We start from the raw sequence: 55,226 nt of genomic DNA on the forward strand, positions 1-55,226 counted from the left end.
GCGTTTTCGTGATCGGCCTCGCGGTGGTCGCGGGCGGCGTGATCCTGCTTCCGCTGCCGGGCCCGGGCTGGCTGGTGATCTTCGCAGGCATGGCGATCTGGGCGACCGAGTTCGTCTGGGCCCAGCTGGTTCTGCGCTGGACGAAACGGAAGGTCACCGAGGCGACGCACCGTGCGCTCGACCCCAGAGTGCGGCGTCGCAATCTCCTGCTGACGACCGCCGGCGTGGCGATCGTGGCCGCGCTGGTCGGCGTGTACGTCTGGAAGTTCGGCCTCGTGACGCCCTGGAACATCAGGGAGGAGTGACCGGCCCGTGGTCGGAGGCATCCGCTGACATGCGGTAATGTTCTTCCTGCGCCCGGGCGATTAGCTCAGCGGGAGAGCGCTTCGTTCACACCGAAGAGGTCACTGGTTCGATCCCAGTATCGCCCACAGGATCAAGGGCGGCGCTGCCCAGGAGATGAGCGGCGCCGCCCTTGACGTATGCCCGTATGTGGGCCCCTGTGCCGGGCAGCGCCTCCTCCCACCCTGTCCCGGCGCGCCACTGCCCCGGCGGAGCCGGACGTCCGGGACCGCCGCCACCGGTTGAGTCCGGCATGCGGCTCTCGGGCGTATGCCGGACTGAAACCGGCATCGGGCTCTCGACCGCCATGCCGGCTTCAGCTCTGCGGTGCCGCCCCTCGCGACCTGCGCGCTTCTCTTTCCCGGTCCGAACTCGCCCCGCTCCGGTGCCCGTTACCGCCCAACCGCACTCTCACCAATTCCTGTCCGAATCATTGACGAGGCCGGAGGGCCTCCGTACCTTGTGCCAGCAAGCGCTTACTTGAAACGATTCATGAGCGGCGGCGTTGCTGCGGGGAGGGGCGTGACTGTGGGTACCGGGAATGTTGAAAGGCGCACGATCCTGAAGGCGGCGGGAGGCTCGATGGCCACCCTCGGGCTGGCCGCCACGACAGGGTGTGGTGGCGACGGCGGCACCTCGGCGGACGGGACCGTGATGATCCGTTACTCGTGGTGGGGTGCGGACGAACGGGCGAAGAAGATCAACGAAACCATCAAGCTCTTCGAGAAGAAGTATCCCAAGATCAAGGTCAAAACGGACTTCCAGGACTACCAGTCTTTCTGGGAGAAGTTCCAGACGCAGGCGTCCGGCGGAAATCCCCCGGACGTATTCCAGAACGCCGTCACTTTCCTTCGGAAGTACGACAAGAGAGGCGTCCTCCTCGACCTCAAGTCACAGATCGACGCGGGCAATATCAGCCTGAGCAACTTCCGCGCCGGTGTCACGAAGGTGGGCGAGGTCGACGGCAAGCAGCTCGGCATTCCCGTCGGCTCCAACACCATGGCGCTCGTCGTCGACAAGAAGGTCTTCCAGAAGGCCGGCGTCGAGCCGGCGACGGGCTGGACCTGGGACGAGTACTTCAAGGCCCTCAAGACCATCCACGACAGGACCAAGGTCCCCGGGGACACGGGCTACTTCAGCATCATGTACCTGTACGACCTCTACCTCCGGCAGAACGGCAAGGCGTTCTACACCAAGGACGGACTCGGTTTCGACAAGGCTGACCTGACGGAGTGGTGGCAGGACGGCTACAACCGCGTGAAGGCGGGGATCGTCACCGACCCGAAGATCGTCGCCCAGGACCGGCCCAAGTCCTCGCTCTCGGCCGGGCACGGTGCGTCCGAATTCACCTGGGACAACTTCACGGTCCGTTACACCGCGGAGGGAAACAGCACCTACGGTCTCGCGCCGATCCCCACCATGGACGGCAAGCACACCGGCCAGTACCTGGCCTCCCTGATGCTGAGCGCCTCCGCGCGCACCTCACACCCGAAGGAAGTCGCCCAGTTCATCAACTTCATGGTCCACGACCCCGAGGTCGGCAAGATCATGGGCTACGACCGCGGCATCCTCGCCGGCACGGAACAGTACGGGGCCTTCAAGCCGACCGACGAGGTCAACAAGGAGATCGCGCAGTACGAGGACGCCACCGCCAAGGCCGGCGTCCTCGGCGCGATCACCCCGCACCCCTCCGGCGCCGACACCATCGAGGCCGCCTTCCTGCGCATCGGTGGCGACCTGGGCCTGGGCAAGGTCAAGGTCGCCGACGCGGTGAAGCAGTTCTTCGACGAGTCGCAGGCCGCGTTCCAGGCCTGACCGGAACTGATGGGAACCCCCATGACGCTCGTCAAGGACTCGCCTCTCGACACCCGGAAGACCCGTTCCGCCGCTCCCGCCGCCCGTAAGCGGCGGGGCCGCCGGGAGAATCTCGCCGGCTACCTCTTCATGTCCCCGTGGATCGCCGGCTTCGTACTCCTGACCGCGGGACCCATGGTCGCCTCGCTGTACTTCGCGTTCACCGACTACAACCTCTTCAACACACCGAAGTGGGTCGGCCCCGACAACTTCACCAGGATGTTCGACGACCCGCGGTGGCAGAAGTCGGTGGAGGTGACGGCGAAGTACGTCGTCATCGGCACACCGCTGAAGCTGCTGCTCGCCCTCGGTGTCGCCCTGCTCCTCGCGCAGAGCCGTCGCGGACAGGCGTTCTACCGGGCCGCGTTCTACGCCCCCTCGCTCATCGGCGCCAGCGTGTCGGTCGCCTTCGTCTGGCGGTCGATCTTCTCCGACGACGCCGTCGTGGACCGCACGATGTCCGTCTTCGGTATCCACGTGGGGGGCTGGGTCGGCAACCCCGACTGGATCCTGTACTGCCTGGTGGCGCTCACCGTCTGGCAGTTCGGAGCGCCCATGGTCATCTTCCTGGCCGGGCTCAAACAGGTGCCGAAGGAACTCCACGAGGCGGCGGCGATGGACGGCGCCGGGGCCTTCCGCAGGTTCTGGAACATCACGCTGCCGATGATCTCCCCGGTGCTCTTCTTCAACGTGCTGCTGGAGACGATCCACTCGTTCCAGATCTTCGCCTCGGCCTATGTCGTCTCCAACACCTACTGCGGTCCGGCCGACGCCACGCTCGTCTACACCTGCTACCTGTACCAGCAGGGGTTCAAGAACGCCCAGATGGGCTACGCCTCCGCGATGGCCTGGATGCTGCTGCTCGCCGTGGCCCTCGTGACGGTGGTCCTCTTCTGGTCCCAGAAGAAGTGGGTGCACTACGAGGAGGACGCCCGATGAGCACCACCACCGTCCGCACGCCGCTCGGCGGCCCCGGTCGCAGGCGCGCCGGTTCGCTCGCCTGGCACATCGGCGCCCTGCTGGTCCTCGCGGTCGTCCTCTATCCCGTCCTCTGGGTGATCGGGGCGTCGTTCAAGCCCAGCAAGGACATCATCAACAGCCTGCAGCTGTTCCCCGTCCACCCCATCCTCGACAACTTCAAGGGCCTGGCGAAGGGCATCGCCGACATCTCCATCTGGACGTTCTTCCAGAACTCCCTCCTGTACGCAGTCGGCGCCGTCGTCGGCATCCTGATCTCCTGCTCGCTGACCGCGTACGCCTTCGCGCGGATCAGGTTCGCGGGCCGCAACCTGCTGTTCTCGCTCATGATCGGCACGCTTCTCCTGCCCTACCACGTGCTGCTCATCCCGCAGTACGTGATGTTCCAGAAGATGCAGCTGATCAACACCTACGTTCCGCTGCTGCTCGGCAAGTACCTGGCCACGGAGGCGTTCTTCGTCTTCCTCATGGTGCAGTTCATGCGGAGTCTGCCGAAGGAACTCGACGAGGCCGCCCGGATCGACGGCTGCGGGCACCTGAGGATCTACTGGTCGATCGTGCTGCCGCTGTGCCGTCCGGCCCTCATCACGAGCGCGATCTTCACGTTCATCAACGCCTGGAACGACTTCATGGGCCCGCTGATCTACCTCAACGACCCCGGCAAGTACACCGTCTCGCTCGGCATGATGATGTTCCGTGACTCCGACGGCGTGGCCGCGAACTACGGCGGCATGATCGCGATGTCCCTGGTCGCGCTGCTGCCCGTGCTGCTCTTCTTCCTCGCCTTCCAGCGTTACCTCATCGACGGCATGGCGACCTCCGGACTGAAGGGCTGACATGGCCACCGACCACGCCCGCCCGAAGCCCCGCCGCGAGTCGCTGCTCGCCGAGAGGTTCGCCCTCTTCGCCGAGTGCCTGCTCACCGGTGTCTGGATCGCCGTGGCCTCGCTGCCGCTCGTCACCTACCCCGCCGCCTTCGCCGCCGGCGCACGCCATCTGCGCCGGCGCACGGCCCACGAGGGCGGCGGCTGGCGGGAGTTCGCCGCGGACTTCGGCGCGGCCGCGCGCCGTGGCTGGATCGTCGGGCTCGCCGGCTGGGCGGCGGCGGCCGCGGTCCGGGTGGACGTCCAGGCCGTGCGCGCCGGACTGCCCGGCGGGCCGCTCGTCGGCGCAGTCGGCGTCTTCGCCCTCATCGGCGCGGCCGTCGCCGGGCTGCGAGCGGCGGCGGCCTGGGTGCCGGGCGCCTCCTGGCGGGCCCTGCTCGCGGCGGCCGGACGCCGCACCGTCCTCGATCCGGCCGGGTCCTTCCTCCTCGTCGGCGGCGCCGCCCCGGTGCTCTGCTCCGCCTGGTTCGTCGCGCCTCTCGCGGTCCCCGTCCTCGGGGCCGTGGCGGCGGCCGCCGTCGCCGTCGAGGAGCGCCACCGGCGTCGTTGAGCCGGCCGGCACCTCCCCCCGGGTCGGCGCCCCGGCGCCGCTCCTCCCTCTGTCATGCCCCTGACCTCCCTGCATCACCGCCAGGAAAGGAAGGCTGCATCTCCCATGTCTCCCATCCCCCGCAGGTCCCTCCTCAAGGCCGCCGCCGTCGCCGGAGCCGCCGCCCAGTTCAGCTGGACGCTGGGGGCCAGGGACGCGCAGGCGGCGCCCAGAGCCGAGGCGGCCGACGCCGATCCGGTGACCCTCGACTGGCTCGAGGACGGCGGTCTCGGCGCCGCGCCCGGCTCCACCGTCGGCGTGCCCTGGCCCAAGGGCGCCTATCAGGACGACCAGACGTTCGCCCTGACGGACCAGAACGGCAAGGCCGTACCCGTCCAGTCCTGGCCGCTCGCGTACTGGCCGGACGGCTCCCTCAAGTGGACGGCGCACGCGGTCGGTTCGGGATCCGGCAAGCTCACGCTCACCGCCGGCACCCCCGCGACGCCCGACAAGAAGGTCACCGTCGACAAGAGCGGCGGCACCATCGACATATCGACCGGCGTCATCACTGCCAGGATCGGCAAGTCCGGCACCACGCTGATCAAGTCCGTCACCCGCGGCTCCACCGAGATCGCGAAGAACGGCCGGCTCGTCCTCATCCGCCAGCCGGAGATCGAGGACGAGGACCAGGGCACGGTGAAGACCGAGCGCTTCGACGGCGCCATCTCCGAGGTCGCCGTCGAACAGGAGGGCCCCGTCCGGGCCGTCGTCCGCATCGACGGCAAGCACCGCAAGGGCGACCGCAGTTGGCTGCCGTTCTCGATCCGGCTCTACTTCTACGCGGGCGCCGACTCCTTCCGCATGGTGCACACCATCACCTACGACGGGACGCAGGAACCCGGCAGGGCGAGCGGCGACTTCGTCCGCGGGCTCGGCGTGCGCTTCACCGTGCCGATGCGCGACGCCGCCTACGACCGGCACATCCGGATCGGCGGAGAGGGCACCGGTCTGCTGCGTGAGGCCGTGCAGGGCATCACCGGGCTGCGCCGCGACCCGGGCGCGGCCGTGCAGGCGGCGCAGTACGCCGGACAGAAACTGCCCGACCCCTCGACGTGGGACCAACGGGTGACGACCCGGCTCCAGTACATCCCGCACTGGGGCGACTACACCCTCTCGCAGCTCTCCGCCGACGGCTTCACCCTGCGCAAGCGCACCAGGAAGGGCTACGGCTGGATCGGTGCCGGCGGTGGCAAGCGGGCCTCCGGCTTCGGCTACGTCGGCGGACCGAGCGGCGGAGTCTCCTTCGGCCTGAGGGACTTCTGGGAGAAGTTCCCCGCCCAGCTGGACATCCGCGAGGCCCACACCGATGAGGCCGAGGTCACCCTCTGGCTCTGGTCGCCCGAGGCGCAGCCGATGGACCTGCGCTTCTACCACGACGGCATGGGCCAGGACACCTACGCCAAGCAGCTCGAGGGCCTCAACATCACCTACGAGGACTACGAACCGGAGTTCGGCACCCCGTACGGCATCGCCCGCACGTCCGAACTCCTCTTCTGGGCGAACGCCGCCACCCCGACCCCCGACCAGCTCGCCGACCAGGTCAAGGCAGTCCGGACGCTGCCGCAGCTCGCCGCCCCGCCCAGGCAGCTCATCAAGGCCAAGGTCTTCGGCCCGGGCCTGTACTCCGAGCCCGACCGTTCCACGCCGGCCAAGGCGAAGATCGAGGACCACCTCGACTTCCTCTTCACCTACTACAAGGACCAGGTGGAGCAGTGCCGCTGGTACGGCTTCTGGGACTACGGCGACATCATGCACACCTACGACACCGTCCGGCACGTGTGGCGGTACGACATCGGCGGCTACGCCTGGGACAACTCCGAGCTGTCGCCCGATCTGTGGCTCTGGTACGCCTACCTGCGCAGCGGCCGCGCGGACATCTTCCGCTTCGCCGAGGCGATGACCCGGCACACCGGCGAGGTCGACGTCTACCATATCGGCAAGTGGGCCGGCCTCGGCACCCGGCACGGCGTGCAGCACTTCGCCGACAGCGCCAAACAGCAGCGCATCGCCAACACCACCTACCGGCGCTTCTACTACTTCCTCACCGCCGACGAACGGGTCGGCGACCTCATGCGGGCCAACGTCGACTCCGACGAGACGTTCCTCGTCCTCGACCCGCAGCGCAAGGTACGCACCGACCCCTACACCCCCGACCGGCACGCCTTGTCGATCGGCTTCGGCACGGACTGGAGCGGCCTGGTGTCGGCCTGGCTCACCGAGTGGGAGCGCAAGGGCCCCAAGTGGGAGAAGGCCAAGGCACGCGTCCTGTCCACCATGGAGGGCATCGCCGCCCAGCCCAACGGCTTCGTCCAGGGCAGCGGGCTGTACGACCTCGACACCGGCAGGTTCGCCGTCGCCGACAAGCCGGTGGTGTCCGTCTCCCACCTCTCGGCCGTCTTCGGCCTCAACGAGCTGTGCGCCGAGCTCGACTACCTGGTCGACATGCCCGAGTTCAAGGAGGCGTACCTGGACTACTGCCGCTACTTCAACGCCACCAAGGCCGAGCAGAAGGCCCGCTACGGCTCGGACTTCGGAAGCCTGCTGCTCTTCCAGGGCCACTCGCGCCTCGACGCGTACGCCGCCGTCCAGACCGGCGACGCGACGCTCGCCGAGCGGGCGTGGAGCAAGTTCTACAGCTCCGACGGCTACACCGAGTCCTCGCCGTGGAAGACGGAACCGCTGAGCGGTCCGGCCACGCTCGTCGCGGGGAGCGAGGCGGCCTGGGTGTCCACCAACGACACCGCGCTCTACGGCCTCGCCGCCGTCGAGAACCTGGCACTGCTCGGGGACGAGATGCCGTCCTGACTCCGTGACCGGTGGGGGAGCGCCGCCGCACGGGCGGCGGCGCTCGCACCGGCCAGTGTGGCGCTCGTCACGTCGTGCGGCATGAGTACGCGTACTCAGATACCGAGGACGGGCCGGGGCAGACTCAGGCCATGGAATGGACCCGTTACCGATTCCACAGCAGGTGGGCCCTGTCCGCGCCGCCCGCCGCCGTGTACGCGGCGCTGGAGCGGCCCGAGGAGTACCCGCGGTGGTGGCGCCACGTGCGGGAGGTGACCCGGCTCGATGACACGACCGGCGTCGTCCGGGTCCGCTCCCTGCTGCCGTACGACCTGACCTTCACCGTGCGCGAGGTGCGGCGCGACCCGGCGGCCGGGATTCTGGAGGTCGCGCTGTCCGGTGACGTCGACGGCTGGGCACGCTGGACGGTCACCGCGGCCGGTCCCGGCTCCCTCGCCCGCTACGACCAGGCGGTCGACGTGCACAAGCCGCTGCTCAGGAGGCTGGCCGTGCCGGCCCGCCCGGCGTTCCGCGCGAACCACCGGCTGATGATGCGGGCAGGGCGACGCGGACTACGGGCGTACCTCGAAGCGGTTTGAAGGAACCCTGCCGGGGCCTGTATTGTTCAGTGCGTTCCCGGGCGATTAGCTCAGTGGGAGAGCGCTTCGTTCACACCGAAGAGGCCACTGGTTCGAACCCAGTATCGCCCACCGGGAGAGCCGGTCCGCATGATGCGGACCGGCTCTTTTTGTCCGCCCGTGGCCGGGATACGCTTCCGATCTTCACGGAGGCTGGGGAGGCTCCCGTGAAGTGGGAGGGGGTACCTGCTCGGCTTCGTCACGACGGCCGTCGGGGCCCTGCTCGGCGGCGGCCGGAACGCGGTCGGCTGGCCGGTCCTCGTGGCGGGCGTGATCGCGGTGGGCGCCGGCCTGGCGTTGTGGCTGCGCTCCTGGGAGCTGTACGCCCGCACCCCGCGCGGCACCGCGCTCTGGCTCCAGGTGGAGGCGTTCCGGCGCTACCTCATGGATCCGTGGGCGCCTGTCCTCGGCAGGCGCCTTCCCCGTGCCTTCCTACGCTGCCGCCGGCAGCTCCGGCCGCAGTGGCCAGTCCGTGCTGACGATCTCCTCCGAACCGCTGCGCGTGAACCACGCCTGCAGCCCCCGTGCCTGTGCCGCGTGCCAGGTCGCCTGCAGCGTGTGCAGCTCGGCGGGGGAGAGGCGCTCCAGACGGGTTGCGAAGCGACGCCCCAGCGCCCGTACGACCTCCATCGCGGCCAGCGCGTCCGCCGCCGCGTCGTGCGCCCCCTCCAGCGGCACTCCGTAGTGCGCGCACAGGTCGGTGAGGGTGCGGCGGCCCTTGCGGTAGCGGTCCAGGTGCTTGTCGAGCACCCGCGGGTCGAGCACGCGCAGCGGCGCCGACGCGAACCAGCGCTCCAGCGAGGACGCCCGATGACGCCGCAACTCCCGGTCCAGCAGCGTCAGATCGAAGGGCGCGTTCATCACCACCAGCGGCCGGCCCCGCATCGCCTGCTCACCCAGCTCCCGGGCTATCTCCTCCATCACCGGCGACGGCCATCGGCCGTTGCGCTGCAGGTGCTCCTCCGTCAGCCCGTGCACGGCCGTCGCCTCCTCGGGCACCGGCACCCCCGGGTTCACCAGCCAGCGGCTCACCCGCGGCCGGGTCCCCGGAGCGTCCTGGACGACGACGGCGGCCGACACGATCCGGTCGGTCTCGACGTCCACGCCGGTGGTCTCCGTGTCGAACGCGGCGAGCGGGCCCTCGTACCAGAACGTCATGCCTACCCAACTCCTCGTTCACCCGTGGCAGCTGACGTACCGTCTTCTGCCCGTTTGGTGATACCCGGGCTGTTTGCGCCGTACGCCGGAAGGAGACAACAGGAGTACGGGTCTTTGCAGTTCAAGGGGGCTCGACGGGGATTCACTGCGCAGGGAAGGCTGTTGGTCATGGCGATAGCGCAGCCCGAGCGGGGCGGGCTGCTGCCCGAGCGGACGGCACCCCATCGCGGCACACTCGCCACCACCGCCTGCATGGAGACGCTGCAGGTGGGCTATCTGCACGCGGTCGCCGCGGCGGCCGGCTGCTCGCTGTCCCAGCCCTTCCCGGACAACGGCATCGACTGGCACGTCAGCCACAGCGCGCCCGGCCACACGGTCGACGACGAGGTCACCATCAAAGTGCAGCTGAAGTGCACGTACCAGATACCGCCGAACCCCCCGGGCCGGTTCTTCTCCTTCACGCTCGACAACGAGCACCTGCGGAAGCTCGCCCGCACCCCCGTCTCCGTGCACAAGATCCTCGTCGTGATGATCGTCCCCCGGACCCAGGACCAGTGGCTGCGGGCCGGTCACGACCGTCTGGACCTGCGGCACTGCTGCTACTGGACCAACCTCGCCGGACACCCGATCACGGGCCGGCACCGCACCACCGTGCGCGTCCCGACCTCGCGCATCTTCGACGACCGCGCCCTGTGCGAGATCATGACCCGGGTCGGAACGGGAGGCAGACCGTGACACACCGTCCCCTCGACGAGCAGTCCCGCACCGTCCGGCCGCACCCCGCGGAGCCGCTGTGGAACCGGCCGCCCGCCCCCGACAAGGTCGACCCCGCCGTGCTCGGCGCCCTGCTGCACCGCCACGGCTGGCAGCGCCGCGGCGGGGCCCCCGGGCGCTACGGCCGCTGGACCCCACCGGGCCCCGGCGGCAGTGGTACGAGCCTGCTGGTGCCGGAGAGCCGCGCCTTCCCCGACTGCGACGACCTGATCGGCGAGGCCCTCCTCGCCCTGACCCGCAGCGGCTCGCCCTCCGCCCGCGACGTGCTGGTCGGCCTGACCGTGCCCAGTGACGAGATCCACTGGTGGCGTGATGTGCCGACGGGACCCGTGGGTGCCGCTCCCTGGGACGTCGAGGACCAGCTGCGCACCGCCGCCCGCCGGATGCTGCTGGCGGCCGCCCTCGCCACCCGCGCCCGGGCCGGCTACTACGGCGCCCGGCACCGCAGGCCCGCCGCCGCGTCGCTCGAGCACGTCCTGATCGGCGCGGCCACCGGCGGCCGGGAGCTCACCGCCTTCGTGCCCGTCGCCACCGGCCGGCCGCTCGCCGTGCGCCTGCACCAAGCGCTGTACGCCGCCCGCGAGGCCATCGACTACCAGCGGGCCACCGGCGGGATGGACGCCTTCGACACCGCCGTCGAGGCCGGCGTGAGCCATGAGCTGACCGAGGCGCTGGTCGCCCTCGTCCGCGGATCCGAGGGCGCCCGGATCGCCGTCGCGTGGGCGCCTGCCGCCGGCGTCCCCGAGGGCGGTGCGACGCCCGCCGAACCGGTCGAGTTCTCCCCGGGCGACCTGCCCGCCCTGCGTGAGGCCGGAGCCCGCTATCTGCGCGAGGAGCCGTCCGTACCGGTGCGGATCACCGGCGCAGTCGTCCGCCTGCGCCGTTCGGGACCGCGGGGCGAGGGCACCGTACGGCTGCGCGTCCTCGCCGGAGCGGAGGTGCCGCACGTAAGGATGACCCTGGACGAGGAGTCGTACCGCATCGCGGGCCACGCCCACCTCGTCGGACTGCCGATCAAAGTGCACGGACGGCTGGAGAGCCGCGGCGGCTTCCGGCGCCTCGCGGCCGCGTCCGGGGTGGCGCCGGTGCAGGTCGACGAGGCCGAGCGGGATCGGCTGATGAAGTCGCTCCAGGAGAACCTGGACTTCTTCGAGGAGGCGTGCGGCGGGGACTGAAGCACCCGGGGCACCGTAACCGTTTCGCGGTGGGCCGCCGTGGGTCGGTACGATCCCAGTCATGCGCGCGCTCCCGGTATGGCGCCGCATCCACCAGCAGTCAGGAGAGTCCGGTGTCAGACGTCCGTGTGATCATCCAACGCGATTCCGAGCGGGAAGAGCGCGTGGTGACGACGGGCACTACGGCCGCCGACCTCTTCGCCGGCGAGCGCTCGATCGTCGCCGCGCGCGTGGGCGGTGAGCTGAGGGACCTCGCGTACGAGGTGAAGGACGGCGAGACCGTCGAGGGCGTCGAGATCTCCTCCGACGACGGCCTGAACATCCTGCGCCACTCCACCGCGCACGTGATGGCCCAGGCCGTGCAGGAGATCTTCCCCGAGGCGAAGCTGGGCATCGGCCCGCCCATCCGGGACGGCTTCTACTACGACTTCGACGTGGCCGAGCCGTTCACCCCGGACGATCTCAAGCGCATCGAGAAGAAGATGCAGGAGATCATCAAGCGGGGCCAGCGCTTCTCGCGCCGGGTGACCACGGACGAGGACGCCCGCGAGGAACTGGCGAACGAGCCGTACAAGCTCGAGCTCATCGGCCTCAAGGGCAACGCCGCGCAGGCCGCCGAGGGCGCCGACGCCGAGGTCGGCGGCGGCGAGCTGACGATCTACGACAACCTGGACGCCAAGACCGGCGAGCTGTGCTGGAAGGACCTCTGCCGCGGTCCCCACCTGCCCACCACCCGGGTCGTCCCGGCGTTCAAGCTGATGCGCTCGGCGGCCGCCTACTGGCGCGGCAGCGAGAAGAACCCGCAGCTCCAGCGCATCTACGGCACCGCCTGGCCGTCCAGGGACGAGCTCAAGGCGTACCTGGACTTCCTCGCCGAGGCCGAGAAGCGCGACCACCGCAAGCTCGGCGCCGAGCTGGACCTGTTCTCCTTCCCCGAGGAGCTGGGCCCCGGCCTGGCGGTCTTCCACCCCAAGGGCGGGGTCATCCGCAAGGAGATGGAGACCTACTCGCGGCGGCGCCACGAGGTCTCCGGCTACGAGTTCGTGAACACACCGCACATCTCCAAGGAGAAGCTCTTCGAGATCTCCGGGCACCTGCCGCACTACTCGGACGGCATGTTCCCGGCCATCGAGTTCGACGAGCAGAACTACCGCCTCAAGGCGATGAACTGCCCGATGCACAACCTGATCTTCAAGTCGCGCGGCCGTTCCTACCGTGAACTGCCCCTGCGCCTCTTCGAGTTCGGGACCGTGTACCGGTACGAGAAGTCGGGTGTCGTGCACGGCCTGACCCGCTCGCGCGGCTTCACCCAGGACGACTCGCACATCTACTGCACCAAGGAGCAGATGCCGCAGGAGCTCGACACGCTCCTGACCTTCGTCCTGGACCTGCTGCGCGACTACGGCCTCACTGAGTTCGAGCTGGAGCTGTCCACCCGAGACGACTCCGACAAGTTCATCGGCTCGGACGAGGACTGGGAGGAGGCCACCGAGGCGCTCCGCCAGGCAGCCGAGAAGCAGGGCCTGCCCCTGGTCCCGGACCCGGGCGGCGCGGCCTACTACGGCCCGAAGATCTCGGTGCAGGCCCGGGACGCCATCGGCCGGTCCTGGCAGATGTCGACGATCCAGGTCGACTTCAACCAGCCGAAGCGGTTCGGCCTGGAGTACACGGCGGCGGACGGCTCGCGCCAGCAGCCCGTCATGATCCACCGGGCCCTCTTCGGGTCGATCGAGCGGTTCTTCGGCGTGCTCCTGGAGCACTACGCGGGCGCCTTCCCGGCCTGGCTCGCCCCGGTCCAGGCGGTCGGCATCCCGATCGGCGACGCGCACGTGCCCTACCTGGAGAAGTTCGCCGAGCGGGCGCGGGAGCGCGGCCTGCGCGTCGAGGTCGACTCCTCCTCCGACCGTATGCAGAAGAAGATCCGCAACGCCCAGAAGCAGAAGGTGCCCTTCATGGTCATCGCGGGCGACGAGGACATGTCCCACGGCTCGGTGTCGTTCCGCTTCCGGGACGGCTCCCAGGAGAACGGCATCCCGTTCGACGAGGCCATCGCCAAGATCGTGAAGGTCGTCGAGGAGCGGGCGCAGGTCTGACAGCCGTCAGGGTCCCGATCCGACAGACGGGCGCAAAGGCCCCCGGGGGATCCCGGGGGCCTTTGCCCTGCCCCGGCGAAGACGCCATATGCTGCACCTCATGACGAGTGAGCCGGAGCAGCAGATCGGAGTGGGCACGCAGGACGCGTTCCAGCGTCTGTGGACGCCCCACCGGATGGCCTACATCCAGGGCGAGAACAAGCCGACCGGTCCTGGGGCCGACGACGGCTGCCCGTTCTGCTCCATCCCGGCCAAGTCGGACGAGGACGGGCTCATCGTCAAGCGGGGCGGACAGGTGTACGCGGTGCTGAACCTGTACCCGTACAACGGCGGCCACCTGATGGTCGTCCCCTACCGCCATGTCGCCGACTACACCGACCTCACGGAGCCGGAGACCGCGGAGCTCGCCGAGCTGACCAAACAGGCGATGACCGCGCTGCGCACGGCCTCCGGGGCCCATGGGTTCAACATCGGCATGAACCAGGGCTCGGTCGCCGGTGCCGGCATCGCCGCCCACCTGCACCAGCACATCGTGCCGCGCTGGGGCGGCGACACGAACTTCATGCCGGTGGTCGGCCACACGAAGGTACTGCCGCAGCTGCTGGCGGACACGCGGAAGATGCTGGCGGAGGCGTGGCCGACGGGCGCTGCATAGCCGACGTGCCCCTCAGCCTGTCTTGGGGCACCCCCCTGCTCGAAGAGCCAGGGGATTGAGGACCAGGCCGTCCAGGCCGAAGCGGGGACCCGGGGGGCGGCGGCCCCGGCACGGCCACTGCGCCAGCGGCACCGGACGGCCCGCCGGAGGCGCTACGCGTCGTACACGTCCGCCTTCTTCGGCGTCGGATCCTGCACCTGCGCGCTGAGAAACGTCGACCGCGTCCCGAACGCCTCCACGTCCACCCCGTGGTCCTTCAGGACCCGGATCGCCGCCGCGTGCACCACCCGCAGCACCGGCGTCGCCGCGCGCAGGGCGTCGTCGGCCATGAAACGGTGACGCCACGGCTGGTCCGCCCAGGCGTGGCGCAGACCGAACGGCTCCGGGAGGGTCAGCGAGCCGCCGAGCCAGTTCAGGAACGGCGGATACCAGGTGAGCGGGGCGCGCGCGGCGAGCCGCACCACCTCGTCGGCGTCGACCAGCGGCAGCCTCACCTTGTGGGTCTCCCAGAACTTGACGGTCTTCGCCACCTCCTTCTCCTTGGGCTCGGGCTTCGTGGTGAACAGGGAGTTGACGGGTCCCAGGGCGTGCCCGGTGACCTCGATGCGCAGGGTGTCGTGCAGCACCGTCACCGTGATGAGCATGGTGATGATCAACTGGCCGTCCCACAGCGTCCACTGGACACCGAGGTAGTGCCGGTCGCCGCTGCCGAACTGCTGCTTGTTGCAGATGTCCTGTATCGCGTGCGTCTTGATCGTGTACGCGTCCACGTCGGTGCCGCTGGGCCGGGAAACCTCCTTCGCCTTCTCCCCGATCGGCGTGACGATCCAGTGCGTTATGGAGGGCTTCGGGAAGCCGCCGGTGTTGATGGAGGTCCGCTCCAGCATCGCCAGGTCGCCCTGGATCGCGGTGATCACGTCCCAGCTGCGGAAGGGGTGGAAGTCCTTCCCCGGCTCGGCGGAGACCAGGTCCTCGGCCAGCTGCCAGCTGCCCCAGCGTGTGCCCATGCCGAGGATGCCCTTGGGGCCGGCGTAGAAGACGGAGTTGGACCGCTGCTCGGCGCTCAGCCGGGTGAGCTCCTTGCGCAGCTGCTCGGCCGCGTCGCCGGGGTGCCCGGGCACCGCCTCGGGGATCTTGGCGCCCAGGCCGCCGCCGGCGAGCAGACTGTCCCAGCGCTCACGCAGGTCCTTCGCCGTGCGCTCACAGATCTGCTTGGCCCAGAACCATCCGACGACCGGCATGACGACCGCAGCGCGCGCGTACCACGCCCAGAAGCCGGAGAACGGCATACGGATCAGGAAGATCACGGCCAGGGCGCCGACGGCGACCAGAAGGGTCGTGGCGAGCGCACCGGCGCTCCGGTCCGTGCGCTTGCCCAGCGTGGTCCGGATCTGGAACACCAGCAGCCACACCAGGAATCCCGGCAGGAACAGCACCCCGCACAGGACCGTCACCGCCGTCAGCCAGTTGTCGCGTTCCCGCCGGATGCGGTGGGCCGCCAGACAGTGCTCCACCACGACCTGCGGCTCGGTGCCGAACGACTGGATGAGGGGTTTGCGCCCGGCGCCCAGCATGCGGTCGATCACCGCTCGGGAGTAGGCCTCACCGAGCTTGGGACGGAAGATCCTCGCCCACGGACGCGGGGGCTTGACGGTCGATTGGTGCCACTCGTTGTCGGCCTCGAGGATCTTGGTGACCTCGTCGTCCTCCCGGTACGCCGCCGAGGCCAGGGCGTAGGTCGCCGCCGTCTGGCCCGCGGAGCCCGAAAGGGGCACCTGCGCCCCGGGGCTGAAATCGAATCCGTCCGTCACTGCCGCCCCCTCGCCGCCGAACCCGCTCCTGCGGCCTTTCCCGACTTCCTTGCTCCGCACACCTGTTGAACAGGTCGGTGTGCTGATCGTGTGTCGACTTGATCAGGACATCAGCGTATCCGCAGGCACTGACATGCGGGAGCGGACGACCGGAAGAGGTCCGCTCCCGCGTGGAGAGGGGAACAAGGGTTCAACTACTGGGACTTCTGGGCCTCTTGACGGATCTTTTCCCCGAGTTGTTGCGGCATCGGCTCGTGCCGCGCGTAGGAGCGGCTGAAGCGTGCGGTGCCGTGCGAGAGGGAACGCAGGTCGATCGCGTACCGGCCGATCTCGATCTCCGGCACCTCGGCCCGTACCAGGGTCCGGCCGCCGCTGACCTGCTCGGTGCCCAGCAGCCGGCCGCGCCGCGCGGACAGGTCGCTCATCACGGCGCCCACGTACTCGTCGCCCACCAGCACCGACACCTCGGCGACCGGTTCCAGCAGATGGATCTTGGCGTCGGCCGCCGCCTCGCGCAGGGCGAGCGCGCCCGCCGTCTGGAAGGCGGCGTCCGAGGAGTCCACGGAGTGCGCCTTGCCGTCGAGCAGCGTGACCCGGATGTCGACCAGCGGGTAGCCGGCGGCCACACCCTTGGCGGCCTGCGCGCGCACCCCCTTCTCGACGGACGGGATGAACTGCCGGGGCACCGCTCCGCCGACCACCTTGTCCACGAACTCGATTCCGGAGCCGCCCGGCAGCGGTTCGACCTCGATCTCGCAGATCGCGTACTGGCCGTGCCCGCCGGACTGCTTCACATGACGGCCCCTGCCGGCGGACCTGCCCGCGAAGGTCTCCCGGAGGGACACCCTGTGCGGGACCACGTCGACCTGGACGCCGTACCGGCTCCGCAGCCGCTCCAGGGCGACGTCCGCGTGCGCCTCGCCCAGACACCACAGCACCACCTGGTGGGTGTCCTGGTTCTGCTCGAGGCGCATGGTCGGGTCCTCGGCGACCAGTCGGGCCAGGCCCTGGCTGAGCTTGTCCTCGTCCGCCTTGCTGTGCGCCTGGATGGCGAGCGGCAGCAGCGGGTCGGGCATCTGCCAGGGCTCCATCAGGAGCGGGTCGTCCTTGGCCGAGAGGGTGTCCCCGGTCTCGGCACGGCCGAGTTTGGCCACGCACACCAGGTCGCCCGCGACGGCATGCGTGACCGGGCGCTGCTGCTTGCCGAAGGGCGTGGACAGGGCGCCGATCTTCTCGTCGACGTCGTGGTCCTCGTGGCCGCGGTCGGCCAGGCCGTGTCCGGAGACGTGCACCGTCTGGTCGGGGCGCAGGGTGCCGGAGAAGACGCGGACCAGCGAGATGCGGCCGACGTAGGGATCGGAGGAGGTCTTGACGACCTCGGCGACCAGCGGGCCCTCGGTGTCGCAGGCCTTCAGCTCGCGCGGCCTGCCGTCGATGGTGGTGACCCCCGGCATCGGGTGCTCGAACGGGGTCGGGAACCCGCCGGTGATCAGTTCCAGCAACTCGACCGTGCCGAGGCCCTGCTTGGCGCCCTCGGCGGCGGGTGCGGCGGCCAGGACGGGGAAGAAGCTGCCGCGCGCCACGGCCCGTTCCAGGTCCTGGATCAGCGTCTTGATCTCGACCTGCTCACCACCGAGGTAGCGGTCCATGAGGGTCTCGTCCTCGCTCTCGGAGATGATCCCCTCGATGAGCCGGTTGCGGGCCTCCTCGATCCCCGGCAGTTGGTCCTCACCCGGTTCGGACTCCTTGCGCTCGCCGGTCGAGTAGTCGAACAGCTTCTGCGTGAGCAGCCCGACCAGACCGGTCACGGGCGCGTGCCCGTCGGGGCCCTGCGGGCCGTGCAGCGGCAGGTACAGCGGCAGGACGGCGTCGGGGTCGTCCCCGCCGAACGCCTCCGCGCAACGGCGGGTCATCTCCGCGAAGTCGGCCCGGGCCGCCTCCAGGTGTGTGATCACGATGGCGCGTGGCATGCCGACCGCCGCGCACTCCTCCCACACCATCCGGGTCGAGCCGTCCACACCGTCCGAGGCCGAGACGACGAAAAGGGCCGCGTCCGCGGCGCGCAGACCGGCCCGTAGCTCCCCGACGAAGTCGGCGTATCCAGGAGTGTCCAGCAGGTTGATCTTGATCCCGTCCCATTCGACGGGAACCAGGGAGAGCTGCACCGAGCGCTGCTGCCGGTGCTCGATCTCGTCGTAGTCGGAGACGGAGCCGCCGTCCTCCACACGGCCCGCCCGGTTCAGCGCTCCCGCCGTCAGTGCGAGAGCCTCCACCAGAGTCGTCTTGCCCGATCCGCTGTGGCCGACCAGCACCACATTCCGTACGGACGCGGGCCGGTCGGCCGCCGTTGCCCTGCCGGCGGCTCCGGGGTGTACGTTCGCCTTGTCGCCCATGGCCTTGCCTCCCGTGCACCGTGAGGTCACTGTGGGCGCGGACATGCGGACCCGCGTGCGAGGCGGCTCCGGTGACGCCCGCGGTTCTTTCGAGCTTTGCACCCGCGTCACAATGCGTCCATACGAGGGACGTGATCCCGTTCGCGGGCCGTGCTCCGAGCGGCGCGATCGCGCCGTGACCCGGGCGCCATCAGGCCGTGACACAGGGCCTTGGGTGCCCGGCCGTCGCGCCCACGCGCGCGTGGCTACGATTGGGCGCGCCGGTGGCCAGCAGGGGCCGCGCGGCTCACCGACCGTCGGGAAGGCCATGCTGAACAAGTACGCGCGTGCTTTCTTCACGCGTGTTCTCACACCGTTCGCCGCGTTTCTGATCCGGCGGGGCGTCAGCCCCGACACGGTCACGCTGATCGGCACCGCCGGCGTGATCGCGGGCGCACTGGTCTTCTACCCCAGGGGCGAGTTCTTCTGGGGCACGGTCGTCATCACGCTGTTCGTCTTCTCGGACCTCGTCGACGGCAACATGGCCCGCCAGCTGGGCCGCTCCAGCCGCTGGGGCGCCTTCCTGGACTCCACGCTCGACCGGGTCGCCGACGGCGCGATCTTCGGCGGCTTCGCCCTGTGGTACGCGGGCAACGGCAACGACAACGTCCTGTGCGCGGTGTCGATCTTCTGTCTGGCCAGCGGCCAGGTGGTGTCGTACACCAAGGCCCGCGGCGAGTCGATCGGGCTGCCCGTGGCGGTCAACGGGCTCGTGGAGCGCGCCGAACGCCTGGTGATCTCACTGGTCGCCGCCGGGCTCGCGGGCCTGCACAAGTTCGGCGTACCCGGCATCCAGTACCTGCTGCCGATCGCGCTGTGGATCGTCGCCGTCGGCAGCCTGGTCACACTGATCCAGCGGGTCGTCACCGTGCGCCGGGAGTCCGCCGAGGCGGACGCCGCCGCGGCCGGGCAGAACGACGAGAGCGCCTCGCACGGCAGCGAGGCGGCCAAGTGAGCGGCGGCAAGAGGAGTGGGGCGGCGGCATGACCAGCCTCCAGGAACGGCTCACGGACGGGCTCTACGGCCTTGGCTGGAGCACGGTGAAGACGCTGCCCGAACCCGTCGCCACCCGGCTCGGCCGCACCATCGCCGACCTCGCCTGGAAACAGCGCGGCAAGGGCGTGCGACGGCTCGAGAGCAACTACGCGCGCGTGGTGCCCGACGCGACCCCGGAGCGGCTCGCCGAGCTTACGCGGGCGGGCATGCGGTCTTACCTGCGCTACTGGATGGAGTCCTTCCGGCTGCCCGTGTGGAGCCCGGAGCGCATAAGGCGCGGCTTCGACCCCAAGGACCTGCACTTCCTCACCGACGGGCTCGCCGCCGGCAAGGGCGTCGTGCTCGCGCTGCCGCACCTGGCCAACTGGGACCTGGCGGGCGCCTGGGTCACCACCGAGCTGCGCACGCCGTTCACCACGGTGGCCGAGCGGCTCAAGCCGGAGACGCTCTACGACCGGTTCGTCGCCTACCGCGAGGGCCTCGGCATGGAGGTGCTGCCGCACAGCGGCGGCTCCGCGTTCGGCACCCTGGCCCGGCGGCTGCGCGACGGGGGACTGGTCTGTCTGGTCGCCGACCGGGACCTGTCCGCCTCCGGCGTCGAGGTGACCTTCTTCGGCGAGACGGCCCGGATGCCGGCGGGACCGGCGCTGCTCGCCCAGCAGACCGGCGCGCTGCTGCTGCCGGTGACGCTCTGGTACGACGACTCGCCCGTCATGCAGGGCCGCGTGCACCCCCCGATCGAGGTACCCCAGTCAGGCAGCCGGGCCGAGAAGACGTCTGTCATGACACAGGCGCTGGCCGACGCCTTCGCCACGGGGATCGCCGAGCATCCGGAGGACTGGCACATGCTGCAGCGGTTGTGGCTCGCCGACCTGGACCCGACCAGGGAACCCGGGAAGGGCACGCCGTGAGGATCGGCATCGTCTGCCCGTACTCCTGGGACGTGCCGGGCGGCGTCCAGTTCCACATCCGCGATCTGGCCGAGTACTTCGTCCGCCTCGGGCACGAGGTGTCCGTCCTCGCGCCGGCGGACGACGACACCCCGCTGCCGCCGTACGTCGTCTCGGCCGGGCGTGCCGTCCCGGTGCCGTACAACGGCTCGGTGGCACGTTTGAACTTCGGCTTCCTGAGCGCCGCGCGCGTGCGGCGCTGGCTGCACGACGGCGGGTTCGACGTGATCCACATCCACGAGCCCGCTTCGCCGTCCCTGGGCCTGCTGGCCTGCTGGGCGGCGCAGGGCCCGATCGTGGCGACCTTCCACACGTCGAACCCGCGCTCCCGGGCCATGATCGCCGCGTACGCGATCCTCCAGGCGGCCCTGGAGAAGATCAGCGCGCGGATCGCGGTGAGCGAGTACGCGCGGCGCACCCTCGTCGAACATCTGGGCGGCGATGCGGTGGTGATCCCCAACGGCGTGGACGTCGACTTCTTCGCGAAGGCCGAGCCCAGGCCCGAGTGGCAGGGGGACACGATCGGTTTCATAGGGCGCATCGACGAACCGCGCAAAGGCCTGCCGGTCCTCATGAAGGCCCTGCCGAAGATCCTCGCCGCTCGCCCCCGGACACGGCTGCTGGTGGCGGGCCGGGGAGACCAGGAGGAGGCGGTCGAGACGCTCCCCCCCGAGCTGCGCCCGCGCGTGCAGTTCCTCGGCATGATCAGCGACGAGGACAAGGCGCGCCTGCTGCGCAGCGTCGACCTGTACGTGGCGCCCAACACCGGCGGCGAGAGCTTCGGCATCATCCTCGTCGAGGCCATGTCGGCGGGCGCCCCGGTCCTCGCCTCCGACCTGGACGCCTTCGCGCAGGTCCTGGACCAGGGAGCGGCCGGCGAACTGTTCGCCAACGAGGACGCCGACGCCCTCGCCGACGCCGCGGTACGCCTGCTGAACGACGCGGACCGCCGAGCCGAACTGAGCGCCCGGGGAAGCGCCCACGTACGGCGCTTCGACTGGTCGACGGTCGGCGCGGACATCCTGTCGGTCTACGAGACGGTGACGGCGGGCGCGGCGGCGGTGGCGGCGGACGAGCGCACGGGGCTGCGGGCGCGGCTGGGGCTGGCGCGGGACTGAGGTCCGGCCGCCGGGCCCGGCGTTCCGGTGGGCCCGAGGGAGCCGGGGAAGGGGCGAGCGCGGGCCGATAACCTTCGCCCGTGACCGCAACCCTCATCTGGACTCTCGTCGCACTCGTCGCGATCGGCCTCTATCTGAGCTGGACCGCAGGGCGGCTCGACCGGCTGCACGCCCGGATCGACGCGGCGCGCGCCGCGCTCGACGCGCAGCTGCTGCGGCGGGCCTCGGTCGCCCAGGAACTGGCCACCTCCGGTGTGCTCGACCCGGCTGCGTCGATCGTCCTGTACGAGGCCGCACACGCGGCACGGCAGGCCGAGGAGGAGCAGCGGGAGGTCGCCGAGAGCGAGCTGAGCCAGGCGCTGCGGGCCGTGTTCGCGGAGGCGCAGCAGGTCGAGGCGGTGCGCGAGGCGCCCGGCGGGGAGACGGCCGCACGGGAGCTGACCGAGGCGGTGCGCCGGGTGCCGATGGCCCGCCGTTTCCACAACGACGCCGTACGCGCGGCGCGGGCCCTGCGCCGGCACCGCAAGGTGCGCTGGTTCCGCCTCGCCGGGCACGCCCCGTTCCCCATGGCGTTCGAAATGGACGACGAGCCCCCGGCGGCACTGACGGACCGCTCGACGGCCTGAAACCACGGGACAACGGCGGGCGGCACGGGGCCACGGGACACAGGGCCACAGGGCCACGAGGCCACAGGGCACAGGGCACAGGCCACGAGGCCACGAGGCCACGGGCACGGCGCCACAGGGCACGGGACACAGGCCACGGGATACGGTGCGTGGACGAGTGACCCAGGCCGCGGGCCACAGGTGTCGCTTCGCGCCACGGCGCAAAACGATCCACCGGCTCCCCATTGGCCCTTGCAGTGGCCTGCACCCGTCCCGTTTCCTCGGTCCAGCAGAAATCCGTCTTTTTCCGAGTGAGGTCGAAACCCGTGTCCAGCGAGCTCTCCACCCCCCAGACCCCCGAGACCGGCACCGCCCGCGTCAAGCGCGGCATGGCCGAGCAGCTCAAGGGCGGCGTGATCATGGACGTCGTCACGCCGGAGCAGGCGAAGATCGCCGAGGACGCGGGCGCCGTCGCCGTCATGGCTCTGGAGCGGGTCCCGGCCGACATCCGCAAGGACGGCGGCGTGGCCCGCATGTCCGACCCGGACATGATCGAGGGCATCATCGACGCCGTCTCCATCCCGGTCATGGCCAAGTCCCGCATCGGCCACTTCGTCGAGGCCCAGGTCCTGCAGTCCCTCGGCGTCGACTACATCGACGAGTCGGAGGTCCTCACCCCCGCCGACGAGGTCAACCACTCCGACAAGTGGGCGTTCACCACCCCCTTCGTCTGCGGCGCCACCAACCTCGGCGAGGCCCTGCGCCGCATCGCCGAGGGCGCCGCGATGATCCGCTCCAAGGGCGAGGCCGGCACCGGAAACGTCGTCGAGGCCGTCCGCCACCTGCGCCAGATCAAGAACGAGATCGCCCGCCTGCGCGGCTTCGACAACCACGAGCTGTACGCCGCCGCCAAGGAGCTGCGCGCCCCGTACGAGCTGGTCAAGGAGGTCGCCGAGCTGGGCAAGCTCCCGGTCGTGCTGTTCTCCGCCGGTGGCGTCGCCACCCCGGCCGACGCCGCGCTGATGCGCCAGCTCGGCGCCGAGGGCGTCTTCGTCGGCTCCGGCATCTTCAAGTCCGGCGACCCGGCCAAGCGCGCCGCCGCCATCGTGAAGGCCACCACCTTCTACGACGACCCCAAGATCATCGCGGACGCGTCCCGCAACCTCGGTGAGGCCATGGTCGGCATCAACTGCGACACCCTCCCCGAGACCGAGCGCTACGCCAACCGCGGCTGGTAAGTCTCCGCAGGAACAGCACGAGGACTGCACGAACACATGACTGACGCACCCGTCATTGGCGTCCTGGCCCTCCAGGGCGACGTACGGGAGCATCTCATCGCCCTGGCCGCGGCCGACGCCGTGGCCAGGCCGGTGCGGCGCCCCGAAGAGCTCGCCGAGGTCGACGGCCTCGTCCTCCCCGGCGGCGAGTCCACCACCATCTCCAAGCTGGCCGTCCTCTTCGGAGTGATGGAACCCCTCCGCGCGCGCGTGCGTGACGGCATGCCCGTCTACGGCACCTGCGCGGGCATGATCATGCTCGCGGACAAGATCCTCGACCCGCGCTCCGGCCAGGAGACCGTCGGCGGCATCGACATGATCGTGCGCCGCAACGCCTTCGGACGGCAGAACGAGTCCTTCGAGGCGGCCGTCGACGTCCAGGGCATCGAGGGCGATCCTGTAGAGGGCGTCTTCATCCGCGCCCCCTGGGTCGAGTCCGTCGGGGCGGGCGCCGAGGTGCTCGCCGAGCACGACGGCCACATCGTCGCCGTACGCCAGGGCAATGCCCTCGCCACGTCGTTCCACCCGGAGCTGACCGGCGACCACCGTGTGCACGCCCTGTTCGTCGACATGGTGCGCGCCAATCGGGTACCGGAGTCCTAGTAGGATCTCCGGGGGTCCTCCCAGCCGTTAAGGTCTGGGGGAGTTCGTTGCAGAGATGGGTTACGCGAAGGAGACAGGCAGATGTCCGGCCACTCTAAATGGGCCACGACGAAGCACAAGAAGGCCGTGATCGACGCCAAGCGCGGCAAGCTCTTCGCGAAGCTGATCAAGAACATCGAGGTGGCGGCCCGGACGGGCGGCGCGGACCCCGACGGCAACCCGACTCTCTACGACGCCATCCAGAAGGCGAAGAAGTCGTCGGTCCCGAACAAGAACATCGACTCCGCCGTCAAGCGTGGCGCGGGGCTCGAGGCCGGCGGTGCCGACTACGAGACGATCATGTACGAGGGCTACGGCCCGAACGGTGTCGCGGTGCTCATCGAGTGCCTCACCGACAACCGCAACCGTGCCGCCTCCGACGTGCGCGTGGCGATGACCCGCAACGGTGGCTCCATGGCCGACCCGGGCTCGGTCTCGTACCTGTTCAACCGCAAGGGCGTCGTGATCGTCCCCAAGGGCGAGCTGACCGAGGACGACGTCCTGGGCGCCGTGCTCGACGCGGGCGCCGAGGAGGTCAACGACCTGGGCGAGTCCTTCGAGGTCATCAGCGAGGCCACCGACCTGGTCGCGGTCCGCAAGGCCCTGCAGGACGCCGGGATCGACTACGACTCCGCCGAGGCCAATTTCGTCCCGACCATGCAGGTCCAGCTGGACGAGGAAGGCGCCAAGAAGATCTTCAAGCTGATCGACGCGCTCGAGGACAGCGACGACGTGCAGAACGTCTTCGCGAACTTCGACGTCACCGACGAGATCATGGAGAAGGTCGGCGCGTAACGCTGCCGCTGGGTTCGACGGGCCGACGGGACACTCCCGTCGGCCCGTCGCTTTGCGGGTCGTTGTCGGTGGCACCCGATAGCCTGCACAAACAGGCGAATGGACGGGAGGGGACAGGCGTGCGCGTGCTGGGGGTGGACCCGGGGCTGACGCGGTGCGGTGTCGGGGTGGTCGAGGGCGTGCCCGGGCGCACGCTCACCATGCTCGGCGTCGGCGTCGTCCGAACGCCCGTGGACGCCGATCTCGGCCACCGCCTCGTCGCCGTCGAGCAGGGCATCGAGCAGTGGCTGGACGAACACCGGCCCGAGTTCGTCGCCGTCGAGCGAGTCTTCAGCCAGCACAACGTGCGCACGGTGATGGGCACCGCCCAGGCCAGCGCCGTCGCCATGCTGTGCGCGGCCCGCCGCGGCATCCCCGTCGCCCTGCACACCCCGAGCGAGGTCAAGGCGGCCGTCACCGGCACCGGACGTGCCGACAAGGCGCAGGTCGGCGCGATGGTCACGCGGCTGCTCCGGCTGGACGCGCCACCCAAGCCCGCCGACGCCGCCGACGCCCTCGCCCTCGCCATCTGCCACATCTGGCGCGCCTCCGCGCAGAACCGGCTGCAGCAGGCCGTCGCCCTGCACGCATCGAAGCACGTCACGAAAGGCCGTACCGCATGATCGCCTTCGTCAGCGGCCCGGTCGCCGCCCTCGCCCCGGACTCCGCGGTCGTCGAGGTGGGCGGCATCGGCATCGCCGTCCAGTGCACGCCGAACACCCTCTCCGGGCTCCGGCTCGGCCGGCAGACGAAGCTCGCGACCTCCCTGGTCGTCCGGGAGGACTCGCTGACTCTGTACGGCTTCGCGGACGACGACGAGCGCCAGATCTTCGAGCTGCTGCAGACCGCGAGCGGTGTCGGCCCGCGCCTGGCCCAGTCCATGCTGGCCGTGCACTCCCCGGACGCGCTGCGGCGCGCCGTGGCGACCGGTGACGAGAAGGCGCTCACCGCCGTTCCCGGCATCGGCAAGAAGGGCGCCCAGAAGCTGCTCCTGGAGCTGAAGGACCGCCTGGGCGAGCCGGTCGGCGTCCCCGCGGCAGCCGCACCCGCCGCCTCCGGCTGGCGCGACCAGCTGCACGCCGCCCTGGTCGGCCTCGGGTACGCGACCCGGGAGGCCGAGGAGGCGGTCGCCGCGGTCGCCCCGCAGGCCGAGGCCACCGGGGGCACGCCCCAGGTGGGAGCCCTCCTCAAGGCGGCCCTGCAGACCCTGAACCGAGCCCGCTGAGCCAGGGAGTACGTGAGTGAACTGGGACGACACGACCGACACCCCCGCCCCCGAGCGGCTGGTGGGCTCTGTCGCCGACCGTGAGGACCAGGCCGTCGAAGCCGCCCTGCGCCCCAAGGACCTGGACGAGTTCATCGGCCAGGAGAAGGTCCGGGAGCAGCTCGACCTGGTGCTGCGCGCGGCCCGCGCGCGGGGCGCCACCGCCGACCACGTGCTCCTGTCCGGCGCCCCCGGCCTCGGCAAGACGACCCTGTCGATGATCATCGCGGCCGAGATGGGCGCCCCCATCCGCATCACCAGCGGTCCCGCCATCCAGCACGCCGGCGACCTGGCCGCGATCCTCTCCTCGCTGCAGGAGGGTGAGGTCCTCTTCCTCGACGAGATCCACCGCATGTCCAGGCCCGCGGAGGAGATGCTCTACATGGCGATGGAGGACTTCCGCGTCGACGTGATCGTCGGCAAGGGCCCCGGCGCCACCGCCATCCCGCTGGAACTGCCGCCGTTCACGCTGGTCGGCGCCACCACGCGCGCGGGCCTGCTCCCGCCCCCGCTGCGCGACCGCTTCGGCTTCACCGCGCACATGGAGTTCTACGAGCCCGCCGAGCTGGAGCGCGTCATCCACCGTTCGGCGAGCCTGCTCGACGTGGAGATCGACCCCCAGGGCGCCGCGGAGATCGCCGGACGCTCCCGTGGCACCCCCCGTATCGCCAACCGGCTGCTGCGCCGCGTTCGGGACTACGCCCAGGTCAAGGCCGACGGAGTGATCACCCGGGAGATCGCCGCGGCGGCGCTCGGCGTCTACGAGGTCGACGCCCGTGGCCTCGACCGCCTCGACCGCGCCGTCCTCGAGGCCCTGCTGAAGCTGTTCGGCGGCGGCCCCGTCGGCCTGTCCACGCTCGCCGTCGCCGTGGGCGAGGAGCGCGAAACCGTGGAGGAGGTCGCCGAGCCCTTCCTGGTCAGGGAGGGCCTGCTCGCCCGCACCCCGCGCGGACGGGTGGCGACACCGGCCGCGTGGGCGCACCTCGGGCTGACCGCGCCACGCGGAGCGACCGGGGGAAACGGACAACAGGACCTGTTCGGGGCGTGACGGCGAGGGACTCGCCCCACCAGGAACCCGAGTGCCATGCTGAGCGTTGTTCCTTGCGTGCGGACTCGCTTAGACTCCGCCGATGCCGCCTTCGCGGGCGGCGCCCATCACACCCCCATCCACCAGGCCGCCGATCGAGCGGTCGTGCGAAGGAAATTCCGTCCCGTGAATATCGTGACCCTCCTCCCGTTCATCGTGCTCATCGGGGCCATGTTCCTGATGACCCGCTCGGCCAAGCGCAAGCAGCAGCAGGCCGCGCAAATGCGCAACGACATGCAGCCCGGCAGCGGCGTCCGCACGATCGGGGGCATGTACGCGACGGTCAAGGAGGTCAACGACGACACGGTCCTCCTTGACGCGGGCCCGGGCGTGGAGCTGCTCTTCGCGAAGAACGCGATCGGCGCCGTCCTGACCGACGACGAGTACAACCGCATCGTCCACGGCATCGAGCACGACCTGAAGGCCGACGGCGCCGTCGTGCCGGACGACGCCTCCTCCCTCACCGAGACCGACGAGCCCGCCACCGCCTCTTCGGGCCCTTCCGACGACAAGGTCGACCTCGGCAAGAAGGACGCGGACGCCGCGAGCGACGCGAAGGCCGACGAAGCAGAGCCGAAGAAGACCGACGGCGACTCCGACGCGAAGTGACCGCACCCCGAGCCAGGGCGCGCGATCGGCGCGTCCCGGGCCGGGCTGTGCGGTTTTCGTGTGGAATCCCGACACAATGGCATGGCCGCCCGTGCGCTGACCCCGCGCGCGGCGGCTCGAGAGGGAGTACGAGAAGGTGGCAGCACCGAAGAAGGGCCGGAGCGCGAGCGCCCAGAGCAAGCCAGGGCGCTCGCTGGCCCTCATCCTGATCGCCATCGCGGCGCTCACCGGGGGAATGTTCGCCTCCGGACACACCACTCCGCGTCTCGGCATCGACCTCGCCGGCGGCACCAGCATCACGCTGACGGCGGTCAACGAGCCCGGTCAGCCCAACGCGATCAACAAGACCAACATGGACACCGCGGTCGAGATCATGAACCGACGGGTCAACGGTCTGGGCGTGTCCGAAGCGGAGGTCCAGACCCAGGGCGACCGCAACATCATCGTCAACATTCCCCGGGGCACGAACTCCAAGGAGGCCCGGGAACAGGTCGGCACCACCGCCAAGCTGTACTTCCGTCCGGTCCTGCAGCGCGACGCCTCCGGCAGCGGCGCCTCGGCGAGCCCCAGCCCCAGCTCCAGCGCGGGCGGCAGCGCCTCGCCCAGCCCGTCGAGCTCGGCGAGCAAGAGCAAGGCGACGTCCGGCTCCGCGAGCCCGTCGGCCTCCGCCACCTCGCAGGGCCGCCCCGTCACCGACGCGCTGAAGGCGACCTCCACGCCGTCCGCGGCCGGCTCCGCGTCCGCCGGCGCCTCCACCAAGCCCTCCGCGAGCGCCTCGCCGTCCTCGAGCGCCGGCTCCGCCTCCGGTGACGCGGCGAAGCTCCAGGCCCAGTACGCCGCCCTCGACTGCACCAAGCCCGAGCAGCGCGCCACGGCCGGCAAGGGCGCCCAGAAGGGCGAGCCCACCGTCGCCTGCGGCAAGGACGGCAACGTGTGGAACAAGTTCCTGCTCGGCCCGGTCGCGGTCGACGGCACGGAGATCAAGAAGGCCCAGGCCGTCTACGACACGCAGGGCGCCGCCGGCTGGCAGGTCCAGATGACCTTCAACTCCAGCGGTGCGAAGAAGTTCGCCGACATCACCGGGCAGCTCTCGAAGAAGACGACCCCGCAGAACGAGTTCGCGATCGTCCTGGACGACGAGGTCGTCTCCCACCCGTACGTCCAGACGGCCATCACCGGCGGCAACGCGGAGATCTCCGGCAGCTTCACCCAGGAGGACGCCCAGAGCCTGTCCAACATGCTGTCGTACGGTGCTCTCCCGCTCTCCTTCAAGGAGTCGAGCGTCACCACGGTGACCGCCGCGCTCGGCGGTGAGCAGCTGCACGCCGGTCTGATCGCGGGCGCCATCGGCCTGGCCCTGGTCGTGATCTACCTGGTCGTCTACTACCGCGGCCTCGCGGCCATCGCCGTCGCGTCCCTGGTGGTCTCCGCGATCCTCACCTACGTGATCATGGCGCTGCTCGGCCCGACCATCGGCTTCGCGCTGAACCTGCCCGCCGTGTGCGGTGCCATCGTCGCGATCGGCATCACCGCGGACTCGTTCATCGTGTACTTCGAACGCGTCCGGGACGAGATCCGCGAGGGCCGCTCCCTGCGCCCCGCCGTCGAACGCGGCTGGCCGCGCGCCCGGCGCACCATCCTGGTCTCCGACTTCGTGTCCTTCCTCGCCGCCGCGGTGCTCTTCATCGTCACCGTCGGCAAGGTCCAGGGCTTCGCGTTCACGCTCGGCCTGACGACCCTGCTCGACGTCGTGGTGGTGTTCCTGTTCACCAAGCCGCTGCTGACGATCCTGGCCCGCCGGCAGTTCTTCGCGAGCGGCCACAGCTGGTCCGGCCTCGACCCCAAGCGCCTGGGCGCCAAGCCGCCCCTGCGGCGCACCCGTCGTCCCTCCGCCCCCGTCGACCCGAAGGAGGCGTGAGAGATGTCGAAGCTCGGCAACCTCGGCGCCCGGCTCCACCGAGGCGAGGTCGGTTACGACTTCGTCGGCAAGCGCAAGATCTGGTACGGCGTCTCGATCCTGATCACCATCACGGCCATCGTCGGCCTGGTGGTGCGCGGCCTGAACATGGGCATCGAGTTCCAGGGCGGAGCCGTCTTCACCACGCCGAAGACGAGCGCCTCGGTGGCCCAGGCCGAGACCTACGGCCGGGAGGCCTCCGGCCACACCGCCGTCGTGCAGAAGCTCGGCACGGGCGGCCTGCGCATCCAGATCGCCGGGATCGACACCGGCAAGTCCGACCAGATCAAGGATGAGCTGGCCAAGGACCTGAACGTCCCCTCGGAGCAGATCAACGCCGACCTGGTCGGCCCCAGCTGGGGCGAGCAGATCGCCAACAAGGCCTGGGAGGGCCTGGCGATCTTCATGGTGCTGGTCGTGATCTATCTGGCGATCGCCTTCGAGTGGCGCATGGCCGTGGCGGCCCTCGTCGCGCTGATCCACGACATCACGATCACCACCGGCATCTACGCCCTCGTCGGCTTCGAGGTCACGCCCGGCACCGTGATCGGTCTGCTCACGATCCTCGGTTACTCGCTCTACGACACGGTCGTCGTCTTCGACAGCCTCAAGGAGCAGACGAAGGACATCACCAAGCAGACCCGCTGGACCTTCAGCGACGTCGCCAACCGATCGATCAACAGCACCCTGGTCCGCTCCATCAACACCACCGTGGTCGCGCTGCTGCCGGTGGCGGGCCTGCTGTTCATCGGTGGCGGCTTCCTCGGCGCCGGCATGCTCAACGACATCTCGCTGTCGCTGTTCGTCGGCCTCGCGGCCGGTGCGTACTCCTCGATCTTCATCGCCACTCCGCTCGTCGCCGACCTCAAGGAGCGCGAGCCGCAGATGAAGGCCCTCAAGCGGCGCGTGCTGGCCAAGCGGGCGCAGGCCGCAGAGGCCGAGCCCGCCGGGGTGCCGGCGGAGGACGGATCCGGCGCGGAGGAGCCGGAGGACGCCGCACCGGCGGTCGTCGGCCAGCGCAGCCAGCCCGCGTCCCGCAACCGCGGTCGCGGCCGACCCTCCGGAAAGCGCCGATGACCGAGACGACCGACATACAGGCACTGCTGCTCAGCCGTATCCGGGACGTCCCGGACCACCCGGAGCCGGGGGTGATGTTCAAGGACATCACCCCGCTGCTCGCGGACCCGGCGGCCTTCACCGCGCTCACCGACGCGCTGGCGGAGCTGACCGTACGGCACGGCGCGACGAAGATCGTCGGCCTGGAGGCACGCGGATTCATCCTCGGCGCCCCGGTCGCCGTCCGCGCGGGCATCGGCTTCGTCCCCGTACGCAAGGCGGGCAAGCTGCCCGGAGCCACCCTGCGGCAGGCGTACGACCTGGAGTACGGCTCCGCGGAGATCGAGGTGCACGCCGAGGACCTGTCGGCGTCCGACCGTGTGATGGTCGTCGACGACGTCCTCGCCACCGGCGGCACCGCCGAGGCCTCACTGCAGCTCATCCGCCGGGCGGGCGCCGAGGTCGCGGGCGTCTCGGTCCTCATGGAACTGGGCTTCCTCGGCGGCCGAGCCCGACTGGAACCGGCCCTGGCCGGTGCCCCGCTGGAGGCACTGCTCCAGGTCTGATTTTCCGCGCCGTACACCCCTGCTCAAGGCCCCGTGGGGCCGCAGGACACCGTGAGGCGGGCTCCGGAGGAATCCGGGGCCCGCCTCACGCGTTCCTCTGACAGCAGACCGTCCCACGGCCTGGGGGCGAGCCCGGAGCCCGGGATCGCTACCATGGGTGCTCCGGAGCCTGACCGGGGGACCCGGATCGCGCACGAGGAGCCCTCTTGCCAGACGAGGCCCAGCCACTGACCGCCGCCAAGCCCGACCCCGCGTCGAAGGCCGCGACCACCCCCGCGCGCAGCGCGAAGAACGCCCCGCACGGGACGGTGGAGCACGCCCAGTCCGCGCCCGCGGACCAGGCGGCCGAGCAGCCGCGCCCCAAGCCGGCCCCTCCCGAGCGCACTCCGGCCGTGCGCGCGACGCCGGCCCCGCCCGCCCGCACCGGCTCCTCCAACCGCGTCCGCGCCCGCCTCGCCCGGCTCGGAGTGCAGCGTGCCAACCCGTACAACCCCGTCCTGGAGCCGCTGCTGCGGATAGTGCGCAGCAACGACCCGAAGATCGAGAACTCCACGCTGCGCCAGATCGAGCGCGCCTACCAGGTCGCCGAGCGCTGGCACCGCGGCCAGAAGCGCAAGAGCGGCGACCCGTACATCACGCACCCCCTCGCCGTCACCACCATCCTCGCCGAGCTCGGCATGGACCCGGCCACCCTGATGGCGGGCCTGCTGCACGACACGGTGGAGGACACCGAGTACGGCCTGGACCAGCTGCGCCGCGACTTCGGCGACACCGTCGCCCTTCTCGTCGACGGCGTCACCAAGCTGGACAAGGTGAAGTTCGGCGAGGCCGCGCAGGCCGAGACCGTGCGCAAGATGGTCGTCGCCATGGCCAAGGACCCGCGCGTCCTGGTCATCAAACTCGCCGACCGGCTGCACAACATGCGCACCATGCGCTACCTCAAGCGCGAGAAGCAGGAGAAGAAGGCGCGCGAGACCCTGGAGATCTACGCGCCGCTCGCCCACCGCCTGGGCATGAACACCATCAAGTGGGAGCTGGAGGACCTGGCGTTCGCGATCCTCTACCCCAAGATGTACGACGAGATCGTGCGCCTGGTCGCCGAGCGTGCCCCCAAGCGCGACGAATACCTCGCGATCGTCACCGACGAGGTCCAGGCCGACCTGCGCGCCGCCCGTATCAAGGCGACCGTCACCGGCCGCCCCAAGCACTACTACAGCGTCTACCAGAAGATGATCGTCCGCGGCCGTGACTTCGCGGAGATCTACGACCTGGTGGGCATCCGCGTCCTCGTCGACACGGTCCGCGACTGCTACGCGGCACTGGGCACGGTCCACGCCCGCTGGAACCCGGTTCCGGGGCGGTTCAAGGACTACATCGCGATGCCCAAGTTCAACATGTACCAGTCGCTGCACACGACGGTCATCGGGCCCAACGGCAAGCCGGTCGAACTCCAGATCCGCACGTTCGACATGCACCGCCGCGCCGAGTACGGCATCGCCGCGCACTGGAAGTACAAGCAGGAGGCCGTCGCCGGCGCCTCCAAGGTGCGGACGGACACACCGCGTTCGGGCGCCAAGGACAAGGACGCCATCAACGACATGGCGTGGCTCCGGCAGTTGCTGGACTGGCAGAAGGAGACCGAGGACCCCAGCGAGTTCCTCGAGTCCCTGCGCTTCGACCTGTCCCGCAACGAGGTCTTCGTCTTCACCCCGAAGGGCGACGTGATAGCGCTGCCGGCCGGAGCCACCCCGGTCGACTTCGCCTACGCCGTCCACACCGAGGTCGGCCACCGGACGATAGGAGCCCGGGTCAACGGACGGCTGGTGCCACTGGAATCCACCCTGGACAACGGCGACTTGGTGGAGGTCTTCACCTCCAAGGCACCCGGCGCGGGCCCCTCCCGCGACTGGCTCGGCTTCGTGAAGTCGCCGCGTGCCCGCAACAAGATCCGGGCGTGGTTCTCCAAGGAGCGGCGCGACGAGGCGATCGAGCAGGGCAAGGAGGCGATCGCGCGGGCGATGCGCAAGCAGAACCTGCCGATCCAGCGCATCCTCACCGGCGACTCGCTGGTCACCCTCGCTCATGAGATGCGCTACCCGGACATCTCGTCGCTGTACGCGGCGATCGGTGAGGGCCATGTCGCGGCCCAGAACGTCGTGCAGAAGCTGGTGCAGGCGCTCGGCGGCGAGGAGGCGGCCACCGAGGAGATCGACGAGGCCGTTCCGCCGTCGCGGGGCCGTGGCCGCAAGCGGCGCGCCAGCAGCGATCCGGGTGTGGTCGTCAAGGGCGTCGAGGACGTCTGGGTCAAACTGGCCCGTTGCTGTACGCCCGTCCCCGGCGACCCGATCATCGGTTTCGTCACACGTGGTAATGGCGTATCGGTTCACCGCAGCGACTGCGTCAACGTGGAGTCGTTGTCGCGGGAGCCGGAGCGCATCCTCGACGTGGAGTGGGCGCCCACCCAGTCCTCCGTCTTCCTGGTCGCCATCCAGGTGGAGGCGCTGGACCGCTCGCGGCTGCTCTCGGACGTCACCCGGGTCCTGTCCGACCAGCACGTGAACATCCTCTCGGCGGCCGTCCAGACGTCCCGCGACCGCGTCGCCACCTCCCGCTTCACCTTCGAGATGGGCGACCCGAAGCACCTGGGCCACGTCCTGAAGGCGGTACGGGGCGTGGAGGGCGTCTACGACGTCTACCGCGTCACCTCGGCCCGCCGACCGTAGCCGGACGCCACCACGGCACACGAAAGGGGCTCCCGTACCGAGGTACGGGAGCCCCTTTTCAGTCGGCTGTCAGCCGCCGAACTCCTGCAGGCCCTTCAGGGCCTGGTCCAGGAGCGCCTGGCGGCCCTCCAGCTCCTTCTCCAGCTTCTCGGCCTTCGCGGTGTTGCCCGCCGACCGGGCCTGCTCGATCTGCGTCCGCAGCTTGTCCACGGCCGCCTGCAACTGACCGGTCAGGCCCTCCGCACGCGCCCGCGCCTCCGGGTTCGTACGCCGCCACTCGGCCTCCTCGGCCTCCTGGATGGCCCGGTCGACCGCGTGCATCCGGCCCTCGACCCGCCCCCGCGCGTCCCGCGGCACATGCCCGATGGCCTCCCAGCGCTCGTTGATCGAGCGGAAGGCGGCCCGCGCGGCCTTCAGGTCGGTGATCGGCAGCAGCTTCTCCGCCTCCTCGGCCAGCTCCTCCTTCAGCTTGAGGTTCTCGGCCTGCTCGGCGTCCCGCTCCGCGAAGACGGAGCTGCGCGCGGCGAAGAACACGTCCTGCGCACCGCGGAACCGGTTCCACAGGTCGTCCTCGTGCTCCCGCTGCGCACGGCCCGCGGCCTTCCACTCGGCCATCAGCTCGCGGTAGCGCGCCGCCGTCGGCCCCCAGTCCGTCGAACCCGACAGCGCCTCGGCCTCGGCGACCAGCCTCTCCTTGGTCTTGCGGGCCTCCTCGCGCTGCGCGTCCAGCTGCGCGAAGTGCGCCTTGCGACGCTTGGAGAACGCCGACCGCGCGTGCGAGAAGCGGTGCCACAGCTCGTCGTCCGACTTCCGGTCGAGCCGCGGCAGCCCCTTCCAGGTGTCCACCAGTGACCGCAGCCGCTCACCGGCCGCCCGCCACTGGTCGGACTGCGCCAACTGCTCAGCCTCCGCGACCAGCGCCTCCTTGGCGTGGCGGGCTTCGTCGGACTGCCGGGCCCGCTGTGCCTTGCGCTCCTCACGGCGCGCCTCGACGATCTCCACGAGCTTGTCCAGGCGGGCGCGCAGTGCTTCCAGGTCACCGACCGCGTGATGGGCGTCCACCTGCTCGCGCAGGTGGTCGATGGCGGCCATGGCGTCCTTCGTCGACAGATCGGTGGTCTGCACTCGCTTCTCGAGGAGGCCGATCTCGACCACCAGGCCCTCGTACTTGCGCTCGAAGTAGGCCAGCGCCTCCTCCGGGGAGCCGGCCTGCCAGGAACCGACGACCTTCTCGCCATCGGCCGTCCGCACGTACACGGTCCCCGTCTCGTCGACGCGGCCCCACGGGTCGCTGCTCACAGCGCCTCCTCCACATGATGCCTGCGAGGAGCCTCAGCGCCCCCGGGCATCGTCCACAGTTTCGTCACGGCCAACATAGGCGACCGGCGGGGCGGCTGTCCGCATCCCGCGCGACCGAAATTCAGCTGTTGACGTTCAGGATTTCGTCACCGTCGCCTTGTTGACCACGACCGTCGCGTTCGGCGTTCCGTCGCCCGCGCCGGTGCTCTCGCCTGCGGCTGCGATTTTCTTCAGCACCTTCATGCCGGCGGCGTCGATGGTGCCGAACGGTGTGTAGTTGGGCGGCAACTGACTGTCCTGGTAGACGAGGAAGAACTGGCTGCCGCCGGTGTTCCGGCCCTGGTTGGTCGAGGCGTTGTACTGGTTGGCCATGGCCACGGTGCCCGCCGGATACACGTTGCCCTTCAGGCTTTTGTCCTTCAGGTTCTCGTCCGGGATCGTGTAGCCGGGACCGCCGGTGCCGTTGCCCTTCGGGTCGCCGCACTGCAGCACGTAGATGCCGTTGGTGGTGAGCCGGTGGCACTTGGTGTGGTCGAAGAAGCCCTGCGCGGCGAGGAAGTTGAACGAGTTCACCGTGTGCGGGGCCGCGGCCGTCTTCATCGCGATGCCGATGTCACCGCACGTGGTCGCCAGCTTCATCGTGTACTTCGCCGACGTGTCGATGGTCATCGCCGGCTCCTTCTTCCAGCTCAGCGACTTGACCGCGCCCGGGGCGGGCTTCGCGCAGGGGTCCGGCGCCTTGCTGGTCGGGGTGGCGCTCGGGGACACCTCGGAGCCCGCGTTGGCCTTCTTGTCGGCGCTCTTGAAGACCCCGGCCGTGTACGACACCACGCTGCCCACCAGCAACACGCCGAGGACCGACGCGATCACGGAATTGCGCATCCGCGCCTTGCGTCGCGCCTCCGTACGCCGCTGCTGCTGCCGCAAGAACTTCTCCCGGGCGAGCTGTCGCCGCCGCTGTTCCTGGCTGACCACGGGGTTTTCTCCTCATGCGTCTCGTCCGCCGACCGGTACGCGTGCGTCTGGTGTGCCGACTGCATGCGTGTGCCCCGTACCGTATATGGGTTCGCTGAGGAATCGGCAGCGCCGGTAGGCTCTGACCCACAGCCAGTGACGCCCGTACGACACAACGAAGGACGATCGTGCTGATTGCCGGGTTCCCCGCCGGGGCCTGGGGGACCAACTGTTACCTGGTCGCCCCCGCCGCGGGTGAGGAGTGCGTGATCATCGACCCCGGCCACCAGGCCGCCCGGGGCGTCGAGGACGCGCTCGCGAAGCATCGGCTCAAGCCCGTCGCGGTCGTCCTCACCCACGGCCACATCGATCACGTGGCCTCGGTCGTCCCGGTGTGCGGCGCGCACGACGTACCGGCGTGGATCCACCCCGAGGACCGGTACATGATGAGCGACCCGGAGAAGGCCCTCGGGCGTTCCATCGGTATGCCGCTGATGGGCGAGCTGACCGTGGGGGAGCCGGACGACGTCAAGGAACTGACCGACGGCACGACCCTGCGGCTGGCCGGTCTGGAGCTGTCCGTCGCGCACGCGCCCGGCCATACCAAGGGGTCGGTGACCTTCGGCCTGCCCGAGGCGGCGGACATCCCGCCGATCCTCTTCTCGGGCGACCTGCTGTTCGCCGGCTCCATCGGACGCACCGACCTGCCCGGCGGTGACATGGCCGAGATGCTCGACTCGCTGGCCCGCGTGTGCCTGCCGCTCGACGACTCGACCGTGGTGCTGTCCGGCCACGGCCCCCAGACGACCATCGGCCGGGAGCGCTCCACCAACCCGTATCTGCGGGAGGTGGCCGCCGGCCAGGGAGCCCAGGAGGCTCCCCGACGAGGAATGTGACGAGAGACCTTCCGTGAGCACCTTCAAGGCCCCCAAGGGCACGTACGACCTGATCCCGCCGGACTCCGCCAAGTACCTGGCCGTCCGCGAGGCGATCGCGGCGCCGCTGCGCAACTCCGGCTACGGCTACATCGAGACGCCGGGCTTCGAGAACGTGGAACTGTTCGCGCGCGGCGTGGGCGAGTCCACGGACATCGTGACGAAGGAGATGTACGCCTTCGAGACGAAGGGCGGCGACAAGCTGGCCCTGCGCCCCGAGGGCACGGCGTCCGTGCTGCGCGCCGCCCTCGAGGCCAACCTGCACAAGGCGGGCAACCTGCCGGTCAAGCTCTGGTACTCGGGCTCGTACTACCGCTACGAGCGCCCGCAGAAGGGCCGCTACCGCCACTTCTCGCAGGTGGGCGCGGAGGCGATCGGCGCCGAGGACCCGGCCCTCGACGCCGAACTGATCATCCTGGCGGACCAGGCGTACCGCTCCCTGGGCCTGAGGGACTTCCGCATCCTGCTCAACTCGCTGGGCGACAAGGAGTGCCGCCCGGTGTACCGCTCCGCGCTCCAGGACTTCCTGCGCGGCCTGGACCTGGACGAGGACACGCGCCGCCGCATCGACATCAACCCGCTGCGGGTGCTGGACGACAAGCGGGAGTCCGTCCAGAAGCAGCTGGACGGCGCGCCGCTGCTGCGTGACTACCTGTGTGACGCGTGCAAGGCGTACCACGAGGAGGTCCGCGAGCTGATCACCGCGGCGGGCGTGGCCTTCGAGGACGACCCCAAGCTGGTGCGCGGTCTGGACTACTACACGCGGACGACGTTCGAGTTCGTGCACGACGGCCTGGGCTCCCAGTCCGCGGTGGGCGGCGGCGGCCGCTACGACGGCCTGTCCGAGATGATCGGCGGCCCCGCGCTGCCGTCGGTGGGCTGGGCGCTGGGCGTCGACCGTACGGTGCTGGCGCTGGAGGCGGAGGGGATCGAGCTGCAACTCCCGGCCAGCACCAGCGTGTTCGCGGTCCCGCTGGGCGAGGAGGCCCGCCGGGTGCTGTTCGCCAAGGTCACGGAGTTGCGCAAGCTCGGTGTCGCGGCGGACTTCGCGTACGGCGGCAAGGGGCTGAAGGGCGCGATGAAGAACGCCAACCGCAGCGGCGCCCGCTACACGATCGTGGCCGGCGAGCGCGACCTCGCGGAGGGCGTGGTCCAGCTGAAGGACATGGAGACCGGGGACCAGGTCGCGGTCGCGGTCAACGAGATCGTGGCGGAACTGGAGTCCCGCCTCGGCTGACCCTTCCGGGGGCGGAGACCGTGGGCTCTCCGCCCCCGCCGCCCATACCCTTCCCCCGGCCCCGGGGCTGCGCCCCCGGACCCCCGCCGTCGGCCTGACGGCCTCGTCCAAATCGGTCGCGGGCAGTAGCGCGCGAAGGGCCGTCCTGTCGCTCGGACCGTCAACTCGGTGGGCGCCGATTCGTCCTGCCGGACGATTCCCGCTTTCGAGCGCCACCCGCGCGTGCCGCTCGCCCGCTCCGCCCCGAGGACGTACACCTCGCCCCCGTCCCCGGTTGCCCTGGAGGATCTCCGCGGTGGCGGTCACGCCCGCGCCGTCGGGCCCGGGCAGGCCGAATCGAACGCTCCGGGACGACCGCGCGTACTTCCTTATGTCCAACGAACGGTGGACACACACGCGCGTGCGGCACAATGACCCCAACCCGCAGGTCCACCTCTCGAGCATCGGAAGCGGCGTGATGAGCAAGACGACAGTCAAGGACGTCTCCACCGGATCCACCGAGCCGGCGAGTACGCACACGCCCGGCACAGTGGGCGGCAGCCGCGCGTTCGGCCTGCTGCTGGTGATCACGGGTGCGGCCGGTCTGCTCGCCGCGTGGGTCATCACGATCGACAAGTTCAAGATCCTCGAAGGCAAGGTGAGCGGCAAGACGTTCACCCCCAGCTGCAGCATCAACCCGATCGTGTCCTGCGGCAGCGTGATGGAGAGCAAGCAGGCCGCCGCCTTCGGCTTCCCCAACCCGATGCTCGGCCTCGTGTGCTACGGCATCGTCGTCTGCGTCGGCATGAGCCTGCTCGCCCGCGCCCGCTTCCCCCGCTGGTACTGGCTGACCTTCAACTTCGGCACGCTGTTCGGCGTGGGCTTCGTCACCTGGCTGCAGTTCGAGTCGCTGTACCGGATCAACGCGCTGTGCCTGTGGTGCTCGCTGGCCTGGGTCGCCACGATCACCATGTTCTGGTACGTCACCTCCTTCAACGTCCGCAACGACTTCCTGCCCGCCCCGCGCCCGGTGAAGAACTTCCTCGGCGAGTTCACCTGGGTGCTGCCGGTCACGCACTGCGGCGTCATCGCCATGCTGATCCTGACCCGGTGGGGCAGCCAGCTCTGGGCCTGAGCCCCCGTCCCCGGGGCGTTGTCAGTGCCGTGACTTAGGGTTTCCCTCGTGGAGCCCGACCTGTTCACCGCCGCCGCAGAAGAACGCCAGGAGAAGGACCCGAGCACCAGTCCCCTGGCCGTCCGCATGCGCCCGCGCACCCTCGACGAGGTGGTGGGCCAGCAGCACCTGCTCAAGCCGGGGTCCCCGCTGCGCAGACTGGTCGGCGAGGGCGGCGGCGGCCCCGCCGGGCCCTCGTCGGTGATCCTCTGGGGCCCGCCCGGCACCGGCAAGACGACACTGGCGTACGTCGTCTCCAAGGCCACCAACAAGCGGTTCGTGGAGCTGTCGGCGATCACCGCGGGCGTGAAGGAGGTCCGCGCGGTCATCGACGGGGCCCGCCGCGCGAGCGGAGGCTACGGCAAGGAGACCGTCCTGTTCCTGGACGAGATCCACCGCTTCAGCAAGGCCCAGCAGGACTCCCTGCTCCCCGCCGTCGAGAACCGCTGGGTGACCCTGATCGCGGCGACCACCGAGAACCCGTACTTCTCGGTGATCTCCCCGCTGCTGTCCCGCTCGCTCCTGCTCACCCTCGAACCGCTCACGGACGACGACGTCCGCGGCCTCATCCGCCGAGCCCTGACCGACGAGCGCGGCCTCGAGAGCGCCGTCACACTCCCCGAGGACGCGGAGGACCACCTGCTGCGGATCGCCGGCGGCGACGCCCGGCGCGCCCTGACCGCCCTGGAGGCCGCCGCCGGAGCCGCACTGGACAAGGGCGAGACGGAGATCGGTCTCACGACGCTGGAGGAGACCGTCGACCGGGCCGCCGTCAAGTACGACCGCGACGGCGACCAGCACTACGACGTGGCCAGCGCCCTCATCAAGTCCATCCGCGGCTCCGACGTCGACGCGGCCCTGCACTACCTGGCCCGGATGATCGAGGCCGGTGAGGACCCCCGCTTCATCGCCCGCCGCCTGATGATCTCCGCAAGCGAGGACATCGGCCTCGCCGATCCGAACGCGCTGCCGATCGCCGTCGCCGCCGCCCAGGCCGTCGCCATGATCGGCTTCCCGGAGGCCGCGCTCACCCTCAGCCACGCCACCATCGCCCTCGCCCTGGCCCCGAAGTCCAACGCTGCGACCATGGCGATAGGCGCGGCCCTGGAGGACGTCCGCAAGGGGCTGGCCGGACCCGTGCCCCCGCATCTGCGCGACGGCCACTACAAGGGCGCGGCCAAGCTCGGCCACGCCCAGGGGTACGTCTACCCGCACGACCTGCCGGAGGGCATCGCCGCCCAGCAGTACGCCCCGGACGCCCTCAAGGACCGCGAGTACTACACCCCGACCCGGCACGGCACCGAGGCGCGGTACGCGGACGCCGTGGAGTGGACCCGCAAGCACCTCGGTCGCAGGCAGTCCTAGCGGGCCTGTAGAATTGGTCGAAGCGCTGCGTCCCGTGTTCGGCACCTCACTAGGGTCCGGCACCACCAGAGCGGGACATCCAGCCGGAGCCCCACCGCCGTACGGCACGGGGATCCAGGAGCGTCGCGCACCGTCGAACGGTGTCGCGGGCAGCCCACCACCACCCGGAGCCCGGGAGCGGTCGGTGGGCCACTCGCGTGCTGCACGTATGTGCCCAGACCAGGGGAGCGGCTGCCCGGCAGGTCCCGCGCGGACCCGCAGGGTTTCCCCGGCTGCGGATGCGACCTCCCCTAACCCTGGTGAAGCCGATCACTTACAGAAACACGAGGTGTTTGGTTCATGGCGAACCAGTCCCGCCCCAAGGTCAAGAAGTCGCGTGCCCTCGGTATCGCGCTGACCCCGAAGGCCGTCAAGTACTTCGAGGCCCGCCCCTACCCGCCGGGTGAGCACGGTCGCGGCCGCAAGCAGAACTCGGACTACAAGGTCCGTCTGCTGGAGAAGCAGCGTCTGCGCGCTCAGTACGACATCTCCGAGCGCCAGCTGGTGCGTGCCTACGAGCGTGCCTCCAAGGTCCAGGGCAAGACCGGTGAGGCCCTGATCGTCGAGCTGGAGAAGCGCCTCGACGCGCTGGTCCTGCGCTCGGGCATCGCCCGCACGATCTACCAGGCCCGCCAGATGGTCGTCCACGGCCACATCGAGGTCAACGGCCACAAGGTCGACAAGCCGTCGTACCGCGTCCGTCCCGACGACGTCGTGATGGTCCGCGAGCGCAGCCGTGAGAAGGCGCTCTTCCAGGTCGCCCGCGAGGGTGGCTTCGCCCCCGACGGCGAGACCCCGCGCTACCTCCAGGTGAACCTCAAGGCCCTGGCGTTCCGCCTGGACCGCGATCCGAACCGCAAGGAGATCCCGGTGATCTGCGACGAGCAGCTCGTCGTCGAGTACTACGCCCGCTGATCACTTTCCCGCGGACATAGCACTCCCACCCCCGCAGAGCCCGTCGTCCTCCCGCCCCCTCAGGGCGGGCGGACGGCGGGCTTTCGCGCATCGGCCCCCCGAGCCCGGCGGCCGCACCCCTAATCCGGTACGGAGCGGCCGCCCGGGCGCGATAGGCTCGGGGAACCGACTTTTCGATGTTCAGGCACGTTCCAGGGAGCGGGTGCACAACAGTGTCCGGTGGAGAAGTGGCCGGGATCCTGGTGGCCGTCTTCTGGGCGATCCTGGTCGCCTTCCTCGCCGTGGCGCTGGCGAGGCTGGCCCAGACGCTCAAGGCGACCACCAAGCTGGTGGCGGACGTGACCGAGCAGGCCGTCCCGCTCCTCTCCGACGCCTCCGCCGCGGTGCGCTCCGCGCAGACCCAGATCGACCGGGTCGACGCCATCGCGTCGGACGTCCAGGAGGTCACCTCCAACGCCTCCGCCCTGTCGACGACCGTCGCGTCGACCTTCGGCGGCCCCCTGGTCAAGGTCGCGGCCTTCGGCTACGGCGTGCGCCGGGCGATCGCCGGCCGCCGGGAGAACATGCCCGCCAAGGCCCCCCGACGTACCGTGATCGTGGGCCGCACCGTCCCGTCCCCACGACGGGCGAAGCGGAAGAAGGACTAGCGAATGTTCCGCCGTACGTTCTGGTTCACCACGGGCGTCGCCGCCGGCGTGTGGGCCACCACCAAGGTCAATCGCAAGCTGAAGCAGCTGACCCCCGAGAGCCTGGCCGCGACAGCGGCGAACAAGGCGATCGAGGCCGGTCACCGGCTCAAGGACCGCGCGGTGGAATTCGCCCTCGACGTCCGCGACAACATGAACCGGCGGGAGGCCGAACTCGGCGACGCGCTCGGTCTGAACGCCGCCGTCGAGCCCGAACTCCCCGGACCCCGGCGGCACGCCGCCATCGAGAACCGCAACAGCCCGAAGTACGTCGAGACCACGACGTACTCGTACAACCGGAATGAGGACCACTGATGGAGTCGGCCGAGATCCGCCGCCGCTGGTTGAGCTTCTTCGAGGAGCGCGGTCACACCGTCGTCCCTTCGGCGTCGCTCATCGCGGACGACCCGACTCTGCTGCTCGTCCCGGCCGGCATGGTGCCCTTCAAGCCCTACTTCCTCGGCGAGGTCAAGCCGCCCTACCCGCGCGCCACCAGCGTGCAGAAGTGCGTGCGCACGCCCGACATCGAAGAGGTCGGCAAGACCACGCGGCACGGCACGTTCTTCCAGATGTGCGGCAACTTCTCCTTCGGCGACTACTTCAAGGAAGGCGCCATCAAGCTCGCCTGGGAGCTGCTCACCACGCCCCAGGACAAGGGCGGTTACGGGCTCGAGCCCGACCGGCTGTGGATCACCGTCTACAAGGACGACGACGAGGCCGAGCAGATCTGGCGCGACGTCGTCGGCGTCCCGGCCGAGCGCATCCAGCGCCTCGGCATGAAGGACAACTTCTGGTCCATGGGCGTCCCCGGCCCGTGCGGCCCCTGTTCCGAGATCAACTACGACCGCGGCCCCGAGTTCGGCGTCGAGGGCGGCCCCGCCGTCAACGACGAGCGGTACGTGGAGATCTGGAACCTCGTCTTCATGCAGTACGAGCGCGGCGAGGGCACCGGCAAGGACAACTTCGAGATCCTCGGCGACCTGCCGAGCAAGAACATCGACACCGGCCTCGGCCTCGAGCGGCTCGCCATGATTCTGCAGGGCGTGCAGAACATGTACGAGATCGACACCTCCATGGCCGTGATCAACAGGGCCACCGAGCTGACCGGTGTCCGCTACGGCGACGCCCACGACTCGGACGTGTCCCTGCGCGTGGTCACCGACCACATGCGCACCGCCACCATGCTCATCGGCGACGGCGTCACCCCCGGCAACGAGGGCCGCGGCTATGTCCTGCGGCGCATCATGCGCCGCGCCATCCGCAACATGCGCCTGCTGGGTGCCACCGGTCCGGTCGTCAAGGACCTGATCGACGTGGTGATCCACATGATGGGCCAGCAGTACCCCGAGCTCGTCACCGACCGAGAGCGCATCGAGAAGGTCGCCCTCGCCGAGGAGTCCCGCTTCCTCAAGACGCTCAACGCCGGCACGAACGTCCTGGACACCGCCGTCGCCGAGACCAAGGCCGCCGGCTCCACCGTGCTGCCCGGTGACAAGGCCTTCCTGCTCCACGACACCTGGGGCTTCCCGATCGACCTCACCCTGGAGATGGCCGCCGAGCAGGGCCTCGCCGTGGACGAGGACGGCTTCCGCCGCCTGATGAAGGAGCAGCGGGAGCGCGCCAAGGCCGACGCCCAGGCCAAGAAGACCGGCCACGCCGACCTCGGCGCCTACCGCGAGATCGCCGACACCGCCGGCGAGACGGACTTCATCGGCTACACCGACACCGAGGGCGAGTCCACGATCGTCGGCATCCTGGTCGACGGTGTGTCCTCCCCGGCCGCCACCGAGGGCGACGAGGTCGAGATCGTCCTCGACCGCACCCCGTTCTACGCCGAGGGCGGCGGCCAGATCGGCGACACCGGTCGCATCAAGGTCGACTCCGGTGCCGTCATCGAGGTCCGCGACTGCCAGAAGCCGGTCCCGGGCGTCTACGTCCACAAGGGCGTCGTCCAGGTGGGCGAGGTCACCGTCGGGGCCAAGGCCCAGGCCACCATCGACACCCGTCGGCGCAAGGCCATCGCCCGCGCCCACTCGGCCACCCACCTCACCCACCAGGCCCTGCGCGACGCCCTCGGCCCCACGGCCGCCCAGGCCGGTTCCGAGAACCAGCCGGGCCGCTTCCGCTTCGACTTCGGCTCCCCGTCGGCCGTACCGACGGCCGTGATGACCGACGTCGAGCAGAAGATCAACGAGGTGCTGGCCCGCGACCTCGACGTGCACGCCGAGATCATGGGCATCGACGAGGCCAAGAAGCAGGGCGCCATCGCCGAGTTCGGCGAGAAGTACGGCGAGCGCGTCCGCGTCGTGACCATCGGCGACTTCTCCAAGGAGCTGTGCGGCGGCACGCACGTGCACAACACCGCCCAGCTCGGCCTGGTGAAGCTGCTCGGCGAGTCCTCCATCGGCTCGGGTGTGCGCCGTATCGAGGCCCTGGTCGGCGTGGACGCGTACAACTTCCTCGCCCGCGAGCACACGGTCGTCAACCAGCTGACCGAGCTGCTCAAGGGCCGCCCGGAGGAGCTGCCCGAGAAGATCTCCGGCATGCTCGCCCGGCTGAAGGACGCCGAGAAGGAGATCGAGAAGTTCCGCGCCGAGAAGGTGCTCCAGGCCGCCGCCGGACTCGCCGAGTCCGCCAAGGACGTCCACGGCGTGGCCGTCGTCACCGGTCGGGTCCCGGACGGCACCACGCCCGACGACCTGCGCAAGCTGGTCCTCGACGTGCGCGGCCGCATCCAGGGCGGCCGGGCCGCCGTGGTCGCCCTGTTCACCGTCAACAACGGCAAGCCGCTCACGGTCATCGCCACCAACGAGGCCGCTCGCGAGCGCGGTCTGAAGGCCGGTGACCTGGTCCGCACCGCCGCCAAGACCCTCGGCGGCGGCGGTGGCGGCAAGCCGGACGTCGCCCAGGGCGGCGGCCAGAACCCGGCCGCCGTCGGCGAGGCCGTCGACGCCGTGGAGCGCCTGGTCGCCGAGACCGCAAAGTAAGAACCGGTCAAGAAACGGTCGTGATGATGAGAAGAGGACGCCGACTCGCCATCGACGTCGGTGACGCCCGGATCGGGGTCGCCTCCTGCGACCCCGACGGGATCCTCGCCACCCCGGTCGAAACGGTCCCGGGGCGGGACATCCCGGCCGCCCAGCGGCGACTGAAGCAGCTCGTCGAGGAGTACGAGCCGATCGAGGTCGTCGTCGGACTCCCTCGCTCCCTCAAGGGGGGCGAGGGCCCGGCGGCGGTCAAGGTCCGTGGTTTCGCCCAGGAGTTGGCGCGCATGATCGCGCCGGTTCCGGTCAGGCTGGTGGACGAGCGCATGACCACGGTGACGGCCAGTCAGGGACTGCGCGCCTCCGGCGTGAAATCCAAGAAGGGCCGCTCGGTGATCGACCAGGCGGCCGCGGTCATCATCCTGCAGCAGGCGCTGGAATCCGAACGGGTGTCAGGGAAATCTCCTGGCGAAGGCGTCGAAGTGGTCATCTGATCGCGATACGGTAACGTTCCGCGCGATGCGATGGTGTTCGAACAGCCACCGCACAGAGAGAGGCGGAACGGGAGCCGGGTCACAGCGCCGCGCGACCTGAAGCCTCGCGGCTCTAGGGGATCGATGACTGAGTATGGCCGGGGCCCAGGCTCCGCACCGTGGCATCCGGAGGACCCGTTGTACGGGGACGGCGGATGGGGAGGACATGAGGGCCACGCCGCCCCGTCCCCTTACGGCGGCCAGCACCACCCGGAGCAGCCGCAGCAGCACTACGGCGACTGGGGAGGCGGCCGGCAGGGCGCGCACGACCAGGGGCAGCAGGACTACCAGCAGTACGCGGACCAGCAGCAGTACCAGCAGCAGGGACAGCATCCGGACGGGCAGCGGTACGACACGCAGGCGCAGTACGAGCAGCAGTACCCGGGCGGGCAGGGGCAGCAGAACCAGCCGCAGTACTCGGGCCGACAGGGGCAGCACGAGCAGCAGTTCCCCGGTCAGGGGCAGCAGGGCTACGGCGACGTCGGCTGGGACGGCGGTGGGCAGGCCCATGTGCCGTACGCCCCCGACCCGGCCGACCCCTACGGCGCCCAGCCCGGTGCCTACGGCGGCGAGCAGCCCGACTTCTACCAGACGCCCGACGCGTATCCGCCGCCGGAGCCGCCGAACCGGCGGCGCGCCGAGCCGGAACCGAAGACCGACTGGGACCCCGACCCCCAGGAGGACGACCACGCCTTCTTCGCGGACGGTGACGACGAGGACTACGCCGACGACGAGCCGGACGGCCGGCGTGGCCGCGGCGACCGGCGGGGACGCGGCGGCAAGACCGCCAAGGGCAAGAAGCGCCGCAACGGATGCGCCTGCCTGGTGGTCGTACTGGTCTTCGGCGGCGGTATCGGCACAGTCGGATATTTCGGGTACCAGTTCTACCAAAATCGTTTCGGCGCGGCGCCCGACTACGTGGGCGAGGGCGACGGCGAACAGATCACGGTCACCATTCCGAAGGGAGCCGGTGGTTACACCATCGGCCGGGTGCTGAAACAGGCCGGTGTCGTCAAGAGCGTCGACGCGTTCGTCGCGGCGCAGGAGCAGAACCCCAACGGCAAGAGCATCCAGGCGGGCACGTACACGCTGAACAAGCACATGTCCGCGGCCGCCGCCGTGCAGCTGATGCTCAGCCCGAAGAGCAAGAACAACCTGATCATCGCCGAGGGGTGGCGCAACACCAAGATCTACGCGGCGATCGACCAGCGGCTGCAGCTCAAGCCGGGCACCACCCAGGACGTCGCCAAGAAGGAGTGGTCGACCTTCGGCCTGCCCGACTGGGCCAACAGCAGCAAGCAGATCAAGGACCCGCTGGAGGGCTTCCTCTACCCCTCCGCCTATCCGGTCTCCAAGGGCATGAAGCCCGAGGACGTCCTGAAGCAGATGGTCGACATGGCCAAGGAGAAGTACGCCGAGTTCGGCATCCAGGCCAAGGCCAAGAGCCTGGACCTGCAGAATCCGCTGCAGGTCCTCACGGTGGCGAGCCTCGTGCAGGCCGAGGGCAAGTACAAGCACGACTTCGAGAAGGTCGCGACGGTCGTCTACAACCGGCTCAAGCCGACCAACACCGAGACCTACGGCCTGCTCGACTTCGACTCCACGGTCAACTACCTGCGCGGCCAGTCGAAGCTCGACACCGGTTCCGTGAACGCTCTGCGGCAGATCGACGACCCGTACAACACCTACAAGATCAAGGGGCTGCCGCCCGGGCCGATCGACAACCCCGGGGAGGTGGCGATCAAGGCCGCCCTCAACCCGGCCAAGGGGAACTGGTACTACTTCGTCTCGATCAACGAGAACGAGACGCTCTTCGCCGAGACGAACGAGGAGCAGAACCGCAACCGCGAGAAGTACCTGCAAGAGCAGAAGAAGGGTCAGTAAGGCTCATGACGGGCACCGCCGGCAAGCGCCGGGCCGCCGTCCTCGGCTCCCCGATCGCCCACTCCCTCTCCCCGGTGCTGCACCGCGCCGCCTACCAGGAGCTGGGGCTGACGAACTGGTCCTACGACCGGTTCGAGGTCGACGAGCAGGCCCTGCCCGGTTTCCTCGCGGACCTCGGACCCGAGTGGGCGGGGCTGTCACTGACCATGCCGCTCAAACGAGCCGTCATCCCGCTGCTGGACTCGGTCAGCGACACGGCGGCCTCGGTCGAAGCCGTGAACACGGTCGTGTGCACCGAGGACGGTCGGCGCGTCGGGGACAACACCGACATCCCCGGCATGGTCGCCGCCCTGCGGGAGCGCGGCATCGAGGAGGTGGACTCCGCCGCGATCCTCGGCGCGGGCGCCACCGCCTCCTCCGCGCTGGCCGCGCTGGCCCGGATCTGCACCGGTCCCGTGGTCGCCTACGTCCGCAGCGAGGCCCGCGCCGCCGAGATGCGGCAGTGGGGCGAGCGGCTCGACGTCGACATCCGCACCGCCGACTGGGCGGACGCCGACCGGGCGCTGCGCGCGCCGCTGGTCGTCGCCACCACACCGGCCGGGACGACGGACGCGTTGGCCGCCGCCGTCCCGGAGCGCCCGGCGACCCTGTTCGACGTGCTCTACGACCCCTGGCCCACGGCCCTCGCGGCACGGTGGTCCGCCTACGGCGGCGCCGTCGTCAGCGGCCTCGACCTGTTGGTCCACCAGGCCGTCCTCCAGGTCGAACAGATGACGGGCCGTGCCCCGGCCCCGCTGGACGCCATGCGCAAGGCGGGGGAGCACGCCCTGGCGGCCCGGTAGAAGAGGCCCCCCGGCCCGTCCGCCTGATGGACCCGGGGCCGGTCACGCCGCCGGACGTGGGAGGATCGGAGGTGGCGGGACAGGGGCCGCGCACCCGGTCGCGCCGTCGCCGTACGCGAGGACGCGCGTACGCAGGGCAGTACCAGGGCGCGAGCACTGAGGAGCATCGTTGAGCAGGTTGCGCTGGCTGACCGCGGGGGAGTCCCACGGTCCCGCACTTGTCGCGACGCTGGAGGGCCTTCCCGCCGGCGTGCCGATCACCACCGAGATGGTGGCGGACCACCTGGCGAGGCGGCGGCTGGGCTATGGACGCGGTGCGCGGATGAAGTTCGAGCGCGACGAGGTCACGTTCCTGGGCGGTGTCCGGCACGGTCTCAGCCTGGGCTCCCCGGTGGCGATCATGGTCGGCAACACGGAGTGGCCCAAGTGGGAACAGGTCATGGCGGCCGACCCGGTGGACCCCGAGGTGCTCGAGGGGCTGGCCCGCAATGCGCCGCTGACCCGGCCGCGTCCGGGGCACGCGGACCTGGCGGGTATGCAGAAGTACGGGTTCGACGAGGCCCGCCCGGTGCTGGAGCGGGCGTCTGCGCGGGAGACGGCGGCGCGTGTGGCGCTGGGTGCGGTGGCGCGGTCGTACCTGAAGGAGACGGCCGGGATCGAGATCGTCTCCCATGTGGTGGAGCTGGCCTCCGCCAAGGCCCCCTACGGCGTCTACCCGACCCCCGCCGACGTCGAGAAGCTGGACGCGGATCCGGTGCGGTGCCTGGACGCGGACACGTCGAAGGCGATGGTCGCGGAGATCGACCAGGCGCACAAGGACGGTGACACGCTCGGTGGCGTGGTCGAGGTGCTCGCGTACGGAGTCCCGGTGGGGCTCGGGTCGCACGTGCACTGGGACCGGCGGCTGGACGCGCGGCTCGCGGCCGCGCTGATGGGGATCCAGGCGATCAAGGGCGTCGAGGTCGGTGACGGGTTCGAGCTGGCGCGCGTGCCGGGGTCGAAGGCGCACGACGAGATCGTCACCACCCCCGAGGGCATCAAGCGGGCCACGGGCCGCTCCGGCGGGACCGAGGGTGGTCTGTCCACTGGTGAGCTGCTGCGGGTCCGCGCCGCGATGAAGCCGATCGCGACGGTGCCGCGGGCGCTGCGGACGGTCGACGTCTCCACCGGTGAGCCGGCGCAGGCCCACCACCAGCGCTCGGACGTGTGCGCGGTCCCGGCGGCCGGGATCGTCGCCGAGGCGATGGTCGCCCTGGTCCTGGCGGACGCGGTGGCGGAGAAGTTCGGCGGTGACAGTGTGGCCGAGACCCGCCGCAACGTACGGGGCTACCTCGACAGCCTGGCGATCCGGTGAGTGCGGTGCCTGTGGTCGTGCTGGTCGGCCCGATGGGGGTCGGCAAGTCCACGGTGGGGCAGTTGCTGGCCGAGCGGCTGGGCGTCGGTTACCGGGACACCGACCAGGACATCGTGGCAGAGCAGGGCCGGTCCATCGCCGACATCTTCGTGGACGAGGGTGAGCCGGCCTTCCGCGCTCTGGAGAAGGCGGCGGTTCACAAGGCCCTGTCCGAGCACGACGGCGTCCTCGCCCTGGGAGGCGGAGCGATCCTCGACGACGAGACCCGCGCGCTGCTCGCCTCGCACCGTGTCGCCTACCTCTCGATGGACGTCGAGGAGGCGGTCAAGCGCACCGGGCTGAACACGGCCCGTCCGCTGCTGGCGGTCAACCCGCGCCGGCAGTGGCGAGAGCTGATGGAGGCCCGCCGCCACCTGTACGAGGAGGTCGCGACGGCCGTCGTGGCCACCGACGGCCGCAGCCCCGAAGAGGTCGCCCAAGCGGTCCTTGACGCACTGGAGTGGAAAGAAGCATGAGCGAGGCAGTGACGCGGATCCAGGTCGCCGGCACCGCGGGCACCGACCCCTACGAGGTCCTGGTGGGCCGCCAACTCCTGGGCGAGCTGGCCGGGTTGATCGGGCACAAGGCCAAGCGGGTCGCGGTGATCCACCCCGAGGCGCTGGCCGAGACGGGCGAGGCGCTGCGCGCCGACCTGGCCGAGCAGGGCTATGAGACCGTGGCCGTCCAGGTGCCCAACGCGGAGGAGGCCAAGACCGCCGAGGTCGCCGCCTACTGCTGGAAGGCGCTGGGCCAGTCCGGATTCACCCGCACCGACGTCATCGTCGGGGTCGGCGGCGGAGCGACCACCGACCTGGCCGGGTTCGTGGCCGCGACATGGCTGCGCGGGGTGCGCTGGATCGCGATCCCGACCACCGTCCTGGCGATGGTGGACGCGGCGGTCGGCGGCAAGACCGGCATCAACACCGCCGAGGGCAAGAACCTGGTCGGCGCCTTCCACCCGCCCGCCGGCGTGCTGTGCGACCTGGCGGCGCTGGACTCCCTGCCGGTCAACGACTACGTCTCCGGGCTCGCCGAGGTCATCAAGGCCGGTTTCATCGCCGACCCGGTCATCCTGGAGCTGATCGAGGCGGACCCGCAGGCCGCCCGCACCCCCGCCGGCCCGCACACCGCTGAGCTGATCGAGCGGTCCATCAGGGTCAAGGCGGAGGTCGTCTCCTCCGACCTGAAGGAGTCGGGCCTGAGGGAGATCCTCAACTACGGGCACACGCTCGGCCACGCGATCGAGAAGAACGAGCGGTACAAGTGGCGTCACGGCGCCGCCGTCGCCGTCGGCATGCACTTCGCGGCCGAACTCGGGCGTCTGGCGGGCCGGTTGGACGACGCGACCGCCGACCGGCACCGCACGATCCTCGAGGCGGTGGGGCTGCCGCTGCACTACCGCTACGACCAGTGGCCCAAGTTGCTGGAGACGATGAAGGTCGACAAGAAGTCCCGCGGCGACCTGCTGCGCTTCATCGTCCTGGACGGTCTGGCCAAGCCCACCGTGCTGGAAGGCCCCGACCCGGCGGTTCTGCTCGCCGCGTACGGCGAAGTCGGGCAGTAGTCGCGTACGGCGAAGTCGCGCAGCAGCTCAGTCCGGTCGGTCCCGGGCGGCGGGCGACTCGTGCCCGCTGGGTACCCGTTGCCCCGATTCGCCTGCGGGGATGGGCACTTCGGGCCGCTCCCGGCCGTTCACACAACGGCGGCCGGGGACGGTACCGTTCGGTGGGGAGCGGGGGTCACCCCCGCTGCCAGTGTCGAACGCCCGCGAGCCCCAACACGAGACGGAGTGGCCACCGGATGCAGCACGCAGTGGGAGCTCCGCTGCCGCCGCCCCACCAGCCGGGGCACGGCCCGGCGACCACCTGGTCACCGGCCGCACACCAACCGGGGCACCCGGGCGCCCACTCGGGCCCCGCACCGCGGACCACGCCCACGCCGGGCTTCACGGCGCCACCGGTGCCCCCCGCAGCACCTCCCGCCCACCGGCCGCCGCAGCCCACGTCCGTCCCGCCCCCGTCGGACCCCACCGGGCAGATGCGGCTCCCGCCGGGCGCCCCGGTCGGTGTCCCGAGCGCACCCCCCACCGCCGGCGCGCCCGACCCCGCGTCCGCCACGCTCGCCGTGCTGCTCATCGGCCCCGCGGGCGCCGGCAAGACGAGCGTCGCCAAGTACTGGGCCGACCACCGCCGGGTCCCCACCGCCCACATCAGCCTGGACGACGTCCGCGAATGGGTCCGCTCGGGCTTCGCCGACCCGCAGTCGGGGTGGAACGACAACTCGGAGGCGCAGTACCGCCTGGCCCGCCGCACCTGCGGCTTCGCGGCCCGCAACTTCCTGGCCAACGGCATCTCGTGCATCCTCGACGACGCCGTCTTCCCGGACCGTCCGGTGGTCGGCCTCGGTGGCTGGAAACGGCATGTGGGCCCCGGACTGCTGCCGGTCGTGCTGCTGCCCGGCCTGGAGATCGTCCTGGAGCGCAACGCGAAGCGCACGGGCAACCGCCGGCTCACCGACGAGGAGGTCGCCCGCATCCACGGCCGCATGGCCGGCTGGTACGGCTCCGGCCTGCCGATCATCGACAACTCCCAGCTCGATGTGGAGGGCACGGCCCGCGTCCTGGACGAGGTGCTGGCCCGCGCCATCGCGAGCCCCCCGAAGTGGTGACGCGGTAGCGCAGCAGGCCTCCCCGTCCACGGAGCGTCGTCCCCGCCGCCCGTCCGGCCCTCTGGACCGGCGATATTCGGCCACCGCTCGTAGGCTCGGGTCATGTCAGAGGTGTACGCGGCCCGCCGGGAGCGGCTCAGGGAACGCTGCAGCGCGGGCGGCGGTGGGACGGCGCTCGTCTCCCGACCCGCCAACGTCCGGTATCTCGCGGGCGCCGCGCCCAAGGGCGCCGTCCTGCTGCTGGGCATGGGCGAGGACGTGCTGGTGTGCGCCGGACCGCCGGACGATCACCCCGCGGACGGGCGGCCCGACGAGGCGCTGCGGGTGCGCGTTCTGCCGGTGACCGGCGGCGACCCCGCCGTCGCCGCCGCCGACCTGGCCGCGGCGCAGGGTGCCGAGTCCCTGGCGGTGGAGGAGCACCACCTCACCGTGGCCCGGCACCGCTCCTTGCGCTCGGTCGCGCCGAGGCTGCGGCTCACGGACCTGGGCGGCGCCGTCGAGCAGTTGCGGGTCGTCAAGGACGAGGAGGAGATCGCCCTCCTCAGGATCGGCGCGGAGATCGTCGACCAGGCCCTGAGCGAGCTGCTGGAGTCGATCCTGGTCGGCCGCACCGAGCGCCACCTCGCCCTCGAGCTGGAGCGCCGCCTCGTCGACCACGGCGCCGAAGGGCCCGCCTTCGCCACCTCCGTCGCCACCGGCCCGAACGCCGGCCGACGCGGCCACCGCCCGACCGACCGGCGGGTCGAGGAGGGCGACTTCCTCTCCGTCTGTCTCGGCGCCGCCTACCGCGGCTACCGCTGCGAGATCGGTCGCACCTTCGTCATCGGCACCTCGCCCGCCGACTGGCAGATCGAGCTGTACGACCTGGTCTTCGCCGCCCAGCGCGCCGGACGCCAGGCTCTCGCCCCCGGCGCCGCATACCGCGACGTGGACCGGGCCGCACGTCAGGTGCTGGACTCCGCGGGGTACGGCCGGGCGCTGCCGCCGCTGACCGGGCACGGTGTGGGACTCGAAATCGACGAGGACCCTCAGTTGGCCCCCGCGGCCATGGGTAAACTGGACGCTTGCGTGCCGGTCACCGTCGAACCGGGGGTCCACCTCCCGGGCCGGGGCGGTGTCCGGATCGATGACACGCTCGTCGTACGCCCCGAGGCGGACGGCGGACCCGAGCTACTCACCATCACGACCAAGGAGCTGCTGGCGCTGTAGGCGCCTGCCCCGGGGTCGTACGTCAGTCCAGGAGATTCCGCAACCGTGGCTTCCACGAACGACCTCAAGAACGGCATGGTGCTCAAGCTCGAAGGCGGCCAGCTCTGGTCCGTCGTCGAGTTCCAGCACGTCAAGCCCGGCAAGGGCCCCGCTTTCGTGCGCACCAAGCTCAAGAACGTGCTCTCCGGCAAGGTCGTCGACAAGACGTTCAACGCCGGTGTCAAGGTCGAGACGGCCACTGTCGACAAGCGCGACATGCAGTTCTCGTACATGGACGGCGAGTACTTCGTCTTCATGGACCTGGAGACCTACGACCAGCTCCACGTCGACCGCAAGGCCGTCGGTGACGCCGCCAACTTCCTGATCGAGGGCTTCACCGCCACCGTCGCGCAGCACGAGGGCGAGGTGCTCTTCGTCGAGCTCCCGGCCGCCGTCGAGCTGACCATCGCGGAGACCGAGCCGGGTGTCCAGGGCGACCGCTCCACCGGCGGCACCAAGCCCGCCACCCTGGAGACCGGCCACCAGATCCAGGTCCCGCTCTTCATCACCACCGGTGAGAAGATCAAGGTCGACACCCGCACGAGCGACTACCTCGGCCGGGTGAACAGCTAACCGTGGCTGCCCGTAACACGGCCCGTAAGCGCGCCTTCCAGATCCTCTTCGAAGGCGACCAGCGCGGGGCCGACGTCCTGACGGTCCTCGCGGACTGGATCCGGCACTCGCGGACCGACACCCGGCAGCCGCCGGTGAGCGAGTACACGATGCAGCTGGTCGAGGGCTACGCGCAGCACGCGGAGCGGATCGACGAGCTGATCGCGCAGTACGCGGTCGGCTGGACGCTGGACCGGATGCCGGTGGTCGACCGCAACATCCTGCGCCTCGGGGCCTACGAGCTGATCTGGGTCGACGAGACGCCGGACGCCGTGGTGCTCGACGAGATGGTGCAGCTCGCCAAGGAGTTCTCCACGGACGAGTCCCCCTCGTTCGTCAACGGCCTCCTCGGGCGTCTGAAGGACCTGAAGCCGTCGCTGCGCCGTGACGAGAGCTGAAGAGAAGTACCCGAAGAACGCCGGAGGGCCCGCAGCGCGTGTGCTGCGGGCCCTCCGGCGTTCTCGGCGAAGTGGTCCTGCCCGGCCGAAAGTGCCGCCGGGGGGGGGGGGGGCCCCCCGGGGGGGGCCCCCCCCCCGGGCGGGGGGGGGGGGGGCCGGGGGGGGGGGGGGGGGGGGGGGGGGGGCCCCCCCGCCCGGCGGGCCCCGCGCGCGCGGCCCCCCCCCTAAACG

Annotated in this window: 48 protein-coding genes, 2 tRNA genes and 2 pseudogenes (1 of these 52 only partly in view); 46 read left to right on the top strand and 6 right to left on the bottom strand. The window is 70.4% G+C overall.

From position 1 onward, the window contains the following. The 9 genes from ACFYZE_RS27200 to ACFYZE_RS27240 form a co-directional block, all read left to right on the top strand. Window positions 1-305: the 3' portion of a TIGR02611 family protein gene (locus ACFYZE_RS27200; protein ID WP_388999264.1), read on the top strand. It extends 133 nt beyond the left edge of the window; the window shows 305 of its 438 coding nt (coding positions 134-438); the start codon falls outside the window, past its left edge; it ends in the stop codon at window positions 303-305. 54 nt (window positions 306-359) lie between these two features. Then, window positions 360-431 (top strand) — tRNA-Val (locus ACFYZE_RS27205). A 439-nt stretch (window positions 432-870) separates the two neighbouring features. Beyond that, window positions 871-2,157 (top strand): ABC transporter substrate-binding protein, encoded by a 1,287-nt coding sequence (locus tag ACFYZE_RS27210; protein ID WP_388999403.1) that lies wholly within the window; start codon window positions 871-873, stop codon window positions 2,155-2,157. 21 nt (window positions 2,158-2,178) lie between these two features. Next, window positions 2,179-3,135 carry a carbohydrate ABC transporter permease gene (locus ACFYZE_RS27215; RefSeq protein WP_388999267.1) on the top strand — a complete coding sequence of 319 codons (957 nt, stop codon included), beginning with the start codon at window positions 2,179-2,181 and terminating at the stop codon, window positions 3,133-3,135. Continuing rightward, window positions 3,132-4,010 carry a carbohydrate ABC transporter permease gene (locus ACFYZE_RS27220; RefSeq protein ID WP_388999270.1) on the top strand — a complete coding sequence of 293 codons (879 nt, stop codon included), beginning with the start codon at window positions 3,132-3,134 and terminating at the stop codon, window positions 4,008-4,010. The genes ACFYZE_RS27215 and ACFYZE_RS27220 overlap by 4 nt, the downstream gene beginning before the upstream one ends. Before the next feature lies 1 nt (window position 4,011). Beyond that, the gene (locus ACFYZE_RS27225) at window positions 4,012-4,608 is read left to right on the top strand and encodes a hypothetical protein (RefSeq protein ID WP_388999273.1); all 597 of its coding nucleotides are present in this window, start codon (window positions 4,012-4,014) and stop codon (window positions 4,606-4,608) included. 105 nt (window positions 4,609-4,713) lie between these two features. Then, window positions 4,714-7,452: a Tat pathway signal sequence domain protein gene (locus ACFYZE_RS27230; RefSeq protein WP_388999276.1), complete on the top strand. Its 2,739-nt coding sequence runs from the start codon at window positions 4,714-4,716 to the stop codon at window positions 7,450-7,452. Between the two features lie 131 nt (window positions 7,453-7,583). After that, window positions 7,584-8,030 carry an SRPBCC family protein gene (locus ACFYZE_RS27235; protein ID WP_388999279.1) on the top strand — a complete coding sequence of 149 codons (447 nt, stop codon included), beginning with the start codon at window positions 7,584-7,586 and terminating at the stop codon, window positions 8,028-8,030. A gap of 39 nt (window positions 8,031-8,069) precedes the next feature. Further along, a tRNA-Val gene (locus tag ACFYZE_RS27240) sits at window positions 8,070-8,141 on the top strand. Between the two features lie 360 nt (window positions 8,142-8,501). Here the strand turns inward: ACFYZE_RS27240 and ACFYZE_RS27245 are convergent. After that, window positions 8,502-9,227: a 3'-5' exonuclease gene (locus tag ACFYZE_RS27245; RefSeq protein ID WP_388999282.1), complete on the bottom strand. Its 726-nt coding sequence runs from the start codon at window positions 9,225-9,227 to the stop codon at window positions 8,502-8,504. Between the two features lie 168 nt (window positions 9,228-9,395). On the opposite strand from ACFYZE_RS27245, the gene ACFYZE_RS27250 reads away from it, so the two are divergent. The 4 genes from ACFYZE_RS27250 to ACFYZE_RS27265 all read left to right on the top strand — a co-directional run bounded on the left by ACFYZE_RS27250 (window position 9,396) and on the right by ACFYZE_RS27265 (window position 13,924). Further along, the gene (locus ACFYZE_RS27250; protein WP_103842605.1) at window positions 9,396-9,962 is read left to right on the top strand and encodes a DUF4365 domain-containing protein; all 567 of its coding nucleotides are present in this window, start codon (window positions 9,396-9,398) and stop codon (window positions 9,960-9,962) included. Beyond that, on the top strand, window positions 9,959-11,176 hold the full coding sequence (locus ACFYZE_RS27255) for a hypothetical protein (protein WP_388999285.1): 1,218 nt from the start codon (window positions 9,959-9,961) through the stop codon (window positions 11,174-11,176). The genes ACFYZE_RS27250 and ACFYZE_RS27255 overlap by 4 nt, the downstream gene beginning before the upstream one ends. Window positions 11,177-11,289: 113 nt before the next feature. After that, window positions 11,290-13,269 carry a threonine--tRNA ligase gene (gene thrS, locus ACFYZE_RS27260; RefSeq protein WP_388999288.1) on the top strand — a complete coding sequence of 660 codons (1,980 nt, stop codon included), beginning with the start codon at window positions 11,290-11,292 and terminating at the stop codon, window positions 13,267-13,269. A gap of 88 nt (window positions 13,270-13,357) precedes the next feature. Then, complete coding sequence (locus ACFYZE_RS27265; protein ID WP_388999291.1) at window positions 13,358-13,924, top strand: HIT family protein; 567 nt, start codon at window positions 13,358-13,360, stop codon at window positions 13,922-13,924. Between the two features lie 152 nt (window positions 13,925-14,076). On the opposite strand, the gene ACFYZE_RS27270 is transcribed toward ACFYZE_RS27265, so the two are convergent. Together ACFYZE_RS27270 and ACFYZE_RS27275 are read right to left on the bottom strand one after the other, a co-directional pair. After that, window positions 14,077-15,735, bottom strand: a complete 1,659-nt coding sequence (locus ACFYZE_RS27270; protein WP_388999294.1) for a hypothetical protein — start codon at window positions 15,733-15,735, stop codon at window positions 14,077-14,079. A 194-nt stretch (window positions 15,736-15,929) separates the two neighbouring features. Next, complete coding sequence (locus tag ACFYZE_RS27275; RefSeq protein ID WP_388999297.1) at window positions 15,930-18,128, bottom strand: elongation factor G-like protein EF-G2; 2,199 nt, start codon at window positions 18,126-18,128, stop codon at window positions 15,930-15,932. A gap of 251 nt (window positions 18,129-18,379) precedes the next feature. Here ACFYZE_RS27275 and pgsA point away from each other — a divergent pair. The 15 genes and pseudogenes from pgsA (at window position 18,380) to ACFYZE_RS27350 (ending at window position 33,851) form a co-directional block, all read left to right on the top strand. Then, window positions 18,380-19,122 (top strand): annotated as a pseudogene (gene pgsA, locus ACFYZE_RS27280) (phosphatidylinositol phosphate synthase). A 28-nt stretch (window positions 19,123-19,150) separates the two neighbouring features. Next, window positions 19,151-20,074: a phosphatidylinositol mannoside acyltransferase gene (locus tag ACFYZE_RS27285; protein ID WP_388999300.1), complete on the top strand. Its 924-nt coding sequence runs from the start codon at window positions 19,151-19,153 to the stop codon at window positions 20,072-20,074. Then, window positions 20,071-21,231 (top strand): glycosyltransferase family 4 protein, encoded by a 1,161-nt coding sequence (locus ACFYZE_RS27290; RefSeq protein WP_388999303.1) that lies wholly within the window; start codon window positions 20,071-20,073, stop codon window positions 21,229-21,231. Before ACFYZE_RS27285 ends, ACFYZE_RS27290 begins: the two co-directional genes overlap by 4 nt. Before the next feature lie 80 nt (window positions 21,232-21,311). Further along, window positions 21,312-21,857, top strand: coding sequence for a hypothetical protein (locus tag ACFYZE_RS27295; protein ID WP_388999306.1), 546 nt, complete (start codon window positions 21,312-21,314; stop codon window positions 21,855-21,857). A 305-nt stretch (window positions 21,858-22,162) separates the two neighbouring features. Next, window positions 22,163-23,074 carry a pyridoxal 5'-phosphate synthase lyase subunit PdxS gene (gene pdxS, locus ACFYZE_RS27300; RefSeq protein ID WP_103842625.1) on the top strand — a complete coding sequence of 304 codons (912 nt, stop codon included), beginning with the start codon at window positions 22,163-22,165 and terminating at the stop codon, window positions 23,072-23,074. A gap of 36 nt (window positions 23,075-23,110) precedes the next feature. Further along, entirely contained in the window at window positions 23,111-23,716 is a 606-nt protein-coding gene (gene pdxT, locus ACFYZE_RS27305) for a pyridoxal 5'-phosphate synthase glutaminase subunit PdxT (RefSeq protein ID WP_388999309.1), read from the top strand. Between the two features lie 81 nt (window positions 23,717-23,797). Further along, window positions 23,798-24,550: a YebC/PmpR family DNA-binding transcriptional regulator gene (locus ACFYZE_RS27310; protein ID WP_388999312.1), complete on the top strand. Its 753-nt coding sequence runs from the start codon at window positions 23,798-23,800 to the stop codon at window positions 24,548-24,550. 119 nt (window positions 24,551-24,669) lie between these two features. Next, window positions 24,670-25,212, top strand: coding sequence for a crossover junction endodeoxyribonuclease RuvC (ruvC, locus tag ACFYZE_RS27315; RefSeq protein ID WP_388999315.1), 543 nt, complete (start codon window positions 24,670-24,672; stop codon window positions 25,210-25,212). Beyond that, window positions 25,209-25,814, top strand: a complete 606-nt coding sequence (gene ruvA, locus ACFYZE_RS27320; protein WP_388999318.1) for a Holliday junction branch migration protein RuvA — start codon at window positions 25,209-25,211, stop codon at window positions 25,812-25,814. Before ruvC ends, ruvA begins: the two co-directional genes overlap by 4 nt. Before the next feature lie 16 nt (window positions 25,815-25,830). Beyond that, window positions 25,831-26,901 carry a Holliday junction branch migration DNA helicase RuvB gene (gene ruvB, locus ACFYZE_RS27325; protein ID WP_388999321.1) on the top strand — a complete coding sequence of 357 codons (1,071 nt, stop codon included), beginning with the start codon at window positions 25,831-25,833 and terminating at the stop codon, window positions 26,899-26,901. 165 nt (window positions 26,902-27,066) lie between these two features. After that, window positions 27,067-27,549, top strand: coding sequence for a preprotein translocase subunit YajC (yajC, locus tag ACFYZE_RS27330; RefSeq protein ID WP_388999324.1), 483 nt, complete (start codon window positions 27,067-27,069; stop codon window positions 27,547-27,549). A 136-nt stretch (window positions 27,550-27,685) separates the two neighbouring features. Beyond that, on the top strand, window positions 27,686-29,467 hold the full coding sequence (gene secD, locus ACFYZE_RS27335) for a protein translocase subunit SecD (RefSeq protein WP_388999327.1): 1,782 nt from the start codon (window positions 27,686-27,688) through the stop codon (window positions 29,465-29,467). 3 nt (window positions 29,468-29,470) lie between these two features. Continuing rightward, on the top strand, window positions 29,471-30,583 hold the full coding sequence (gene secF, locus ACFYZE_RS27340; RefSeq protein WP_388999329.1) for a protein translocase subunit SecF: 1,113 nt from the start codon (window positions 29,471-29,473) through the stop codon (window positions 30,581-30,583). Further along, complete coding sequence (locus ACFYZE_RS27345; protein WP_366025415.1) at window positions 30,580-31,128, top strand: adenine phosphoribosyltransferase; 549 nt, start codon at window positions 30,580-30,582, stop codon at window positions 31,126-31,128. The genes secF and ACFYZE_RS27345 overlap by 4 nt, the downstream gene beginning before the upstream one ends. Before the next feature lie 206 nt (window positions 31,129-31,334). Beyond that, window positions 31,335-33,851 carry a RelA/SpoT family protein gene (locus ACFYZE_RS27350; RefSeq protein ID WP_388999332.1) on the top strand — a complete coding sequence of 839 codons (2,517 nt, stop codon included), beginning with the start codon at window positions 31,335-31,337 and terminating at the stop codon, window positions 33,849-33,851. Between the two features lie 69 nt (window positions 33,852-33,920). Here ACFYZE_RS27350 and ACFYZE_RS27355 read toward each other — a convergent pair whose 3' ends face one another. Together ACFYZE_RS27355 and ACFYZE_RS27360 are read right to left on the bottom strand one after the other, a co-directional pair. Then, on the bottom strand, window positions 33,921-35,150 hold the full coding sequence (locus ACFYZE_RS27355) for a DUF349 domain-containing protein (RefSeq protein WP_388999335.1): 1,230 nt from the start codon (window positions 35,148-35,150) through the stop codon (window positions 33,921-33,923). A 135-nt stretch (window positions 35,151-35,285) separates the two neighbouring features. Then, on the bottom strand, window positions 35,286-36,125 hold the full coding sequence (locus tag ACFYZE_RS27360; RefSeq protein WP_388999338.1) for a peptidylprolyl isomerase: 840 nt from the start codon (window positions 36,123-36,125) through the stop codon (window positions 35,286-35,288). Window positions 36,126-36,292: 167 nt separating this feature from the next. On the opposite strand from ACFYZE_RS27360, the gene ACFYZE_RS27365 reads away from it, so the two are divergent. Continuing rightward, the gene (locus ACFYZE_RS27365) at window positions 36,293-37,000 is read left to right on the top strand and encodes an MBL fold metallo-hydrolase (protein WP_388999341.1); all 708 of its coding nucleotides are present in this window, start codon (window positions 36,293-36,295) and stop codon (window positions 36,998-37,000) included. A gap of 13 nt (window positions 37,001-37,013) precedes the next feature. Then, window positions 37,014-38,276 (top strand): histidine--tRNA ligase, encoded by a 1,263-nt coding sequence (gene hisS / locus ACFYZE_RS27370; protein ID WP_388999344.1) that lies wholly within the window; start codon window positions 37,014-37,016, stop codon window positions 38,274-38,276. 113 nt (window positions 38,277-38,389) lie between these two features. Here the strand turns inward: hisS and ACFYZE_RS27375 are convergent. Beyond that, a pseudogene (locus ACFYZE_RS27375) lies at window positions 38,390-38,612 on the bottom strand (ABC transporter ATP-binding protein); the annotation flags it as partial. Window positions 38,613-38,733: 121 nt separating this feature from the next. Between ACFYZE_RS27375 and ACFYZE_RS27380 the strand changes: the two are divergent. The 16 genes from ACFYZE_RS27380 (at window position 38,734) to nusB (ending at window position 54,995) form a co-directional block, all read left to right on the top strand. After that, complete coding sequence (locus ACFYZE_RS27380) at window positions 38,734-39,390, top strand: vitamin K epoxide reductase family protein (protein WP_388999347.1); 657 nt, start codon at window positions 38,734-38,736, stop codon at window positions 39,388-39,390. A 48-nt stretch (window positions 39,391-39,438) separates the two neighbouring features. After that, entirely contained in the window at window positions 39,439-40,794 is a 1,356-nt protein-coding gene (locus tag ACFYZE_RS27385; RefSeq protein ID WP_388999350.1) for a replication-associated recombination protein A, read from the top strand. 339 nt (window positions 40,795-41,133) lie between these two features. Beyond that, window positions 41,134-41,748, top strand: coding sequence for a 30S ribosomal protein S4 (rpsD, locus tag ACFYZE_RS27390; protein WP_388999353.1), 615 nt, complete (start codon window positions 41,134-41,136; stop codon window positions 41,746-41,748). A gap of 176 nt (window positions 41,749-41,924) precedes the next feature. After that, entirely contained in the window at window positions 41,925-42,395 is a 471-nt protein-coding gene (locus ACFYZE_RS27395) for a DUF948 domain-containing protein (protein ID WP_388999356.1), read from the top strand. A 3-nt stretch (window positions 42,396-42,398) separates the two neighbouring features. Then, a complete protein-coding gene (locus ACFYZE_RS27400; protein ID WP_388999359.1) occupies window positions 42,399-42,749 on the top strand; it encodes a hypothetical protein in 351 nt (116 codons plus the stop codon). Beyond that, window positions 42,749-45,421, top strand: a complete 2,673-nt coding sequence (gene alaS, locus ACFYZE_RS27405) for an alanine--tRNA ligase (protein WP_388999362.1) — start codon at window positions 42,749-42,751, stop codon at window positions 45,419-45,421. Before ACFYZE_RS27400 ends, alaS begins: the two co-directional genes overlap by 1 nt. 26 nt (window positions 45,422-45,447) lie before the next feature. Continuing rightward, window positions 45,448-45,912: a Holliday junction resolvase RuvX gene (ruvX, locus tag ACFYZE_RS27410; RefSeq protein WP_263234698.1), complete on the top strand. Its 465-nt coding sequence runs from the start codon at window positions 45,448-45,450 to the stop codon at window positions 45,910-45,912. Between the two features lie 123 nt (window positions 45,913-46,035). Further along, window positions 46,036-47,835, top strand: coding sequence for an endolytic transglycosylase MltG (gene mltG / locus ACFYZE_RS27415; RefSeq protein ID WP_388999365.1), 1,800 nt, complete (start codon window positions 46,036-46,038; stop codon window positions 47,833-47,835). 5 nt (window positions 47,836-47,840) lie between these two features. Next, entirely contained in the window at window positions 47,841-48,677 is an 837-nt protein-coding gene (locus ACFYZE_RS27420; protein WP_388999368.1) for a shikimate dehydrogenase, read from the top strand. Window positions 48,678-48,846: 169 nt separating this feature from the next. After that, a complete protein-coding gene (aroC, locus tag ACFYZE_RS27425) occupies window positions 48,847-50,031 on the top strand; it encodes a chorismate synthase (RefSeq protein WP_388999371.1) in 1,185 nt (394 codons plus the stop codon). After that, complete coding sequence (locus tag ACFYZE_RS27430) at window positions 50,028-50,546, top strand: shikimate kinase (protein ID WP_388999374.1); 519 nt, start codon at window positions 50,028-50,030, stop codon at window positions 50,544-50,546. The genes aroC and ACFYZE_RS27430 overlap by 4 nt, the downstream gene beginning before the upstream one ends. Next, on the top strand, window positions 50,543-51,634 hold the full coding sequence (gene aroB, locus ACFYZE_RS27435; protein ID WP_103842683.1) for a 3-dehydroquinate synthase: 1,092 nt from the start codon (window positions 50,543-50,545) through the stop codon (window positions 51,632-51,634). Before ACFYZE_RS27430 ends, aroB begins: the two co-directional genes overlap by 4 nt. Before the next feature lie 236 nt (window positions 51,635-51,870). After that, complete coding sequence (locus ACFYZE_RS27440) at window positions 51,871-52,737, top strand: Pro-rich N-terminal domain-containing protein (RefSeq protein WP_388999377.1); 867 nt, start codon at window positions 51,871-51,873, stop codon at window positions 52,735-52,737. Window positions 52,738-52,839: 102 nt separating this feature from the next. Further along, window positions 52,840-53,946: a M24 family metallopeptidase gene (locus tag ACFYZE_RS27445; protein WP_388999380.1), complete on the top strand. Its 1,107-nt coding sequence runs from the start codon at window positions 52,840-52,842 to the stop codon at window positions 53,944-53,946. Between the two features lie 45 nt (window positions 53,947-53,991). Further along, window positions 53,992-54,558 (top strand): elongation factor P, encoded by a 567-nt coding sequence (gene efp, locus ACFYZE_RS27450; RefSeq protein WP_388999383.1) that lies wholly within the window; start codon window positions 53,992-53,994, stop codon window positions 54,556-54,558. A 2-nt stretch (window positions 54,559-54,560) separates the two neighbouring features. Continuing rightward, window positions 54,561-54,995 (top strand): transcription antitermination factor NusB, encoded by a 435-nt coding sequence (nusB, locus tag ACFYZE_RS27455; RefSeq protein ID WP_388999386.1) that lies wholly within the window; start codon window positions 54,561-54,563, stop codon window positions 54,993-54,995. The last annotated feature ends 231 nt before the right edge of the window (window positions 54,996-55,226 follow it).

This window comes from Streptomyces sp. NPDC001796, from assembly GCF_042892355.1.
Lineage (GTDB): Bacteria > Actinomycetota > Actinomycetes > Streptomycetales > Streptomycetaceae > Streptomyces.

What these genes read in the sequence shown, in the direction of transcription:
- ACFYZE_RS27215 (WP_388999267.1), top strand. Translation starts at nt 2,179, where the DNA reads ATGACGCTCGTCAAGGACTCGCCTCTCGACACCCGGAAGACCCGTTCC.
- ACFYZE_RS27220 (WP_388999270.1), top strand. Translation starts at nt 3,132, where the DNA reads ATGAGCACCACCACCGTCCGCACGCCGCTCGGCGGCCCCGGTCGCAGG.
- ACFYZE_RS27225 (WP_388999273.1), top strand. Translation starts at nt 4,012, where the DNA reads ATGGCCACCGACCACGCCCGCCCGAAGCCCCGCCGCGAGTCGCTGCTC.
- ACFYZE_RS27230 (WP_388999276.1), top strand. Translation starts at nt 4,714, where the DNA reads ATGTCTCCCATCCCCCGCAGGTCCCTCCTCAAGGCCGCCGCCGTCGCC.
- ACFYZE_RS27235 (WP_388999279.1), top strand. Translation starts at nt 7,584, where the DNA reads ATGGAATGGACCCGTTACCGATTCCACAGCAGGTGGGCCCTGTCCGCG.
- ACFYZE_RS27245 (WP_388999282.1), bottom strand. Translation starts at nt 9,227, where the DNA reads ATGACGTTCTGGTACGAGGGCCCGCTCGCCGCGTTCGACACGGAGACC.
- ACFYZE_RS27250 (WP_103842605.1), top strand. Translation starts at nt 9,396, where the DNA reads ATGGCGATAGCGCAGCCCGAGCGGGGCGGGCTGCTGCCCGAGCGGACG.
- ACFYZE_RS27265 (WP_388999291.1), top strand. Translation starts at nt 13,358, where the DNA reads ATGCTGCACCTCATGACGAGTGAGCCGGAGCAGCAGATCGGAGTGGGC.
- ACFYZE_RS27275 (WP_388999297.1), bottom strand. Translation starts at nt 18,128, where the DNA reads ATGGGCGACAAGGCGAACGTACACCCCGGAGCCGCCGGCAGGGCAACG.
- ACFYZE_RS27285 (WP_388999300.1), top strand. Translation starts at nt 19,151, where the DNA reads ATGACCAGCCTCCAGGAACGGCTCACGGACGGGCTCTACGGCCTTGGC.
- pdxT (WP_388999309.1), top strand. Translation starts at nt 23,111, where the DNA reads ATGACTGACGCACCCGTCATTGGCGTCCTGGCCCTCCAGGGCGACGTA.
- ACFYZE_RS27310 (WP_388999312.1), top strand. Translation starts at nt 23,798, where the DNA reads ATGTCCGGCCACTCTAAATGGGCCACGACGAAGCACAAGAAGGCCGTG.
- ruvA (WP_388999318.1), top strand. Translation starts at nt 25,209, where the DNA reads ATGATCGCCTTCGTCAGCGGCCCGGTCGCCGCCCTCGCCCCGGACTCC.
- secF (WP_388999329.1), top strand. Translation starts at nt 29,471, where the DNA reads ATGTCGAAGCTCGGCAACCTCGGCGCCCGGCTCCACCGAGGCGAGGTC.
- ACFYZE_RS27345 (WP_366025415.1), top strand. Translation starts at nt 30,580, where the DNA reads ATGACCGAGACGACCGACATACAGGCACTGCTGCTCAGCCGTATCCGG.
- ACFYZE_RS27380 (WP_388999347.1), top strand. Translation starts at nt 38,734, where the DNA reads ATGAGCAAGACGACAGTCAAGGACGTCTCCACCGGATCCACCGAGCCG.
- rpsD (WP_388999353.1), top strand. Translation starts at nt 41,134, where the DNA reads ATGGCGAACCAGTCCCGCCCCAAGGTCAAGAAGTCGCGTGCCCTCGGT.
- ACFYZE_RS27395 (WP_388999356.1), top strand. Translation starts at nt 41,925, where the DNA reads ATGTTCAGGCACGTTCCAGGGAGCGGGTGCACAACAGTGTCCGGTGGA.
- ACFYZE_RS27400 (WP_388999359.1), top strand. Translation starts at nt 42,399, where the DNA reads ATGTTCCGCCGTACGTTCTGGTTCACCACGGGCGTCGCCGCCGGCGTG.
- alaS (WP_388999362.1), top strand. Translation starts at nt 42,749, where the DNA reads ATGGAGTCGGCCGAGATCCGCCGCCGCTGGTTGAGCTTCTTCGAGGAG.
- ruvX (WP_263234698.1), top strand. Translation starts at nt 45,448, where the DNA reads ATGAGAAGAGGACGCCGACTCGCCATCGACGTCGGTGACGCCCGGATC.
- mltG (WP_388999365.1), top strand. Translation starts at nt 46,036, where the DNA reads ATGACTGAGTATGGCCGGGGCCCAGGCTCCGCACCGTGGCATCCGGAG.
- ACFYZE_RS27420 (WP_388999368.1), top strand. Translation starts at nt 47,841, where the DNA reads ATGACGGGCACCGCCGGCAAGCGCCGGGCCGCCGTCCTCGGCTCCCCG.
- aroB (WP_103842683.1), top strand. Translation starts at nt 50,543, where the DNA reads ATGAGCGAGGCAGTGACGCGGATCCAGGTCGCCGGCACCGCGGGCACC.
- ACFYZE_RS27440 (WP_388999377.1), top strand. Translation starts at nt 51,871, where the DNA reads ATGCAGCACGCAGTGGGAGCTCCGCTGCCGCCGCCCCACCAGCCGGGG.
- ACFYZE_RS27445 (WP_388999380.1), top strand. Translation starts at nt 52,840, where the DNA reads ATGTCAGAGGTGTACGCGGCCCGCCGGGAGCGGCTCAGGGAACGCTGC.